At 71.6% G+C, this 57671-nt stretch carries 50 protein-coding genes, 1 pseudogene and 2 riboswitches (1 of these 53 running past the window's edge); of the genes and pseudogenes, 38 read left to right on the top strand and 13 right to left on the bottom strand.

Going from position 1 to position 57671, the window contains the following annotated elements; translation table 11 throughout:
- Nucleotides 1-460, bottom strand: the beginning of a protein-coding gene (locus DSY14_RS07715; RefSeq protein WP_211715777.1) for a CaiB/BaiF CoA-transferase family protein. The gene continues 836 nt to the left of window position 1, outside the view; the window shows 460 of its 1296 coding nt (coding positions 1-460); it begins with the start codon at nt 458-460; the stop codon falls past the left edge of the window.
- 3 nt (nt 461-463) lie between these two features.
- Nucleotides 464-847, bottom strand: a complete 384-nt coding sequence (locus tag DSY14_RS07710; protein ID WP_211715791.1) for a DUF3870 domain-containing protein — start codon at nt 845-847, stop codon at nt 464-466.
- 215 nt (nt 848-1062) lie between these two features.
- Nucleotides 1063-1177: riboswitch (SAM riboswitch) on the top strand.
- A 65-nt stretch (nt 1178-1242) separates the two neighbouring features.
- On the opposite strand from DSY14_RS07710, the gene DSY14_RS07705 reads away from it, so the two are divergent.
- The 4 genes from DSY14_RS07705 (at nt 1243) to DSY14_RS07690 (ending at nt 5348) form a co-directional block, all read left to right on the top strand.
- Nucleotides 1243-2643 (top strand): aminotransferase class V-fold PLP-dependent enzyme, encoded by a 1401-nt coding sequence (locus DSY14_RS07705; RefSeq protein ID WP_211715776.1) that lies wholly within the window; start codon nt 1243-1245, stop codon nt 2641-2643.
- Nucleotides 2644-3027: 384 nt separating this feature from the next.
- Nucleotides 3028-3810, top strand: a complete 783-nt coding sequence (locus tag DSY14_RS07700; RefSeq protein ID WP_211715775.1) for an SAM-dependent methyltransferase — start codon at nt 3028-3030, stop codon at nt 3808-3810.
- Between the two features lie 321 nt (nt 3811-4131).
- Nucleotides 4132-4800 (top strand): SAM-dependent methyltransferase, encoded by a 669-nt coding sequence (locus tag DSY14_RS07695; RefSeq protein ID WP_374223991.1) that lies wholly within the window; start codon nt 4132-4134, stop codon nt 4798-4800.
- Entirely contained in the window at nt 4791-5348 is a 558-nt protein-coding gene (locus tag DSY14_RS07690) for a DinB family protein (protein WP_211715773.1), read from the top strand. The genes DSY14_RS07695 and DSY14_RS07690 overlap by 10 nt, the downstream gene beginning before the upstream one ends.
- Before the next feature lie 405 nt (nt 5349-5753).
- On the opposite strand, the gene DSY14_RS07685 is transcribed toward DSY14_RS07690, so the two are convergent.
- Both DSY14_RS07685 and DSY14_RS29580 read right to left on the bottom strand, forming a co-directional pair.
- Nucleotides 5754-7505 carry a primosomal protein N' gene (locus DSY14_RS07685; RefSeq protein WP_374223992.1) on the bottom strand — a complete coding sequence of 584 codons (1752 nt, stop codon included), beginning with the start codon at nt 7503-7505 and terminating at the stop codon, nt 5754-5756.
- A gap of 50 nt (nt 7506-7555) precedes the next feature.
- Nucleotides 7556-7873 (bottom strand): annotated as a pseudogene (locus DSY14_RS29580) (primosome assembly protein PriA); the annotation flags it as partial.
- A 126-nt stretch (nt 7874-7999) separates the two neighbouring features.
- Between DSY14_RS29580 and fmt the strand changes: the two are divergent.
- The 10 genes from fmt (at nt 8000) to DSY14_RS07635 (ending at nt 18207) form a co-directional block, all read left to right on the top strand.
- A complete protein-coding gene (fmt, locus tag DSY14_RS07680; protein ID WP_211715772.1) occupies nt 8000-8932 on the top strand; it encodes a methionyl-tRNA formyltransferase in 933 nt (310 codons plus the stop codon).
- A gap of 83 nt (nt 8933-9015) precedes the next feature.
- Nucleotides 9016-10476 (top strand): RsmB/NOP family class I SAM-dependent RNA methyltransferase, encoded by a 1461-nt coding sequence (locus DSY14_RS07675; RefSeq protein ID WP_211715771.1) that lies wholly within the window; start codon nt 9016-9018, stop codon nt 10474-10476.
- Between the two features lie 150 nt (nt 10477-10626).
- On the top strand, nt 10627-11295 hold the full coding sequence (gene rpe, locus DSY14_RS07670) for a ribulose-phosphate 3-epimerase (RefSeq protein WP_211715770.1): 669 nt from the start codon (nt 10627-10629) through the stop codon (nt 11293-11295).
- A gap of 262 nt (nt 11296-11557) precedes the next feature.
- Nucleotides 11558-12580, top strand: a complete 1023-nt coding sequence (locus tag DSY14_RS07665; RefSeq protein WP_307851157.1) for a phosphatase PAP2 family protein — start codon at nt 11558-11560, stop codon at nt 12578-12580.
- Between the two features lie 66 nt (nt 12581-12646).
- Nucleotides 12647-12777: riboswitch (FMN riboswitch) on the top strand.
- Nucleotides 12778-12895: 118 nt separating this feature from the next.
- Complete coding sequence (locus DSY14_RS07660; protein WP_211715768.1) at nt 12896-13540, top strand: riboflavin synthase; 645 nt, start codon at nt 12896-12898, stop codon at nt 13538-13540.
- Nucleotides 13541-13632: 92 nt separating this feature from the next.
- Entirely contained in the window at nt 13633-14928 is a 1296-nt protein-coding gene (locus DSY14_RS07655; RefSeq protein ID WP_211715767.1) for a bifunctional 3,4-dihydroxy-2-butanone-4-phosphate synthase/GTP cyclohydrolase II, read from the top strand.
- A 153-nt stretch (nt 14929-15081) separates the two neighbouring features.
- Nucleotides 15082-15555 (top strand): 6,7-dimethyl-8-ribityllumazine synthase, encoded by a 474-nt coding sequence (ribH, locus tag DSY14_RS07650; protein WP_211715766.1) that lies wholly within the window; start codon nt 15082-15084, stop codon nt 15553-15555.
- Nucleotides 15556-15649: 94 nt separating this feature from the next.
- Nucleotides 15650-16111 (top strand): PH domain-containing protein, encoded by a 462-nt coding sequence (locus DSY14_RS07645; protein ID WP_211715765.1) that lies wholly within the window; start codon nt 15650-15652, stop codon nt 16109-16111.
- Nucleotides 16112-16294: 183 nt separating this feature from the next.
- A complete protein-coding gene (locus DSY14_RS07640; RefSeq protein ID WP_211715764.1) occupies nt 16295-17461 on the top strand; it encodes an XdhC/CoxI family protein in 1167 nt (388 codons plus the stop codon).
- 125 nt (nt 17462-17586) lie between these two features.
- A complete protein-coding gene (locus DSY14_RS07635; RefSeq protein WP_211715763.1) occupies nt 17587-18207 on the top strand; it encodes an NTP transferase domain-containing protein in 621 nt (206 codons plus the stop codon).
- A 6-nt stretch (nt 18208-18213) separates the two neighbouring features.
- Here DSY14_RS07635 and DSY14_RS07630 read toward each other — a convergent pair whose 3' ends face one another.
- The 4 genes from DSY14_RS07630 to DSY14_RS07615 form a co-directional block, all read right to left on the bottom strand.
- Entirely contained in the window at nt 18214-19188 is a 975-nt protein-coding gene (locus tag DSY14_RS07630; RefSeq protein WP_211715762.1) for an aldose 1-epimerase family protein, read from the bottom strand.
- Between the two features lie 149 nt (nt 19189-19337).
- Nucleotides 19338-22076, bottom strand: coding sequence for a protein kinase (locus DSY14_RS07625; RefSeq protein ID WP_211715761.1), 2739 nt, complete (start codon nt 22074-22076; stop codon nt 19338-19340).
- A 293-nt stretch (nt 22077-22369) separates the two neighbouring features.
- Complete coding sequence (locus DSY14_RS07620; protein WP_211715760.1) at nt 22370-22678, bottom strand: DUF2470 domain-containing protein; 309 nt, start codon at nt 22676-22678, stop codon at nt 22370-22372.
- Nucleotides 22679-22921: 243 nt separating this feature from the next.
- On the bottom strand, nt 22922-23464 hold the full coding sequence (locus DSY14_RS07615; protein WP_211715759.1) for a YceI family protein: 543 nt from the start codon (nt 23462-23464) through the stop codon (nt 22922-22924).
- Nucleotides 23465-23605: 141 nt separating this feature from the next.
- Here DSY14_RS07615 and DSY14_RS07610 point away from each other — a divergent pair, with 141 nt between their 5' ends.
- The 11 genes from DSY14_RS07610 (at nt 23606) to DSY14_RS07560 (ending at nt 33456) form a co-directional block, all read left to right on the top strand.
- Nucleotides 23606-24058, top strand: a complete 453-nt coding sequence (locus DSY14_RS07610; protein WP_211715758.1) for a MarR family winged helix-turn-helix transcriptional regulator — start codon at nt 23606-23608, stop codon at nt 24056-24058.
- 314 nt (nt 24059-24372) lie between these two features.
- Nucleotides 24373-25080: an SseB family protein gene (locus tag DSY14_RS07605; RefSeq protein ID WP_211715757.1), complete on the top strand. Its 708-nt coding sequence runs from the start codon at nt 24373-24375 to the stop codon at nt 25078-25080.
- A 91-nt stretch (nt 25081-25171) separates the two neighbouring features.
- The gene (locus tag DSY14_RS07600; protein WP_211715756.1) at nt 25172-26110 is read left to right on the top strand and encodes an A24 family peptidase; all 939 of its coding nucleotides are present in this window, start codon (nt 25172-25174) and stop codon (nt 26108-26110) included.
- A gap of 51 nt (nt 26111-26161) precedes the next feature.
- On the top strand, nt 26162-27343 hold the full coding sequence (gene aroC, locus DSY14_RS07595; protein ID WP_211715755.1) for a chorismate synthase: 1182 nt from the start codon (nt 26162-26164) through the stop codon (nt 27341-27343).
- A 488-nt stretch (nt 27344-27831) separates the two neighbouring features.
- A complete protein-coding gene (locus DSY14_RS07590) occupies nt 27832-28332 on the top strand; it encodes a shikimate kinase (protein WP_211715790.1) in 501 nt (166 codons plus the stop codon).
- Complete coding sequence (gene aroB / locus DSY14_RS07585; RefSeq protein ID WP_211715754.1) at nt 28329-29429, top strand: 3-dehydroquinate synthase; 1101 nt, start codon at nt 28329-28331, stop codon at nt 29427-29429. The genes DSY14_RS07590 and aroB overlap by 4 nt, the downstream gene beginning before the upstream one ends.
- Before the next feature lie 135 nt (nt 29430-29564).
- Nucleotides 29565-30128 carry an elongation factor P gene (efp, locus tag DSY14_RS07580; protein WP_211715753.1) on the top strand — a complete coding sequence of 188 codons (564 nt, stop codon included), beginning with the start codon at nt 29565-29567 and terminating at the stop codon, nt 30126-30128.
- Nucleotides 30128-30541: a transcription antitermination factor NusB gene (gene nusB, locus DSY14_RS07575; protein WP_211715752.1), complete on the top strand. Its 414-nt coding sequence runs from the start codon at nt 30128-30130 to the stop codon at nt 30539-30541. The genes efp and nusB overlap by 1 nt, the downstream gene beginning before the upstream one ends.
- A 67-nt stretch (nt 30542-30608) precedes the next feature.
- Nucleotides 30609-31406, top strand: a complete 798-nt coding sequence (locus DSY14_RS07570) for a methyltransferase domain-containing protein (RefSeq protein ID WP_211715751.1) — start codon at nt 30609-30611, stop codon at nt 31404-31406.
- Between the two features lie 99 nt (nt 31407-31505).
- A complete protein-coding gene (gene dinB, locus DSY14_RS07565) occupies nt 31506-32792 on the top strand; it encodes a DNA polymerase IV (RefSeq protein ID WP_211715750.1) in 1287 nt (428 codons plus the stop codon).
- 244 nt (nt 32793-33036) lie between these two features.
- Nucleotides 33037-33456, top strand: coding sequence for a DUF3040 domain-containing protein (locus DSY14_RS07560; RefSeq protein WP_211715749.1), 420 nt, complete (start codon nt 33037-33039; stop codon nt 33454-33456).
- A 299-nt stretch (nt 33457-33755) separates the two neighbouring features.
- Here DSY14_RS07560 and DSY14_RS07555 read toward each other — a convergent pair whose 3' ends face one another.
- From DSY14_RS07555 to DSY14_RS07545, 3 genes are read right to left on the bottom strand one after another with little or no spacing between them, the layout of a single operon-like run.
- Nucleotides 33756-36095, bottom strand: coding sequence for a DUF3488 and transglutaminase-like domain-containing protein (locus tag DSY14_RS07555; RefSeq protein ID WP_211715789.1), 2340 nt, complete (start codon nt 36093-36095; stop codon nt 33756-33758).
- Between the two features lie 8 nt (nt 36096-36103).
- Nucleotides 36104-37357, bottom strand: coding sequence for a DUF58 domain-containing protein (locus tag DSY14_RS07550; RefSeq protein WP_211715748.1), 1254 nt, complete (start codon nt 37355-37357; stop codon nt 36104-36106).
- A 40-nt stretch (nt 37358-37397) separates the two neighbouring features.
- Nucleotides 37398-38390, bottom strand: a complete 993-nt coding sequence (locus DSY14_RS07545) for a MoxR family ATPase (RefSeq protein WP_211715747.1) — start codon at nt 38388-38390, stop codon at nt 37398-37400.
- Nucleotides 38391-38871: 481 nt separating this feature from the next.
- Between DSY14_RS07545 and mraZ the strand changes: the two genes are divergently transcribed.
- From mraZ to DSY14_RS07525, 4 genes are all read left to right on the top strand, one after another.
- Entirely contained in the window at nt 38872-39303 is a 432-nt protein-coding gene (mraZ, locus tag DSY14_RS07540; RefSeq protein ID WP_211715746.1) for a division/cell wall cluster transcriptional repressor MraZ, read from the top strand.
- 278 nt (nt 39304-39581) lie between these two features.
- Nucleotides 39582-40637 (top strand): 16S rRNA (cytosine(1402)-N(4))-methyltransferase RsmH, encoded by a 1056-nt coding sequence (gene rsmH, locus DSY14_RS07535; protein WP_211715788.1) that lies wholly within the window; start codon nt 39582-39584, stop codon nt 40635-40637.
- 9 nt (nt 40638-40646) lie between these two features.
- Nucleotides 40647-41090: a hypothetical protein gene (locus DSY14_RS07530; RefSeq protein WP_211715745.1), complete on the top strand. Its 444-nt coding sequence runs from the start codon at nt 40647-40649 to the stop codon at nt 41088-41090.
- On the top strand, nt 41087-43075 hold the full coding sequence (locus tag DSY14_RS07525; protein ID WP_211715744.1) for a penicillin-binding protein 2: 1989 nt from the start codon (nt 41087-41089) through the stop codon (nt 43073-43075). The genes DSY14_RS07530 and DSY14_RS07525 overlap by 4 nt, the downstream gene beginning before the upstream one ends.
- Before the next feature lie 320 nt (nt 43076-43395).
- Here DSY14_RS07525 and DSY14_RS07520 read toward each other — a convergent pair whose 3' ends face one another.
- Nucleotides 43396-43746 carry a ribosomal protein L7/L12 gene (locus tag DSY14_RS07520; protein WP_211715743.1) on the bottom strand — a complete coding sequence of 117 codons (351 nt, stop codon included), beginning with the start codon at nt 43744-43746 and terminating at the stop codon, nt 43396-43398.
- Nucleotides 43747-43856: 110 nt separating this feature from the next.
- The gene (gene mmuM / locus DSY14_RS07515; RefSeq protein ID WP_211715742.1) at nt 43857-44753 is read right to left on the bottom strand and encodes a homocysteine S-methyltransferase; all 897 of its coding nucleotides are present in this window, start codon (nt 44751-44753) and stop codon (nt 43857-43859) included.
- Nucleotides 44754-44894: 141 nt separating this feature from the next.
- Here mmuM and DSY14_RS07510 point away from each other — a divergent pair, with 141 nt between their 5' ends.
- From DSY14_RS07510 to ftsZ, 9 genes are all read left to right on the top strand, one after another.
- Complete coding sequence (locus tag DSY14_RS07510) at nt 44895-46559, top strand: UDP-N-acetylmuramoyl-L-alanyl-D-glutamate--2,6-diaminopimelate ligase (protein WP_211715741.1); 1665 nt, start codon at nt 44895-44897, stop codon at nt 46557-46559.
- A 389-nt stretch (nt 46560-46948) separates the two neighbouring features.
- On the top strand, nt 46949-48391 hold the full coding sequence (gene murF, locus DSY14_RS07505; protein WP_211715740.1) for a UDP-N-acetylmuramoyl-tripeptide--D-alanyl-D-alanine ligase: 1443 nt from the start codon (nt 46949-46951) through the stop codon (nt 48389-48391).
- Complete coding sequence (gene mraY / locus DSY14_RS07500) at nt 48388-49461, top strand: phospho-N-acetylmuramoyl-pentapeptide-transferase (RefSeq protein ID WP_211715739.1); 1074 nt, start codon at nt 48388-48390, stop codon at nt 49459-49461. Before murF ends, mraY begins: the two co-directional genes overlap by 4 nt.
- 4 nt (nt 49462-49465) lie before the next feature.
- On the top strand, nt 49466-50932 hold the full coding sequence (murD, locus tag DSY14_RS07495; RefSeq protein ID WP_211715738.1) for a UDP-N-acetylmuramoyl-L-alanine--D-glutamate ligase: 1467 nt from the start codon (nt 49466-49468) through the stop codon (nt 50930-50932).
- 213 nt (nt 50933-51145) lie between these two features.
- On the top strand, nt 51146-52576 hold the full coding sequence (gene ftsW, locus DSY14_RS07490; protein WP_211715737.1) for a putative lipid II flippase FtsW: 1431 nt from the start codon (nt 51146-51148) through the stop codon (nt 52574-52576).
- Entirely contained in the window at nt 52573-53733 is a 1161-nt protein-coding gene (gene murG, locus DSY14_RS07485) for an undecaprenyldiphospho-muramoylpentapeptide beta-N-acetylglucosaminyltransferase (RefSeq protein ID WP_211715736.1), read from the top strand. The genes ftsW and murG overlap by 4 nt, the downstream gene beginning before the upstream one ends.
- Nucleotides 53730-55184, top strand: coding sequence for a UDP-N-acetylmuramate--L-alanine ligase (murC, locus tag DSY14_RS07480; RefSeq protein ID WP_211715735.1), 1455 nt, complete (start codon nt 53730-53732; stop codon nt 55182-55184). Before murG ends, murC begins: the two co-directional genes overlap by 4 nt.
- A gap of 11 nt (nt 55185-55195) precedes the next feature.
- Entirely contained in the window at nt 55196-55927 is a 732-nt protein-coding gene (locus DSY14_RS07475) for an FtsQ-type POTRA domain-containing protein (RefSeq protein ID WP_211715734.1), read from the top strand.
- A gap of 461 nt (nt 55928-56388) precedes the next feature.
- Nucleotides 56389-57671 (top strand): cell division protein FtsZ (gene ftsZ, locus DSY14_RS07470; RefSeq protein WP_307851156.1); only part of this gene is annotated, 1283 nt, incomplete at its 3' end.

Below are 57671 nucleotides of genomic sequence, written 5' to 3'. Positions count from 1 at the left end.
AGCAGTACACGACGGCCGGGTTGCGTTCGCTGATCCGCGCGTGGTCCAGCCCGAGCCGGTCGATCACCCCGGGGCGGAAGTTCTGGATGACCACGTCCGAGGTGGCGCACAGGTCCTGGACGGCGGCGAGCCCGTCGGGGTCCTTGAGGTCCACGGCGAGGCTGCGCTTGTTCCGGTTCACCGACAGGAAGTAGGCGGCCTCACCGGGAGAGTGCGCCGCACGGTGCTCCTCGGTCGGTTCGGCGTAGGGCGGACCCCAGGCGCGGGTGTCGTCCCCCCGGCCCGGCTGTTCGACCTTGACGACCTCGGCGCCCATGTCCGCCAACAGCATGGTGGCGTAGGGGCCGGCCAGGACCCGGGACAGGTCGGCGATCCGTACGCCCGCCAACGGCAACGGCGCCGCGTCGGGGGTCGGTCGTGCCGTCCCGGCCTCGGGGGACGGGTGACTGGAAGGGCTCAAGGCTCACTCCTCGCCGACGGGCTCACCGGGGAGCTGGTCGCCGTCGCGCAGTTGGTAGTAGGTCTCCAGGCAGCGGCGCAGCGCGGTGGTGAGGGCGGCGCCCGACTGGCCCGCGTAGCGCGTCTGGACCCGATGGACGATCTCCGCGATGTCCTCGGTCACCGAGGCCCCCTCGACCAGGGCACGGAAGAAGTCCTTGGCGAGGTCGGTGAGCAGGGTGGTGTCCGCGGCGACGATGCGACCGTCGGCGGAGTCCACCGCCAGGACGACGCCGAGTCGCTGGTACTGGGAATGGCTCGCCACCGAGTCGGGAAGACGGGCGTAGCCGGAGATGAGAACAACCCGAGGGTTGCGGAAGAGCTGCTGGATGCGGTCGTCACCGTGCAACGGGACACACCTCTCGTCTGCGGGCATGCGAAAACTCCTACGGACTGGAGTCTCGCGCCTGAAGGGCGGCCGGGGGAAACCGGACACCCGCGACGTGAGGGCAGTGGTGAACAGTATGTCCCCCACGTTCCACCGCCTGTCAAGCGGGGTCGTGTTCCAGGCCACACGAACGCGCGGGTGCGTCGTCCGCGACCCGTGTGTTACGTTTCTGCACAGGTCACGAGTACCAGCGTCAAGCCCCGGCTCGCTGGTCGGCAACCCTCCTTCCGCGGTGGGGTGCCCCGGGTGAGGACCAGGTCCCGACACGACCGTGTCGGACAAGCGCGGACCCCTGTGGCGCGGCCGTCGATCGGCGTACCCCTGTGGATCCCACGACTCACAGAAGAGGTGCCGTCATGACCACTGTTCTCCCGTTCGACTCCGCCCGCGCCGGCCGATCCACCGCCCACCCGGCGGGCCTGGACACCTCGCACCTCCACGACGCGCCGCACCCCGGCGACACCGTGCGGGACTGCTCGATCGTCACCGCCGAGGGCGGGGTCCCGCTGGTCACCGGCGAGTACGTCGAGTACGCCAACTTCGACTACGCGGCCAGCGCGCCCTGTCTGACCGCGGTGGCCGACGCCCTCTCCGCCGCCCTGCCCTACTACGCGAGCGTGCACCGGGGCGCCGGCCACCACTCCCAGGTGAGCACCGAGGCCTACGAACGCGCCCGCCGCAGCGTCGCCCGGTTCCTGGGCACCCGCCCCGACACCGACGCCGTGGTGTTCGTGCGGGGGACCACCGACGCGCTCAACCTGCTGGCCCGTTCGGTGCCCGACGACTGCACCGTGGTGGTGTTCGAGTCCGAGCACCACGCGAGCCTGCTGCCGTGGGAACACCCGGCCGCCCGCGCCGCGCGCGTGGTGCGCCTGCCCCTGCCCGCGAGCCCCGAGGCCGCCGTGGAGGCGGCCCGCACAGCGCTCCGTGAGGCCCCCGAGGGCCCCCGGCTGCTGTGCGTGACCGCGGCCTCCAACGTCACCGGCGAGATCTGGCCCGTCCACGAACTGGTCGAGGCTGCCCACGCCGAGGGAGCCCGTGTGGTGGTCGACGCCGCCCAGTACGTGCCGCACCTGCCGTTCGGTCTCGACGACACGGGCGCCGACTACGTGGCGCTGTCCGGGCACAAGCTGTACGCGCCGTTCGGCTCGGGGGTCCTGGCCGGTCGCGCCGACTGGCTGCGGGAGGCCACGCCCTACCTCTCCGGTGGCGGCGCCACCCGCAGGGTCACCGACCACGACGTGGCCTGGAACGACCTGCCGGCCCGACACGAGGCGGGCAGCCCCAACGTCCTGGGTGCCGTCGCCCTGGCCGCGGCCTGCGACACCTTCACCGAGGACACCCTGGCGCTCCAGCACATTCGTGAGTCCGCCCTGCTGGAGCGACTGCGCGCCGGCCTGGCCGAGATCGACGGGGTGCACGAGTTGGCGCTCTGGGGAGCCGACCACCAGCGCGTCGGCATCGTCTCGTTCGTGGTCGACGGCCTGCCCGCCGACCTCCTGGCCGCCGCCCTGTCCGCGGAGTACGGCATCGGTGTGCGCGACGGCCTGTTCTGCGCCCACCCGCTCACCGCCCACCTGCTGCCCGAGGGGCACGCGCAGGCGGTCCGCGCCAGCCTGGGCGTGGGCACCACCGAGGAGCACGTCGACCGGCTGGTCGGCGCGGTGGCCGACCTGGTCGCCCACGGTCCGCGCCGCGAGTACGTCGACAGCGACGGTCGCCCGGCCCCCGCCACGGACCCGCGCGCCGCACTCTGACCCGGCCCACCTCCGGAGTGGGCCACGGTCTCCCGCCGGTCTGCGGCCCCTGTCCGCCCCGGAACACGGTGAGGGCAGGGGCGATGGCGAGGGTGAGCGCGCACGCGGCTCCGTCGCCCACGCCGCGCGGCGGGCGTGGCGCGGTGTGGAGCGGGGGGCGGAACGGAGGTCCGACCACGCCGTGCGCGCCGTTTCCGGGTGGCCTGGAGAAGGGACCCGCCTCGAAGGGAGGGCGGGGCGCGACCGAAATGTCGAGTTTCAGGGCGAATGCGCCTCCGTCGTCTATGATCGGTGCCGAAAAACCGGCTGGAACAGGGTGATCCGGTGCCTGGATATCGGAGCCCGTTCCACGGTCCGAACCCCTGCACCGAGGTGGACCCCCGAATGACCGACCACGCGCCGAAGATCGACACCACCCGAACCCACTCGGCTCGGATCTGGAACTACTGGATGGGCGGTAAGGACAACTATCCGGTCGACCGCCTGGCCGGTGACCAGGTCGCCGAGTCCTTCCCGGAGATCCGGGACCTGGCCCGCACCAGCCGTGAGTTCCTCATCCGGGTGGTCACCCACCTGACCCGTGAGGAGGGTGTCCGCCAGTTCCTGGACATCGGCACCGGGATGCCCACCGCGAACAACACCCATGAGGTCGCCCAGTCGATCGCCCCGGAGTCTCGCGTGGTCTACGCGGACAACGACCCGCTCGTCCTGACGCACGCCCGTGCCCTCCTGGTCGGCACGCCCGAGGGCGCCACCGACTACGTCGACGCCGACCTGCGCGACCCCGACGCGATCCTGGAGAAGGCCGCCGCCACCCTGGACTTCGACCAGCCGGTCGCGCTCATGCTCATGGGGATTCTGGGCCACGTCCCCGACGAGGACGTCCAGCCGATCGTGCGTCGGCTGATGGACGCGCTGCCCGCCGGCAGCTTCCTGGCGAGCTACGACGGCTCCAACACGAGCGAGGCCTACAACCTCGCCATCGAGGAGGGCAACAAGCACGGCGACGTGCCCTACCTGCTGCGCAGCCCCGAGGCCATCGCCGCACGCTTCGAGGGACTGGAGCTGCTGGAGCCCGGGGTCGTGCCCTGCCCGCTGTGGCGGCCCAACATCCAGGGTGCGCGCCGTGGCCTGGACCAGTACGGCGGAGTGGCGCGCAAGGTCTGATCGTCGCGCCCCGGGAACGCCTCGCGAACGTCCCGGGCCGCACGACCGGCCCGGGATGTTCGAGAATGACGGATCGGGACCTTCTGCTCACAGAAACTTGCGACGCAGGTCGTGACAAACAGTGCAGAAGGGCGCATTTCACTGAGAGGTGTGCTGGGTATCACGTTCACAAGCGGTACTATCTGGCCCTGATGGTGGGGCGCACCGTCGCGGACCCGACCGGTCCACCGGCCACGGCACCCCACCTCCCACGAGCGAACCGGCTGGGGGAGCGTGAACGTGACGGACGTCCGAGGACCCGAAGCAGGTCCCCTCACGGCCGTGTTCCGACAGCGAGAGCCGCTGCGTCCCCCCGGACCCCCACCGCGCGTGGTCGGTCTCGACGGTCGGACGCACACCCCCGGTGAGGCGGTACCCGCCGAACACGTCCGTCTTCACCAGGCCTTCCTCGGCCGGATCATCGACTACCTGTGCGCCGACGCCGGGGTACGCCAGTTCGTCGACTGGGGCTGTCCCGTCCCCGGCACCGCCGATCGTGTCCGTAGCGTCGACCCCGACGCCACCGTCGTGCACATCGCCCCCCAGGGTGCCGCGGGTGTCCTGGTCGCCCCCGACCACGCCCCCGTCCTGCCCGGCGACGGGGTGGGCTCCGAATCCCTCCTGCGCCGACTCGACACCGGCGGGCTCGTCGACCTCGACGAGCCCGTCGCCGTGTTGATGACCCGCACCTTCTGCGCCGACTCCCCGCCCACCGGCCTGGACGCCCTCCACCGGCTCATGCGCGGCGGCGGCTACCTGGCCCTCACCTCGACGGCCCCCCGCGTCGAGGTCGAACGCGCCTTCGCCCCCTTCCGCCCCCTGGAGCCAGGGGTCGCCGACCTGGCCTGGTGGCCCTACCCTGACGAGGACGTGGCCGCCGAGGGCAGCGGTGTCCTGGCCGGACTGGGCCGTGCGCCCGGACGAGGAGGGGGAACGACACGATGGCGGTGAACTGGAACGGCGAGATCCTCGCCCAGATGCAGTTCTACTGGGACTTCTCGCTGTGGCCGCGTCTGGAAGGTCTCACGGACGAGGAGTTCTACTGGGAACCGGTGCCGAACTGCTGGACCGTGCGGCAACGCGCGGACGGACGCCACGCCCCCGACGGCGCCTATCCCGAACCCGACCCGCCGCCGTTCACCACCATCGCCTGGCGCCTGGGCCACATCATCGTGGACGTGCTGGAGACGCGGATCAACTGGCACTTCGGTGACCGCACCGCGAACCGTGACACCATCGACTGGCCCTCGACCGCCGCCGAAGCGCGTCAACGCCTGCGCAACGCCTACCTGACCTGGTCCGAGCACGTGGGTCGACTCGACGACGACGACCTGGCCTCACCCGTGGGCGGCGCCGAGGCGGCCCAGTGGTCGGAGTTCCCGCTGGTGGTGCTCGTGCTGCACCTGAACCGCGAGTTCATCCACCACGGTGCCGAGGTCGCCCTGACACGTGACCTGTACCGCGCCGGCTACGCGGCGATCAGCGAGCGCTCGGCCTAAAGGCCCGGGGAGTACGGGGCTCGTGCTCTTTTCGGGCCTCCGCTGCGCTTCGGCCGGTGTTCGGGCACCCCACGGCACGGCGGGAACCTTCGGGCCCTTCGATGGGAGGGATCGTTCCTCGCGATCCCACCTCCGGCACCTCCACGGGTTTTCAGGGAGCAGGGCTCGCCGGCGCCCGAACGCACACCCCCTCGGGCAGGGGTCTGCGCGTCCACTGACCCCCTGAGGTGCGCGTCCTGCGCGTACCCAGAACTTCCGCGTGGCATGGGGGCTGCGTGTCCACGCAGCACCCCCTGGATCGCGGGTCCTGCGCGTCCATGAACCCCTGGGGAGAGGGGGACCAACCCCCTGTGGTCCGGGGACCGCGGGTCGGTCGAGGGCTCTCTGTGGTGGGACCGGCGGGTGCTAGATCACCTTCATGGGATCCACCCGCACCTGGGCCAGGTGTTCGTCCCGGCGGGCGCTGCGGGCCACCGCCGCGGCCTTCAGCGTGCGTGCCAGCTCGCCGATGCCGTGGCGCGGGACCCGTAGCAGCGCCCGTTCTGTCTGATGCGTGCCGTCCTCCGCCGTCTCCGTACCGACCGGCACCGGCCCCAACAGCTCGGCCCCCTCGGGGAGGGCGATCTGCTCCAGGAGTTCGCGGACGTGTTCGGGGCCGCCGGTGATGGAGGCCATCGACATCGCGGGCGGGAAACCCAGTTCGCGCCGTTCGGCCAACTCCCGTTCGGCGAAGCCGCCCGGGTCCCACCGCACCAACGATTGCACCACCGGCAGTACGGCGTCCGCCGACACCACCACGGTGCCGCCGGGGCGGACCAACGCGGAGGCGTTCAACCACCGGCGCAGGGTCTCCTCCGAGGCTCGCAGGTCGGCCCGGTTGAGCAGCGCCCACCCGTCCAGCAGGACCGCCGCCGCGTATCCGCCCCCCTTGACCACGGGTTCGGCCCCCGGTGTGGCCACCACCAGCGCGGGTTTGTCGGCCACCTCGGTCAGCACCTCCTCGCGCCCCGAGGTGCGCACGGTCAACGCGGGGAAGGCCCGACCCAACTCCTCCGCGGTTCGTCGGGCGCCGACCACCACCGCGCGCATGCGGGTGACCCCGCACTCCGGACAGGCCCACTGTCCGGCCACACGGCCGCACCAGCCGCACGAGGGCAGTGCGTGCGAGCCGCGTACGGCGAGCGGGCCACGGCAGCCGTCACAGCGGGCGGGTTCGCGACACCCCGCGCAGGCCAGGCTGTTGAGGTAGCCCCGGCGGGGCACCTGGAAGAGCACCGGCCCCACCCGGGCGGCCTCGCGGGCGGAACGCAGCGCCACACTCGGCATGCGCGCCGAACGGGCGGCCTCATCGCGGGCCAACTCACGGTCGTCCCCGGCCGCGCGCACCACCGGGGCGCGTCCGCGCAGGGTCGCCCGATCGGCGATCAGTGGGTGCGCCCACCCCGTCTCCACCAGGATCTGGGCCTCGGTGGTGCGGGTGTGGCCGCCGATGAGCGCGCCCGCCCGTGCCCGGTGCGCGCGCATGGCCAGGACCGTGCGGGCGTGCGGATAGGGGGCGTGCGGATCCACGTGCACGTCGTCGCCGTCATCCCAGAGCACCACCAGGCCCAGGGACCGCACGGGCGCGAAGACGGCGGCCCGGGTGCCGACCACCACCCGCACCTCGCCGCGCAGCACCGACAGCCATCGCCGGTACCGCTCGGCCGGTCCGAGGTCGGCGGTGAGCGCCGCGTGCCGGCCCTCGCCCAGGTGACGGGTGAGCGCGGCGTCCACACGGGCCACGTCCCGGCCGTCCGGCAGAACGATCACGCTGCCGCGCCCCGCGGCCAGGGCGGCCTCGGCGGCGACCGCGATGCCGTCGGTCCAGTCGGTACCGGGCAGGGCGTTCCAGACCGCGCGGGCCGGGCGCCCCTCGCGCAGGGCCCGTACGAAGGCGGGGCCCTCCGGATAGGCGTCCCAGGGGCCGGGGTCCACGTCGAGGATCGCGGCCTCCACGGTGTCCTGCACCACGGTGGGGTCGCCGGGATCCGCCGCGAGGGCACCGGACTCCGGCGCGTCGGTCGGCGGGCCGGGGCCGTCGTCCGTCGTCTCCGGGGGCGTGATGGGGTGCGTGTCGTTCTCCGGGGAGCCGGTGTCCGCCCCTCCGACCTCGGCCACGGTGGTCTCTTCGAGCGAGGTGCCGTCGGCGGTTCCGGCGTCGGCGGGCGCCGCCCCGCGAACTCCGAACTCTCCACCCGCTCGGCCAGGAAGCCGGCGAGCAGGCGACCGTTGAAACGCACCTTCACCCGACAGCCCGGTACCGCGGCCTCGTCCTTGTCGGCGGGGACCCGGTAGTCGAAGTAGCGGTCCAGGTGCGGCAGCGGAGTGTCCACGATGACACGCGCGATCGGGAGCCGGTCGGCGGGCCTGCGCGGGGCGGGCCGACGGCTTCGGGCGGAGGCGGCCTTCGCCTTCGCCGTTTCCTTCGGTTCCCGCTTCGGCAGGTCGAAGAGGACCGCTTCGGGCTGGTCGGGCTGCGCTGTCATCACTCTTGGTCTATCAGATGCCCACGACAGAGCCGTGGTGCGCGGAGTTCCCGCGTGGGCGCGTTCCCGGTGGGGAGTGCGGTAGAACAGTGACCCGTAGTCACCGTCGAGGGGGAATGGTCGAACATGAAGCTGGTCTTTGCCGGTACGCCCGAGGTGGCGGTGCCCTCGCTGCGGGCCCTGATCGACTCCGATCACGAGGTCGCCGCCGTGGTCACCCGGCCCGACGCCCGGTCGGGCCGCGGGCGCAAGGTGTCGGCCTCACCGGTCGCCGAACTCGCCGAGAGCGAGGGGATCGAGGTCCTCAAACCGGCCAAGGCCGGGGACCCGGCCTTCCTGGAGCGCCTCGCCGAGATCTCCCCCGACTGTTGCCCGGTGGTCGCCTACGGCGCGCTGTTGCCCCAGTCCGCCCTGGACATCCCCGCCCAGGGCTGGGTGAACCTGCACTTCTCCCTGCTGCCGGCCTGGCGCGGCGCCGCCCCCGTCCAGCACGCCGTCCTACACGGTGACGACGTCACGGGCGCCTCCACCTTCCGGATCGTCAAGGAGCTCGACGCGGGCCCCGTCTTCGGCACGCTCGCCGAGACCGTCCGGCCCACCGACACCAGCGGCGCCCTCCTCGACCGACTCGCCGAGTCGGGGGCCGGGCTGCTGGTGCGCACCATCGACGGCATCGCCTCGGGCGAGCTCGACCCCGTCCCGCAGCCCGAGGCCGACGTCTCCTACGCCGGCAAACTCACCCCCGCGGACGCCGAACTCGACTTCACCCTGCCCGCGCTGCGTGTGGACCGCGTGGCCCGCGCCTGCACCCCCGCGCCCGGCGCCTGGACCACCTTCCGCGGCGCCCGGCTGAAGGTGGGGCCGGTCCGTCCCATCACCGACGCCGACCGCCCCGACCTGGACCCGGGCCATCTGCACGTCGACAAGAAGCGTGTCCTGGTGGGCACCAGTACCCACCCGGTCGAGCTCGGTGAGGTCCGTCCCGAAGGCAAGAAGGCCATGCCCGCGGTGGACTGGGCCCGTGGTGTGCGTCCCACCGAGGATGACAGAATGGGATGATGACCTGGCGTAGTCTCGATGCCGGCGGGCGCGGGTGAGCGCGCGCCGGCACACGTCCCCGGCTTGTTGAGGCAGAGCACACGTTGAGCGAGCAGTCCCGTTCCCAGAACCGTCGTCCGAGTCGGGGTGGAAAGCCCCGGCAGGGCGGGCACCGGTCCGGGCCGCCCCAGCCCCGCGACCCCGCACGCAGGGTCGCCTACGACGTGCTGCGCGCGGTCGAGCAGCGGGACGCCTACGCCAACCTGCTGCTGCCCGCGCTGCTCAACGAGCGCGGCATCCACGGTCGAGACGCCGCCCTGGCCACCGAACTCACGTACGGGACGCTGCGCAGGCAGGGCACCTACGACGCCATCCTGCAGACCTGTGTGGACCGCACCCTGGCGTCGGTGGATGCCGAGGTCCTGCCGCTGCTGCGGATGGGCTCCCACCAGCTGCTCTCCACCAACATTCCGCCGCACGCCGCGGTCGGCGAGACCGTGGACGTGGCACGCAAGGTCGTGGGCCACCATCGCTCCCGGTTCGTCAACGCCATCCTGCGCAAGGTGAGCGCCCGCGACCTCGACGCCTGGCTGGAGATCGTCGCCCCCGATCGGGACCGCGACCCCAGTGGTCACCTGTCGGTGGTGCACAGCCACCCGCGCTGGGTGGTCAAGGAGTTGGCGCGCGCCCTGGGGGAGCGGGCCAAGGACGCGGGCCTGCCGCGCACCGAGGAGCTGCTCCGGGCGCACAACGAGCGCCCCAAGGTCACCCTGGTGGCCAAACCGGGTCGGGCCAAGGTCGCCGACCTGGAGGAGTCGGGCGCCGAGCCGGCGCGGTACTCGCCCTTCGCCGCCTACCTGCCCGAGGGCGACCCCGGGGCCATCCGCGAGGTGCGCCAGAACCGGGCCGCGGTCCAGGACGAGGCCAGCCAGCTGGTGGCACTGGCCCTGACCCGGGTCGACCCCCACGGGAGGGACGCACGCTGGTTGGACCTGTGTGCCGGCCCCGGCGGCAAGGCCGGGTTGTTGGCCTCCCTGGCCGGTCAGCGCGACGCCCGCCTGGTCGCCTCCGAACTCCAGCCGGCCCGCGCCGGGCTGGTCGCCACCGCCGTGCGCCGGGCCCCGCGCGACGCCGGGCGGGCGATCGCCGCCGACGGTACGCGACCCGCCTGGAAGCCGGGGGCCTTCGACCGGGTCCTCGCGGACGTGCCCTGCACCGGCCTGGGCGCCCTGCGTCGCCGCCCCGAGTCGCGGTGGCGGCGCGGCCCCGAGAACGTCACCGCGCTGGCGCCGCTCCAACGCGAGCTGCTCACCAACGCCGTGGAAGCCGCGCGTCCCGGCGGTGTGGTCGCCTACGTGACGTGTTCGCCGCACCTGGACGAAACCGACGCCGTCGTCCAAGGGGTCCTGGCCGAACGCGAGGACCTGGAACTGCTGCGGGCCCCCGACTACCTCGACGAGGTCCCGGACCTGGCCGCCGGGCCGGAGGGCCGGTACGTCCAGTTCTGGCCGCACGTCCACGGCACCGACGCCATGTTCTTGGCCCTGTTCCGCAAGGCCGCCTAGCGTTCCGGTCCGGATCCTGCCCCACTCCGAGAGCCGGAACCGGACCGAACCGGACGTAGCGGATCTACTTCGTAAAGGTGAAGGTTCGTTACGGATCGGTGCAAGTGTCCCGATGGGCCGGTCGCGGTTGGAGCTGGATACACTGCTGACGTGGCAATTCAGATCTCTCCCAGCATCCTCAACGCGGACTTCGCCCACCTGGCCGACGAGGCCGCGGCGGTGCCCACCGCGGACTGGCTGCACGTCGACGTCATGGACGGGCACTTCGTCCCCAATCTGACGCTGGGCCTGCCCATCGTGGAGTCCCTGCTCAAGGCGACGCCCACACCGTTGGACTGCCACCTCATGATCGAGGATCCCGACCACTGGGCGCCCGCCTACGCCGAGGCCGGTGCCGGCAGTGTGACCATTCACGCCAAGGCCGCCAACGCCCCCGTGCGCACCCTGCGCGAGATCCGTCGGCACGGCGCCCGCGCCGGCCTGGCGCTCAACCCCGCCGAGCCGGTCGAACCCTACGCCGACCTGATCGGTGAGATGGACATGCTGCTGCTCATGACCGTCGAGCCCGGGTTCGGCGGACAGAAGTTCCTTGACCTGGTCCTGCCCAAGATCCGTCGCGCTCGTGAGATGCTGGACAGCAGGGAGGCCTCCGTCTGGCTGCAGGTCGACGGTGGGGTCGCCGACGAGACCATCGAGCGCGCCGCCGAGGCCGGTGCCGACGTCTTCGTCGCCGGATCGGCCGTCTACGGCGCACAGGACCCTTCCGTCGCGGTCGAGTCGCTGCGGGCCCAGGCCCGCAAGGCGAGCGGCCGGGACTAGAACCGAAGAGACCATCTCCGAAGGGGCGCGGCCGCCCGCACCCACCACCCCGGTGCGGCCGCGCCCCGCCTCTTCGCCCGTAACGATCTCGGCGCCCCCCGGTGTGGGCCTGGCCGGCGCACCGGGCCGGCCCCTATGCTTCCCGCCGTAGTCGTCGATCTTTCGCTTGGTCGCGGCTCCGTCTTCTCCTGCGCGGCCGCACGCGACCGGGGGAGCGGCGTGGCGTGAGCGCGTTGCCAGGCGCGGACCCATGGGAGTACGCGTGCACGACCAGCAGTCGCCCCTGGACACCCTCTGGAACGTGGAGAGCGGTGTCATCCGCTGGTTGCAGGGGGCCGGCGACTGGCTCGCCGTTCCCTTGGGGGGCCTCACCCACCTGGGTTCCCAGGGCGTGTTCATCGTGCTGGCGGCCGTGCTCTTCTGGTGCGTGAATCCGAGCCTGGGCGGCCGACTCATCGTCGTGGTCATCGCCTCCGGGGTCCTCAACAACCTCCTCAAGTCGATCTCCTACACACCGCGCCCCTACTGGTTCGACGCCCGGATCACCGGCTACCAGCACCACGCGAGCTTCGGGATGCCGTCCGGACACAGCCAGGCGGCCATGGTCGTCTGGGGGTACCTCGGGATCCGGTCGGGCCGCCGGGCCCTCATGTGGGCGGCCGGCGTGGTCATCCTGCTCGTGGCCTTCTCCCGGATCTACCTGGGGGTCCACTTCATCAGCGACGTGGTGGTCGGGTTGACCCTGGGCGCCCTCATCGTGTGGGCGACGCTGCGCTACGAGGACCGTGTACTCGCCTGGTGGCGTGGGTTGGACACCACGCGCCGGCTCACCTACCTGTCCCTGGCCGCCGTGGTGCCGTGCGCCCTCGCGACGACCTGGCAGCTCGGTGTGCGGGGCGCGTGGGTGGTCCCCACCACCGAGTGGATCGGCGCCACACCCGCCGATCCCGCCGGACACTCCCTGGCGGGGCTCTACACCGCCTGTGGGGGGCTGTTCGGCAGTGTGCTCGGCCTGACCCTGCTGTACGGGCGGGGCTGGTACAGCGCCGAGGGTAGCGTCGTCGCGCGGGTGGCCCGCTTCGCCCTGGGCATCTCCGTGGTGGCGCTCATCGCGGCCCCGACGGAGCTCCTGTTCGGTGGTCTGACGGGGGTGACCGACGGTCTGGTGTCCTTCGTCGTGTACGGCGCGCTGGCGTTCTGGGCGACCTACGGTGCGCCGCGCCTGTTCATCGCGAGCGGGCTGGCCACCACGGCGCAAGAGGCGGAGTCCGCCGACCGCCGGTGACACCGCTCACAGCGGCTAGGTGTCCGGCCGGCACAGGGGTTAGGATCGAAGACGTTCAGCTATCGAACGCGTGCTCCGGGGTCGGTGAAAGTCCGAACCGGCGGTGACAGTCCGCGACCCGGCCGAGTCCATCGGCCGGTTGAACCGGTGGAATTCCGGTACCGACGGTGAAAGTCCGGATGGGAGGCAGTACGCGTTGGGACGGTGGTGAGAGGCGTCGCCCATGGGCGTACCCTCGCGCACGCGTCTCCGTCGTGGAACCTTTTCTCCACACCCTTTTCCCCGGAGCCTGACACAGGCGAAGGGACGTAGGGCATGTTCACCGGAATCGTGGAGGAACTCGGCGAGGTCGTCGCCGTCGCACCGGCCGGAGCCTCCGCCGAAGCCGTTCTGCTCACCGTGCGGGGCCCGCTGGCGAGTTCCGACGCCCGGCACGGTCACTCCATCGCCGTCAACGGCGTGTGCCTGACCGTCGTCGAGCTCGGTGACGGCACCTTCACCGCGGACGTCATGAAGGAGTCCCTGGAGCGGTCCAACCTGGGTTCGCTCACCCCCGGATCGCCCGTCAACCTGGAGCGCGCCGCCCGCACCGACGGGCGCCTGGGCGGCCACATCGTCCAGGGTCACGTGGACGGCACCGCGGTCCTGCTGACGCGCGACCCCGGCGAGAAATGGGACGTGCTCCGTTTCGCCCTGCGGCCGGAACTCTCCCCGTACGTGGTGGAGAAGGGCTCCATCACCGTCGACGGCACCAGCCTCACCGTCTCCGCCGTCAGCGCGCCCGGGGCCGCGGAGGAGTACTTCGAGGTCAGCCTGATTCCGGCCACCCTGGAGGCCACCACGCTGGGTCGTCTGGCGGTCGGTTCCGTCGTGAACGTCGAGGTGGACGTCATCGCCAAGTACGTGGAGCGCATCACCGCCGTCTCCCGTGCCCGTGCCGCGGCCACCGACCCCGCCTGACCACGCCCGCGCCGCCGGGCGGCGCGTCCCCGGGCGCGGACCCGACGGCCGCGACCCCTCACTCACCACCGACGCACTCTCAGGGAGCGGGAATGACCGTCACCGACACCACCCCGTCCACCGACGTCTCCGGCACCGAGGCGACCGTGCTCCTCGACCCGATCGAGGACGCCGTCGCCGCGTTCGCCGCCGGACGCGCCATCGTGGTCGTGGACGACGAGGACCGGGAGAACGAGGGCGACATCATCTTCGCCGCCGAGCTCGCCACCCCCGAACTCCTGGCCTTCATGATCCGTTACACGTCCGGTGTGGTGTGCGTGCCCATGGAGGGCGCCGACCTCGACCGGCTCGACCTGCCCCTGATGACCGCGCGCAACGAGGAGAGCCTGCGCACGGCCTACACCGTCACCGTCGACGCCCGTGAGGGTGTGTCCACCGGGATCTCGGCCGCCGACCGTGCCCACACCATCCGTCTGCTGGCCGCCGGGGAGAGCACCCCGGCCGACTTCGTGCGCCCCGGCCACATCCTGCCGCTGCGCGCCCGCGCGGGCGGTGTCCTGGCCCGTCGCGGCCACACCGAGGCCTCGGTGGACTTCGCCCGTCTGGCGGGACTGCGCCCGGCCGGGGTCCTGGCCGAGGTGGTCAACGACGACGGCACCATGGCCCGTCTTCCGGAGCTGCGCGCGTTCGCCGACGAGCACGGCCTGACGCTGGTGTCGGTGGAGCAGTTGGCCGAGCACCGTGCGGCGCTGGGGGAGAGCCTCACCGCCGAGCAGTCCGCCCCGCCGCTGGTCACCCGCATGGTCGAGACGCGCATGCCGAACAGGTTCGGTGCGTGGCGCGCGATCGGGTTCCGCGGCACCACCGACGGCGCCGAGCACGTGGCGTTGGTGTTCGGCGACCTGACCGACGGCACCGACGTCCTGACCCGCCTGCACTCGGAGTGCCTGACCGGGGACGCGTTCGGTTCCCACCGGTGCGACTGTGGCGCCCAGTTGGACGCCGCCATGGCCGAGATCGCCGAGGCCGGTCGCGGGGTCGTGGTGTACCTGGGCGGTCACGAGGGGCGGGGGATCGGTCTGCTGCACAAGCTGCGCGCCTACAGCCTCCAGGACCAGGGCGCGGACACCGTCGACGCCAACCTGCGGTTGGGCATGCCCGCCGACGCCCGCGAGTTCGGTGCGGGCGCGCAGATCCTCACCGACCTGGGGGTGTCCTCGGTACGGCTGCTGACCAACAACCCCGTCAAGGTCGAGGAACTGGACCGGCATGGGGTGCGGGTGAGCGAGCGCGTGGCCATGCCCACGTTCGTGACCGAGGACAACGTCGCCTACCTGCTGACCAAGCGGGACCGGATGGGCCACGACCTGGCCGGCGTCGTCCGTTAGGACCGGGGCGGGGAAACACCGGGGGTGTTCCCGTGTCCGGGTAGCCGGCGGACACGGCCGGCCGGAGCCCGCACGCCCGGGCACCCCACGATCGACCAGGTGCGTCGCGGTCGAGCCCGCGGCACATTCGTCAACTGCGAAGGAAGGCCGTTCATGAGCGGTACAGGACGCCCGGAACACGAGCGGGTCGAGGCCCGGGGTCTCTCGGTGGGCATCGTCGCCACACGGTGGAACGCGCCGATCGTGGAGCCGATGCTCGCCCACGCGCTGGAGACCGTCAAGGAGTCGGGCGCCGCGGAACCGGTGGTGGTGCACGTGGCCGGCGCCGTGGAGATCCCGGTCGTGGCGCAGGAGTTGGCCCGTAAACACGACGCGGTGATCGCCCTGGGCGCGGTCATCCGTGGTGGCACCCCGCACTTCGACTACGTGTGCCAGTCGGTGACCCACGGTCTGACCGAGGTGGCCCTGCGCGAATCCACCCCCGTGGGCAACGGTGTGCTCACGTGTGACACCCTGGAACAGGCGCGTGACCGCGCCGGCCTGCCGGGAAGTGTCGAGAACAAGGGCGCCGAGGCTGCGCTGGCCGCCCTGGACACGGCGGTGGCCCTGCGCGGGCTGCGCCGCTGAACCACACCCTCCTCGTCGGTACGCGCCGCAGTCGATTCCCCTGAGGACCGTGTGGACACGGATGGAGCAGTTGGTGCGGACGAAGGAACACCCTGTGGATGAGGCATCGATGAGGCCCGAAACCCCGAGGACCTGGCGTCCTCGGGCGGTGCGCTGGGTCGCCTACGCGTTGGGTGCGTTGATCGTGGGCACCATGGTGGTGCTCGCGGTGATCCTGCCGGTGGAGTGGCGTGCGCTGGACCGGGTGCTGGTCGTGGGGCTCGGGTTGGCCATCGCCGCCGGCCTGCACATGCTGGCCCGCCCGCGGCTGATCGCGACGGAGCGGAACGTGATCGTCATCAACGGGATCCGGACCCACTACCTGGCCTGGCCGGAGGTGCTGGACATCCGGATGCCGGTGGGGGAGCCCTGGCCGTCGTTGGACCTGTCCGACGGAACGTCGCTGCCGGTGATGGGCATTCAGAGCACCGACGGTGACCTGGCCCGACGCAACCTGGAGGAGTTCCGGGCGATGCTGGGCCGTGGTGAGGCCTCCGAGCCCGAACGCCCCGCGTAGGCGCCGACGCGGGGCGTGGCGCGGTCCGCGGTGACCGGTCCCGTTCGTAGGCGCGACCGAATCGAGCCCCCGTTTCCTGGAGGAACGGGGGCTCTTCTGTGTGGTCCTGGGCACATAGGTTGGTACGGAGGCCCACGGATGTCGGGACCCGCCCGCCGTCACGGAGTCCGGAAGAGGTGCCGCGTGCGTGATATCCGAGCGACCGTGTCCGAGTTGTACGCCTCGGGTGAGACGTTCGCGGTGGCCACGATCATCGACACCGACAAGAGCGCTCCTCGGGACGCGGGGGCGGCCATGGCGGTGAGCGCCTCCGGTGAGGTGGTCGGAAGCCTGTCGGGTGGGTGCGTGGAGGGCGACGTCTACGAGGAGGCCCTGGAGGTCATCCGGACCGGTGTGCCGGTGCGCCGCACGTACGGGGTGAGCGACGAGGAGGCCTTCAGTGTGGGGCTGACCTGTGGCGGCACCCTGCACGTGTTCGTGGAGCCGGTCGACCGGGGGACCCACCCGCGGTTGGGTGCGGTGCTGGACGCCGTCGAGGACCACCGGCCGGTCGCGGTGGCCACCATCGTCTCCGACCCCTCGGAGGCCGGGCGGGTGGGCCGACGCCGGGTGGTGTGGCCCGACGACGCCGAAGGCGATCCGGGACCGGGCGGGGGCCGCCTGGCCGACGCACTGGACGACGACGTGCGCGGCATGCTGGCCCAGGGCGCCACCGGGGTGCTGCGTTACGGCGTGGACGGGCAACGGCGCGGCGACGAACTGGAGGTGTTCGTCCAGTCGTTCGCCCCCGCGCCGCGCATGCTGGTGTTCGGCGCGATCGACTTCGCCGCGGCCGTGGCGGATCTCGGCGCCTACCTGGGCTACCGGGTGACGGTGTGCGACGCCCGTCCGGTGTTCGCCACCGCCAAGCGTTTCCCCACCGCCGAGGAGGTGGTGGTCAAGTGGCCGCACGTGTTCCTGGACGAGATCGCCGACCAGATCGACGGGCGCACCGCGATCTGTGTCCTGACCCACGACCCCAAGTTCGACGTTCCGGTGCTCACACGGGCACTGAACACGCGGGCCGGGTACATCGGGGCGATGGGGTCGCGTCGCACGCACGGGGACCGGCTGGAGCGGTTGCGCGAGGCCGGCGTCGAGGAGGCGGCGCTGGAGCGGTTGCACTCGCCCATCGGACTGGACCTCGGCGCCCGTACCCCGGAGGAGACGGCGGTGTCGATCGCCGCCGAACTGGTGCGGAACCGGTGGGGCGGCAGCGGCCGCGCGCTGAGCGAGACCACGGGTCGTATCCACCGTGACACCGCCCCGGCCTCGTTGCTTCCGGCCGGATTCGGTCACCTCCGGGAGTGAACCGAAACGCGCGGTCCGGCGAAAGGCCTGGTCAGCATGGTGATGCCGCGAGCGGGCGAGGGGACAGGGCGACCACCTGGCGAAGGTGGCCCCTCCGCGGCACCGGTGCGTGACATCATCGCGGCATGGCAACTGGGGAAGTGGAGGGCCGCGCCGCCGAGGGCGCGGGGCCGGTCGCCGGGATGTTGTTGGCGGCCGGTGCGGGGAGCAGACTCGGGCGCCCCAAGGCGCTGGTGGAGCTGGGCGGGGAACGTCTCGTCGACCGTGGGGTGCGCACCCTGGAGGCGGGCGGCTGTGCCCCCGTCATGGTCGTGCTGGGCGCCGCCGACACCACCGTCGACGACGCCGTGACGGTGCACAACCCCGACTGGGCCTCCGGTATGGGCTCGTCGGTACGCACCGGGATCGACGCGCTGCCCGACACGGTCGACGCGGTTCTCATCGCTCTGGCCGACCAACCCCTGGTCACCCCCGAGGCGGTGCACCGTCTGGTCGAGGCCTTCGAACAGGGGGCGCGGGCCGCGGTGGCCACCTACCACGGCAACCCCCGCAACCCGGTGATGCTCGCCCGCGAGCACTGGTCCACGGTGTACTCCATGGCCGAACGCGACATGGGCGCCCGCCCCTTCCTGCGCGCCTACTCGCACCTGGTCACCACGGTGGCCTGTGACGACATCGCCAGCCCCGAGGACATCGACACCGTCGAGGACCTGGCCCGGCTCAACGAGGTGTTCGACCGGGCCTGACCCCGCTCACGCCCCCGGTGCCGCGTGCCCGACCGTGGTCGCCCGGTCCGCGTGCGCGCCGTGTACGGGCTCGGCGAGGATCCCGAAGACCCGCTCCACCGCCTCGCCCGGGGCCAGGACCAGCAGGTCGGTGCCGCTGTTGAGGGCGTCGGGCGGGCAGGTCATGGGTTCGGCGGCCAGGTGGGCGCGGTGCGCGTCACCGCCCAGGGTGTCGGCGCTGAACAGTTGCAGCCAGTCGTAGCCCGGGCCCGCCCACAGGGCCACCCGGTGGTCGGGACCGCCGAGCCGCACCCAGGCCCGACCCCGCGCGTCCCGCGTCAGGTCGGTGAAGGCGGTGTCCAGCACCGTGGAGCCCAGGTCGCGACCGGGTCGGCGCAGGTCGAACCCACCGCCCGCCACCGGTTCGGGTGCGCCCCGAGGGATGAGGTTCCCGTCGGTGGGCTGGCTGTGGTCGGCGTCCGCCGACACGGTGAGCTCGCCGCGCGCGGAGAGTTCGTCCAGGGGCCGGCCGAGCGTCAGGTAGGGGTGGAAGCCCACCCCGAAGGGCGCGTCCCCCGTGCCGGTGTTGAGCGCCCCGAGCGTCACGGTCAGTCCGTCCTCGGCCAGGCGGTACTCGGCGGTCAGCTCCAACGGGAAGGGGTAGCCCGGGGTGCCGGTGAAGGCGAGCCGCAGCGTCACCGCGTGTTCCTCGACCCGGACCGGTGACCACTCCAGGGCGTGGGCCAGTCCGTGGATCGCGGACCCCGTCGCGGCGTCGTCGACCTCCAGGCGGTAGTCGGCGCCCTGGAACGTGTACCGTCCCTCGGCGACCCGGTTGGGCCAGGGGGCCAGCAGCTGCCCCTGGAACGCGAGCGGACCCCGCTCGCGGGTGTAGGGCCACACCAGATCGCGGTCGTGCCAGGTGAGCGCCTGCAACCCCGCACCGATCCGGTCCACGCGCGCCCGGTAGTCACCGGAGCGCAACTCGAACGCCTCGCCCACCTGTCCGCCTTCCTCGTCACGGTCCGGCCACCGCCGAACCCGGCGATCTTAGCGTGTGGCGCGTGCGCCGGCGGCGGGCCCGGAGCGACTCCGGATCCGCCGCCGGTGCTGGCCCGGTCGGTGCGCCGGGCGGGGCCGCGCATCGTGGCTCAGCCGAGGAGGCCGTCCAGCGGAATGAGCACGCCCGACCCCAGGGCGAGCAGGCCGGTGGACAGCAGAACGACGAGCATGAGGATCGAACCGCCCACGGCCAGACGGAACGCGGCCAGCCGGCGGCGTGCCTTCACCTTCTCCCTGGCCGAGGTGCGTCCCAGGTACAGCAGTGCCAACGACAACAGCACGGGGAACCACCAGGCCGCGCCGATCCCGCCGGGCAGCAGGCCGGTGAGGGCGGACGCCCCGTCACTGACGGGGTTGGCGCTGAAGTCCAGCAGCCCCGTGTAGGCGTCCACGACCACCGGGCTCTCGGGGAAGAAACCCTCCTCGGGACGGAGGGCGCGGCCCAGGCCGTCGACCAGCCCCACCAGGGCCGCAGGGTAGGCGAACCGGCGACAACGTCCGGCCCGCATGGCGCGCTGGATCTGCCCCATGGTCCGATCGACCCGACGGGAGTCGCGCTCGCGCCGCCGCTCCTGCCGACGCCGTTCCTTGGGTGTGACGGCCTCCTGCGGACGCGTGGGGTCCTGGGGCGCCGCCGGGTTGTCGGGGCGGGTGGCCGCCTCGGCGCGGCGCTGTCCGACCGAGCCCGCGCGTTCCTTCGTCGCGTCCCATCTCGCCCGGGCCGAACCGGCCAGGGAGGCCCACCGGTCCTGGCGGCGGGCCCGACCGTCGGCGCGCTCGCGTGCGGTGATCAACCCGCCGACGCGGTCGGCCTCGGGCAACAGGAGTAGTGCGGTGAGCATCGCTCCGCGAGAGGCGAGGGGGTCGCCGCCGTCGCGCAGGGCGGCGCGACGCTGTTCCACCCACCAGGGGGCGCCGGGAGCGGCGCTGCGCTGCTGCGGGTGCCAGGACTGGCGACGCAGCAGCGAGCGGTGCCGAGAGGACGCCTCGGAGACCAGTACCAGTTCCACGGCGCGGGCCCAGGTGGTGTCGATCTCGTGGCCGGCGGGGCGTCGGGGAGCGTCGGGTCCCGACCCCACCACGTCGTCGAGGGTCTCCTGGACACGGCGCATCAACAGCGGTACCTCGTGCTGGACCCGCTCCAGGAGCGCGCACCGACCCGAACCGCCCGAACGGCAGGTGGGGTGCGGACACCAGTGCTGGGAACCCAGGCCCACCACACCCGACTCGACGGCCTCCCGCACGACCGCGTGCCGGCTGGCGTCGCCGGTGGCCAGGGACAGCAGCCCGTCGGCGCTGATCTCGTGGCCCCGGAACCGCGGCGGCATGCCGGGTACGTAGCGGGCGGCCAGGGCGCTGATCGCCACGTGCGCCAGATCGGGGCGTTGGTCCAGACCGGTGAGGTAGGAGCGGTCGAAGGTGTAGTCGTTGACCTCGCGGTCGAGCCAGGTGCGCAGCTCCGACCAGTGGCTGCGCAGCCACAGGGCCCCGGTCTCGGAACGGTCCAGCAGGTCGAAGGCCAGGCTGGGCGGGTCCTCGTGCGAGGCACCGGCGAACACGATGGGGCGCAGCCGCCGTGCGGTGCGGATCGGCGGGCGCTCACCCGCGAGCCACGCGGCGACCTCCTCGTGGCCCCAGCGGGCGGAGGGGGCGAGGGTGAGCAGCCCCTTGGCCAACAGCCGCCAGCGCTCGTCGGTGATCGCGGAGATGTCGATCTCGGTGTTGCGTGCGGTCAGCCAGTTGCCGCCGCGATCGGGACGACGGCCGGTGACCAGTTCGTGCACCATCACGCCCAGCGACCACCAGGCGGCGGGCGCCTCGCGACGGCCCTCGATGACCTCGGGGGCGGCGTAGTCCTCGGTGACGGCCTGTCCGCCGTACACCCGGCTCATGGTGGCGCGGACGGCTCCACCGAAGTCGGTGAGGGCGACCACCGGCGGGTCCAGCGAGCGGACCAGCAGGTTCTCCGGCTTGACGTCGGTGTGGTTGTGCTGGAGCTCGTTCTGCCAGTGGTCCAGGCAGTCGGCGACGGCGCGCACCACGGCGCGGGCGTGTGCGTCGTCCAGGGGCGAGGCGTTGATGACCTCGCGCAGCGTGCCCTGGGAGAAGTACTCCTGAGACTCCCACGCCAGGTCCTCGCCCCAGGAACTGGTGGCCGTGCCGTAGCCCTCGATCGCTGGGGTGTACGGGGAGGCGGTGCCACGGGCGCGCAGTCGGTCCAGGAGTTCGCGGTTGATGTCGTGCCCGGGCCGGTACACCTTCAGGGCGAGTTCGCGCCCGGGGGAGTCGGTGGGTTCGACCAGGTACACGACCGCCTCGCCGCCCGCGCCGAGTCGGTCCAGGACCTGGTAGCGGCGGCGCAGTTCGGCGGGCACGGCGTAGTCGAGATCGCCCGCGGGGCCGATGACCACGCGTGAGACCAGGCGGGCCAGCCGATCCAGCAGCGGTCCGAAGAGCACCCGCCACCAGGGGGTGCGGCCCGGCCCCTCGGCGGAGGGGAGCGGCCGTCGGCCGCTGGACACGGGCCGTTGCACGCGGGTGGCGCCGTCCGGTCCGGGGTCGGCCTGGTCGGCGCCGGCGGGCGGGACCACGCGTGTGGCGTCCTCGCCCGCAGGGGGCACCACGCGGGTACGGTCGGCGCCGCCCGGGGGCACCACGCGGGTGGGGCCCTCCTCGGGGGGCGGCTCCGGTGGTCGGGTCGCCCCCGGTCGGAACACGCGCGTCACCCAGCGCGTGGCCCCCACCGCCGGATTGACGCGGGTGGTGGGTGAGACGGGGTCGATCCGTTGCGTCGGTGAATTCTCGTCACCGGGGTCGGGCGTGACCATGGAGGCCGCAGCCACCCTTCGATCGGCGTTGCTGTACGGGCGTCCGGGGGAGGGACTTTCCCTTCCAGACTAGGTCGTACGCGTGCCTGATCGGAGGGGTACGCGTACCCCTGCCCGTGGAGGCGTGAGCGCCCCTTCCCCCGTTCACCGGTTGGACTCCGCCCGCGCCGCCGGAGTTCCGGATCCGACCGGTCGATTTGCGGTCGGGGGCTCGTGGGGGGAGTGGTGCCACGCCGTTCGGCGGCGCGAACCGGTGGAACCGGTGGTGCCGGGCGCGTTCGGGTCGTCGCGGCTCAGTGTTCGCCGCGCGGGGTGAGGCCGAGCGCCAGGCAGGACTCCCGGTACATGCGCACGACCTCCTTGCGGATCTGCGCGCGCTCGGTGAGCGGCGCGCCCCAGGGGATGCGCACGGTGCTCTCGACCCCGTCGACGGTCACCACGTAGTCACCGCCCTCGCCGTCCAGGTCGGTCATCCGCGCCGCGGTGGCCTCGGGGCGCCCGCCCAGGCCACGGCAGATGATGAGGGTGTCCTCGGGGTGGTCGCCGTTCATGTGGCCGGTGACGGCGGCGACGACCTCGGGGGAGAAGGGGTTGCTGGGCACGGCGGAGTCTCCTGACGGGAGTGGGCGCACGAAAGACGGGGGAGGGCCGGGTGGGACCCTCCCCCGCCGACGATATCCGAGGCCTCACAGGGTTCTGACGTGGTGTCGTCAAACCCGGGGCGGTGGCCGCTCCCCCCGGGGCGGCCACGCTCGGACGTCGTCACCCGGAACCGAGGTTCCGGGCCGTCCCGGCCGACGGCGGTGGATGGGCGCCGGGTCGGGACGTTCCCCCGTGTGCGTCGCTCAGGCCTGGCGGGTGAACTCGGCGTCGATGTCGATGGTGATCTTGTCGCCGACGACCACGCCGCCGCCGTCCATCGGCATCTCGATGTCCACACCGAACTCCTTGCGGCTGATGACGGTGGAGGCGGCGAAACCGGCGCGGTCCAGGCCGTAGGGGTCGACGGTGGAACCGTTGAACTCCAGCTTCAGCTCGATCGGGTGGGTGTTCTGCTTGATGGTGAGCTCGCCCTTGAGGACGAAGTCCTCACCCTTGGCCTCGACGCCGGTGGAGCGGAAGTGGAACTTCGGGTGCTGGTCGGTCTCGAAGAAGTCGGCGGACCGAATGTGGTTGTCACGGTCACTGTTGTCCGTGTTGATGGAGCCGGAGTCGATGTCGGCCTCGACGGTGGCCTGGGTGGGGTCCTCGGGCACGGTGAGCGTGGCGTCGAACTTCTCGAAGCGGCCACGGACCTTGCTGACCATCATGTGGCGGACGGAGAAGCCGACGATGCTGTGGGCGACGTCGATCTTCCAGGTGCCGGGCTTGAGTTCCTGTGCGGCCATGGTGTCTCTCCCTAAGTGCTGGTGACCCGGATCGGGGGTCAACTCTCTATCCAGTAACAAGGTAGCTCAGAAATATCTTCCTGGGAAGTATTTTAGGCACTCGGGACTGTGAAGGCAAGCCCCGACCCCTAGAATCGAGCCATGGACAAGGCCTGGCTCGACCCCGACGAACAGCAGGTCTGGCGCTGTTTCCTGCGGATGAACTCCTCGATCTACGACGAGCTCGAGCGGGACCTGCGCGGCCGGGACGGGCTCTCGCTCACCGAGTACGGCATCCTCGCCCACTTGTCGGAGGTGCCGGGCCGGCGCATGCGCATGCGCACCCTCGCCGACACCGTCATCGTCTCCAAGAGCCGTCTGTCCCACCAGATCGGGCGCCTGGAGCGCGACGGATACGTGCGTCGGGAGGCGTGCGCCGACGACCGGCGCGGCTTCTGGGCCGTGCTCACCGACCAAGGCGCCGAGGCCTTGGAGAAGGCCGCGCCCGGACACGCCGCGCGCGTGCGCTCCCTCGTCTTCGACCGCCTCACGCCCGAGCAGGTCGAGCGGCTGCGCGAGATCGTCACCGCCCTCGGCGGCGCCCCCGAGGAGTAGGCCGGCGGCGTGGGATCGCGAGCCCGAGGAGGCCACGGCGCGCGTCCCGCGAGGCGCGCGCCCGGGTGTGCCGGCGACCCGGGTGGAACCCGCTGTCACGGGGGACCCGGTCCTGTTCACGGCCATTTCGTGCTTTTTCGGCGAACCGTCGGCCGGCGTCGTCCTCGCCTGTGAAGCTGGAGGTGGGGCGGCACGTCCGTGAGGTGCCGCCCTCACAGGGCGGCCGTCCGCGGCCGGAGGAGGGGAGAGGTCACATGATTCTGTCCGAGAGGCGTTCCCATGACGGACATACACCCCGGGTAGAGTCGGAACCCGTGAGCAGACCATCCATCATCGGCGCCCAGAACTTCCGTGACGACGACGGCAGCGCCGACCCGGTAGTCGAGGCCCGGCTGCGCGACCACGCCGCCGGTGAGGTCGGCGACCGCCAGGTCCTGACCGCGCTCAGCGACTCCCGGGTGCTCATCCCGGTCGTGTCGGTGGCCACCGAGACCGAGGAGGGCGTCGGAGGCCTCACCAAGGACAAGAACAGCGAGGTCGCCATCCCCATCATGACCGGTAAGGACGGTCGCCGGGGAGTTCTCGCCTTCACCTCCGTGGACGCCGTGCGCCGTTGGCGCGCCGATGCCCGACCGGTTCCGTTCACCACCCGGGACGCCTGCCAGGCCACGCTGGAGGAGGAGGCCGACGCGTTGGTCCTCGACGTCTCCGGGCCCGTGCCGCACACGATCCAGGGTCGGTTCCTCACCATGCTCGCCGAACAGGGGACCGTCCCCGAACCCAAGGACGACCCGCAGGTGCTGGCCATGATCTACCGGGTGACCCACACCGAGTTCGGCATCGAACGCGTGCGCATCCACGCCTCCGACCAGGCCGACATCGGCATTCGGCTGGAGTTGGACGAGCGTGACGACGAACCGCTGCGTCGGCTCGCCGAACGCCTGTCCACCGAGCTCCGGCACATCCTGCCCGGTGGCATCGAACTCAGCGCCGTGGTGCGCGCCCAACGCGACGAGCGGTGACCGGGGGCGGCGCCGGTCCGACCCCCGCCGCGTTGTCCACAGGCCGGCGAAAGTGCTGTCGCCCGAGGGCTCGGACGGGTAGTTTCCGAACATGTCCACCCCCTCGGCGCTCACCCTGACCCCGACCCTCTGGTCGATCCCGGCGGCCCTGCTGCTGGGACTGGCCGGACTGTGGGTCGGACACGCCACCAGTCGTCTGGTCCGCCTCTTCGGCCCGGCCCGTCCACACGCCGAGCCGGTCCGTGCCGCGCCCTCGGGCGTCACGGATCTCCCAGGTCAGGACAGTGCCACACCGGAGCCCGACGCCGGGGAAGGCGCGCTGGACGAGCACGACGTCGGACCACCCCCGCCACGCTGTCCGCACTGCCACGTCGCACTGTCCTTCCTGCGCGGACTGCCCGCGGTGGCCGACCGCGACTTCCGGCGCCGTGGCCGCTGTCCGCGGTGCGCACAGGACGTGGCCCCGCACCGGTCGACGACCGTGGCCACCGTCGTGCTCTTCGCCCTGACCGGTGCGGCCTTCCCGCACCACCTGCCCGACTGGTCCCTGTTCGGACTGGCCGCGGTGCTCTGGTTCGTGGCCCTGGGCACCCTGCTCTCCGCCATCGACCTGCGGGTGATGCGCCTGCCCGACGCGGTCGTCGGCCCGGCCTACCCCATCGCCGGACTCCTGCTGGCCGCCTCCGTCCTGACGCCGCCCGGCGGACCGGACCTGTACCGCGCCGCCCAGGCCCTGGTGGGCATGGCGCTCATCACGGTTCTGTACTGGTCCCTGTGGCGGGTGCACCCGCGCGGGCTCGGTTTCGGCGACGTCAAACTCTCCGGGCTCACCGGCCTCTACGCCGGCTGGGCCGCCGGGCCGGTCGGCGCGCTGGTCGGTGCGTTCTGGGCGTTCGCGGCCTTCTCCGTGGTCGGTCTGGTCCTGATGGCGCTGCGCAGAGCCACCCGCACCGACCCGCTGCCGCTCGGACCGTTCATGATCGCGGCGACCCTGGCCACCGTCCTCGCAGGTCGGCCACTCCTCCCGTAACCCGACTCCCGGGTGCCACTCCGAGTCGCGATCCGTGGGAGGATCGTGCACATGTTGCGTTGGCTGACCGCGGGGGAGTCCCACGGACCTGCACTCGTCGCGATTCTGGAGGGCCTTCCGGCCGGTGTGTCCGTCACCTCTGACGACATCGCCGCCGCGCTGCTCCGCCGCCGCGCCGGGTACGGTCGAGGCGCCCGGATGAAGTTCGAGAAGGACCAGGTCTCCATCATCGGAGGCATTCGACACGGCCTGACCCAGGGGGGACCGGTCGCCGTCGAGGTCGGGAACACCGAGTGGCCCAAGTGGGAGAAGGTGATGTCACCGGACCCGGTTCCCGCCGAGGAACTGGACGGTGTGGCGCGCAACGCGCCGCTCACCCGGCCCCGCCCGGGACACGCCGACCTCGCGGGCATGCAGAAGTACGGGCACACCGAGTCCCGCCCCATTCTCGAACGGGCCAGCGCCCGCGAGACCGCGGCGCGCGTGGCCATCGGCGAGGTCGCCCGGCGTTTCTGCCGCGACGCGTTGGGTGTGGAGATCCTCAGCCACGTGGTGTCCATGGGCCCGGTCGCCGTGCCCGAGGACGCGCCCGAACCGCGCCCGGAGGACCTGGACGCGATCGACGCCGACCCGCTGCGCTGCTTCGACGCCGCCACCAGCGCCCGCATGGTCGAGGAGGTCGACGACACCAAGAAGACGGGGGACACCCTCGGCGGTGTGGTCGAGGTCCTGGCCTACAACCTGCCGCCCGGACTGGGCAGTCACGTGCACTGGGACCGTCGTCTGGACTCCCGCCTGGCCGGTGCCCTCATGGGGATCCAGGCCATCAAGGGGGTGGAGGTCGGTGACGGCTTCCGCACCGCCGCCCGGCGTGGGTCGCGGGCCCACGACGAGATCGAGCCCGGTCCCGACGGGGTGCGCCGGCGCACCAACCGCGCGGGTGGTGTCGAGGGCGGCATGACCACCGGAGACCCGCTCCGGGTGCGCGCCGCGATGAAGCCCATCGCGACCGTGCCCCGGGCGCTGGACACCATCGACACCGAGACCGGCGAGGCCGCCCAGGCCCACCACCAGCGCAGTGACGTCACCGCGGTCCCCGCCGCCGGTGTGGTCGCCGAGGCGATGGTGGCGCTGGTCCTCGCCGAGGCCGCCATCGAGAAGTTCGGCGGTGACTCGGTCGCCGAGACCGCCCGCAACCTCCAGGGGTACCTGGACGCACTCGAGATCCGCTGAGACGGGGACGGTCCGCCTCGCCGAGGGCGGACCGTCCCGTGTTCACGGACACAGGGCGGGTCCGTCGCGTGCGGGCCGGTGCACTGTCCTGCGGCCCGATGCGGCCCTCGGGGCCTCGCGCGGCACCTCGTGCTCCCCTCGCGATGAGGGGCGCCGTCACCGTCCCGGTCGACGAGCGGCCGGGTGGCGGCGTGCTCCTCCGTGCCGGGTCGAGCGCCCCCGAACGCGGCTCCGTGCCCCGCCGTCCGGTCCGTGCCCCGAGCGCACGACCCCCGCGCGGCGCACGTCGGAGCACCTGAACCGGCCGCTCACCGGACACGTGGGGACGGTGCGTCTGCTAGACAGGAAGACGTACGTGACCGACGGTGTTCCCCGCACGCGCGGGGAGGGCACGCCGTCGGATCCTCACTCGGACAGACCATCGGAACGCTCCTCGCGCGAGGAGCGGCACCCCCATAGGTAGGCAGAGCGTGGCAAGAGCGATCGCGGTGCTCATCGGTTCGCCCGGATCGGGCAAGTCCACCGTCGGAGAGGCGTTGGCCCGCCGGCTCGGAGCGGACCTGTTGTGCACCGACACCGAGATCGAGAAGCGCGCGGGCAAGCCCATCGGTGACATCTTCATCGAGGACGGCGAGGCGCACTTCCGGGCACTGGAGCGCGAGGTCGTCGCCGAGGGCCTGCGGGCCTGGGAGGGGGTCATCGCGGTCGGTGGCGGCGCCGTCCTGGACGAGGACACCCGCGAGGACCTCGCCGAGCACCACGTGGTCTACCTCCAGGTCGACTTCGGGGAGGCCGCCAAGCGCGTGGGCATGGACGTCGCCCGCCCGCTGCTGTCCGGCAACCCCCGCACGCAGCTGCGCAAGCTGCTCAACGAACGCCTGCCCGTCTACGAGGGGCTGGCCTCGGTGACCGTGCCGACGACCGACTACCACCCCGAGGAGATCGTGGACACGATCGTCTCCTCGCTGCCCGGAAAGGCCGACCAGTGACCGTGACCCGGATCGGTGTGGGTGATCCCACCGGCCACTACGACGTGCTGGTCGGCGAGCACCTGCTGAACGAGTTGCCCGCCCTGGTGGAGGGCGCCGCCCAGGTCGCGGTCATCCACCCGGAGGGGCTCGCCCGGGTCGCCGAGGACGTCGCCGCCGCGCTGCGGGCCGGCGGGTACACGGTGCGCCCGATGCCGGTGCCCGACGGCGAGGCCGCCAAGACCTCCGCCGTCGCCACCGACCTGTGGTCGCGTCTGGGCTCGTTCAACTTCACCCGCAGCGACGCCGTGGTGGGGGTCGGTGGCGGTGCCGCCACCGACCTGGCGGGTTTCGTCGCGGCGACCTGGCTGCGCGGTGTGCGTTCGGTCCTGGTCCCGACCACGCTCCTGGGCATGGTCGACGCCGCGGTCGGCGGCAAGACCGGCATCAACACACCGGAGGGCAAGAACCTGGTGGGGGCCTTCCACCCGCCGGCCGGCGTCCTGTGCGACCTCACCACCCTGGAGAGCCTGCCCAAGGCCGACTACATCGGTGGTCTCGCGGAGATCATCAAGGCCGGTTTCATCGACGACCCCGTCATCTGCGACCTGGTCGAGGACGACCCCGAGGGCGCCACCACCCCCGGCGGCGCGCACACCCGGGAACTCATCGAGCGCGCCGTCCGCTTCAAGGCCGACGTGGTCTCGGGCGACCTCAAGGAGAGCGGTCGTCGGGAGATCCTCAACTACGGACACACTCTCGGGCACGCCATCGAGCGGGCCGAGAACTACACCTTCCGGCACGGCTACGCCGTCGCCATCGGGATGGTCTTCGCCGCCGAACTGGCCCGACTCGACGGGCGCATCGACGAGGCGCTGGTGCGGCGTCACCGCGACGTGTTGGCCTCGGTGGGCCTGCCCACTTCCTACACCGCCGACTCCTGGGAGGCGCTCCGCGCGACCATGAGCGTGGACAAGAAGGCCCGTGGCGCCACCCTGCGCTTCGTGGTCCTGGACGGCCCGGCCACCCCGGCCATCCTCAGCGGTCCGACCCCCGCACTGCTGGACGAGGCCTTTCGTGCGGTCGCGGGCGGCCCCCGAGTCCCGCAGAGCCACTAGACTGCGAGAAAGGCGGGGAGTGTCCGCAGGCCGGGAACGTACCGGCCACAGGGCCCACGCCTCGCCCCATCGATCACCGACCGGACCAGCCAGTCCGGTCTCCGACGTGTCAGACCCCTTGGAGAGACGACCGAAGTGGCCACGACGAACGACATCAAGAACGGCACGACCCTGCGACTCGACGGGGGTGTTCTCTGGAACGTCCTGGAGTTCCAGCACGTCAAGCCGGGCAAGGGCGGCGCGTTCGTCCGCACCAAGCTGAAGAACGTCCTCACGGGCAAGATCGTCGACAAGACCTTCAACGCCGGTTCCAAGGTCGAGTTCGCCAGCGTGGACCGTCGCGACATGGAGTACCTGTACCACGACGGTGACTCCTTCATCTTCATGGACACCCAGACCTTCGACCAGATCCCGGTGCCCGAGTCCGTGGTCGGTGACGCCCAGGGCTTCCTGCTGGAGAACACCAAGGTCACGGTCGCCACCAACGAGGGCAACCCGCTGTACATCGAGATGCCCGCCGCCGTCGAGCTGGAGATCACCCAGACCGACCCGGGCGTCCAGGGCGACCGCTCCACCGGCGGCACCAAGCCCGCCACCCTGCAGACCGGCGCCACCATCCAGGTGCCCCTCTTCGTCACGACCGGCGAGCGCGTCAAGGTCGACACCCGCAACGGTGACTACCTCGGGCGTGTCAACTGATGAGCGGTGCACGACGCAAGGCTCGTCGGCGCGCGGTGGAGGTCCTGTACGAGTCCGAGGTGCGCGGCATCACGGTCGAAGACGTCATCAAGCGCCGCCGGGCCCAGCCCGAGCCGCCGATCAACGAGTTCACCGAGCGCCTCGCCGCCTCGGTGGACGAACGCCGTGGGCGGATCGACGCACTCCTCGACGAGTACGCCATCGGGTGGACCCTGGAGCGCATGCCGGTCGTGGACCGCAACATCCTGCGGATGGGCGCCTACGAGCTGCTGTGGGCGGAGGACATCCCCGACGGTGTGGCGATCGCCGAGGCGGTCGGGGTGGCCAAGGAGCTGTCCACCGACGAGTCGCCCAACTTCATCAGCGGACTTCTGTCTAGGCTGATGGAGAACAAGTCGACGCTCTCGCTCTGAGTGCCCACCGGGGTGGACGCCCCGTCGAGGGTTCCGGGCGAGGGGCACGAGCTGAGTGAGGGAACAGGTGACTGACAGGAGCGGCACGTCCGCGACCGCCACGGGCGGTTTCGGGGTGAGCGGTGTGACCGGCCCGGCGCGCGCGGCCAACGCCGCACGGACCGCGGTGGTGTGGGACGCGCTGTCCCGCCTGCTGGCCCGCCTGTCCGAGGACGGTCCTCTGGAGATCGTCGACGCGGGCGGGGGCACCGGGGGCGTCGCGGTCCCGCTCGCCGAACTGGGTCATCGTGTCACCGTCGTCGAGCCCAGCCCGGACTCGCTGGCCGCCCTGGAGCGCCGCGCCGCGGAGAGCGGTGTGACGGTGCGCGGGGTCCAGGGGGAGACCCGCGACCTGGCGTCCCTGTTCCCCGAGGGCGGCGCCGATCTGGTGCTGGTGCACAACGTCCTGGAGTACGTCGACGACCCGGCCGCCGCGTTGGCGGACGTCGTCGGCATCACCCGGCCCGGGGGCGCGGTGAGCCTGTTGGCGACCAACGCGGTCGCCGGGGCCCTCCACCGCGCCCTGGCCGGGCACATCACCGAGGCACACCACCTGCTGTCGGACGCCGACGGGCGGTGGGGCGAGAACGACCCCATGCCGCGGCGGTTCACCCGGCAGCGGCTCGTGGAGCTCATCGGTCGGGCCGGGCTGACCGACGCGAGCGTCCGCGGGGTGCGCGTGTTCGCCGACGTCCTGCCCGGGCACGCCTGGGAGGGCGACGCGCAGGCCGGCCACCACCTGGTGGAGTTGGAGAAGGCCGCCGCCGAGCACCCCGAACTGCTGGGGATCGCCACCCAACTGCACGTCATCGCCCACCGGGGCTGACCCCGCGCCCCGCCCCGGCCCCGACCCTCGTGGCCCGGCCGGGTCGGGGGCGCCGGGAGTGGACGGGCACGACCTCGGAACAGGACATAACCTGGGCGTATGAGCCGACGTCAGCTGGAGCGCGGAGCCGCTCTGCGAGGTGTGGTGACCCGGGACGGTATCGTCCCGCTCGACTCCGGTTTCCCGGTGGACGGCTCCGGGCCGGACGCCGACTGCGACATCCTGCATCTGGACATGGACGCGTTCTTCGCCAGCGTCGAACAACTGCGCCGTCCCGAAGCGCGCGGCCGACCGGTGATCGTGGGCGGCACGGGGCCGCGCAGCGTCGTCTCCTCCGCCGACTACATCGCCCGTCGTCACGGGGTGCACTCGGCCATGCCGATGGCCCAGGCGATGCGCCTGTGCCCGCAGGCCCTGGTCTATCCGCCCGACGGCACGGCGTACCGGCGGGTGTCCGAAGCGGTCATGGACATCCTGAGGTCGGTCACGCCCCTCGTGCAGCCGCTGTCGTTGGACGAGGCCTTCCTGGACGTGTCCGGTGCGCGTCGCCGACTGGGCGGTCCCGCCCGCATCGCCGCGATGATCCGCGAACGGGTCCGCCGGGAGCAGAGCCTGACCTGTTCGGTGGGGGTGGCCGCCACCCGGTTCATCGCCAAACTCGGTTCCACGCACTGCAAACCGGACGGCCTGTTGGTGGTGCCCACCGACGCGGTCCACGGTTTCCTCGACCCCCTGCCCGTGGGCGCTCTGCCGGGGGTGGGCGACAAGACCGAACGTGTGCTGAGCCGGCTGGGGCTGCGCACCGTCGGAGCGTTGGCCCGCACCGACCCCGAACTCCTGCGCATGGAACTGGGGGACAAGGCCGGCGCGCGCCTCGCCGAACTCGCCCGGGGGCACGACCCCAGCCGTGTGGTGGTGGACACACCCGACAAGAGCGTCGGGGCCGAGGAGACCTTCGCCGAGGACGTCGACGACCCGGACGCGATCGACCGTGAACTGCTGCGTCTGTCCGAAAAGGTGGCGCGTCGCCTGCGCTCCTCGGGTCAGGTGGGGCGCACGGTGAGCATCAAACTCCGTCGGGCCGACTTCTCCACGATCACCCGCTCACGCACGCTCCCCGAGGCCACCGACGTGGCTCGGGAGATCAGTGCCGTGGCGCGCGAACTCCACGCCGCGTCCGGCCTCCAGGGGTCCCCCCTGAGGCTGGTCGGGGTGCGCGTGGAGGGCGTGACCGAGGAAGGGCGGCATCATCGTCAATTGGCCTTGGGGGAGGAGGATTCTGGTTGGCGGGACGTTGAACGGGTTATGGACCGTGTAACGGCACGTTTCGGGCCAGGCGCGATACAGTCGGCTGTACTGGCCAAGCGTGACGAAAACGACGTATGATGCGGCAACTTCCGAGGCACTCTGAGCGTTCTCAGGGTAGGACCGGAGTTCAGGGTAAGAAGAGAGGCATGGAAGCCGGTGTTTCCTCTACAGGGCGGGGGTATCGTGGCCGTGGTGGGCCAGGTACACACGCAGCTTTTCTTTCCACCAGGCGCTAGCGCCCCGTATTCTGGGCATACCACTGACCAAGAGACTGTTCATCAGTACCCGTCACCCCAACCGGGGACTGCCGTAGGGAGGCGCCGTGCCGCTCTCTGAACACGAGCAGCGCATGCTCGACCAGATCGAGCGGGCGCTGTACGCCGAGGACCCGAAGTTCGCCAACACCGTTCGGCAGACGAACCCCTCGGTGCATTACAAGCGCTGGATCATCAGGGCCGGAGCCGGTTTCATCACCGGTATCGTGCTCTTGCTACTGGGCCTGCTGTTGAGCAACCCGGACACCTCCATGGTGCTGCCGGTGTCCATCAGTGTCCTCGGATTCGTCTTGATGCTGGCCTCGTTCCTCATGGGGGCCAACGCCTGGCGCAAGGCCGCGGGTGGCGGTGCCGAGATGGCCGCCGAGGAACCCGCGCCCAAGCGGCGCAAGGGTGACAAGCGGCCCGGGATGATGAACCGTATCGAGGAGCGCTGGCGCCGCCGGCAACAAGGCGACGAGCAGTAGCCGACCGGCGGGATCCGCCCGACACCGGCCGGCCGCTCCTGGAGTGCACGAGAGTTCGTGACCGTGGGGCCCGTGGACGACCATGATCGGTCGCCCACGGGCCCCATCGTCATGTGTTGCGGTCGTCGACCCGCCGACGTGGTGCCGGCCCGGGCACGGGTCGCGCCCGGAGCGCACGTCCCCGGCGTGGCCCGAGCCCCGTCTTCGACGCTCCTCGCGGCGGGGGAGCGTGATCGCGGGGTCCGACCGGTCTCGGTCGGACCCCGCGATCACGTGCGTCCACCCCGCGGTGGCGGGCCTCAGGGCAGCGTCAGGAGCGGCTTCGCCGCGACCCTGGGACGTCGCCAGGGGGCCAGCGACGGTGGCAGCAGCAGGGCGCGCCACCGCCATCCGGCCGTGGCCGCGCCGATCAGTGCCGCACGGGCGGTGTCCAGATCGCCCGCGAGACCCGGAACGGTACGTGGCTCGGGTGCGTACCGGGCGGCCTCCTCGGCCAGGGCCAGGCGCCACAGCGCGTTCCGGGCCTCCTCCGAGAGCCCTGTGGCTCCCATGGAGGACAGGCGTCCGGCGGCGGTCCGGGGGGTCTCACCGAGGTCCCAGGTCGTCCCCAGGTCCAGACAGGTGTCGCGCAGCTCCCGCCAGGCGGCGTGCGCCGCCGTGGGGCCGCCCGCGGCCACCGCGGATCGCCGGACCCCACGGAGCAGGGCCCGGATCAGCGCCGGCAGGGCCGCCGACAACAGCAGCACCAGACCGATCCCCACCCCGGCGGGCCATGTGGGCGATTCCCGCGCACCGGCCCCGGCCCCCGTGTCCTCGGTCGCGCCGGCGGCCTCGTCGGAACCCTGGTCGGGCGAGGCTCCCGTGTCCGGAGCGGGGGAGGAGTCCGCATCCGGCGACGCACTGGGTTCGGGGGCCTCGGCCGACTCCGACTCGGGCACCACGTCGTCCTGACGGTCGTCCTCACCCGCGCTGTAGTCGGGCCGGGAGGCGGTGCCCTGGCCCCCGGCGGGGTCGGACGGTGTGGGCTCGAACCGCACCCACCCCGATCCCTCGAAGTACAGCTCGGGCCAGGCGTGCGCGTCGCGCGCGGCCACGGTCCATCGGTCCTCACCACTGGGCCGACCGGCGGTGTAGCCGACCGCGACCCGTGCGGGGATCCCGGCCTGCCGGGCCATGACCGCCATCGCACCGGCGTACTGCTCGCAGTAGCCGATCCGGTCCTCGAAGAGGAAGTGCGTGAGCGGGTCGGAACCCTCGGGCACCTGCGGCGGGCTCAGGTCGTAGGTGAAGGCGCCGCCGATGAAGAACTCCTGCAGGGCCAGGGCGGCCTCGTACTCCGAGTCGGCGTCCTCGATCAGCGACGCGGTGAGCTCGCCCACCCGCGCGTCCAGGTCCCCCGGCAGGTCGAGCCGGTCGTCGTCCAGTGAACGGGGCGGCCCTGCGGACGCCAGGTCCTGCGACGCGGGGCGGTTCGCCGCCGAGGTCACCACGAAGTTGTAGCCGCTGGGCGGGGGCTCGGTCGTGAACACCATGAGGGTGCTCTCGTCCACGTACCAGTCACCGGAGATCTCCACCGACCGCGCCGGGTAGGGCAGTGGCAGGAAGTCCATGGGCGCGGTGTCGGAGTCCAGGGAGATCCTGGTGGTGACGAGGTCGTCCTCGGCGGGTTCGTCGTCCCGGCCGGGGGGCGGGGGCAGGTCACCGTCGGCCCCGTTGTCGCGACCCGCGTGCACCGGCGTCATCGTCCAGTTCTCGCCGTCGAACTCGTCGAGGACGAACGTGCGCAGGTACTCGGGATCCTCGTCGTCGGTGCGGTAGGTCAACACCGTCCGCTCGGAGGTGGCCCCGAGGTCCCGACGCAGCGACACCATCGGATGCGTGGTGGTCACCGAGTCGTTGCCGCCGAACCGGCTGTCGGCGGCCAGGGAGTAGAGGGCGTCCGTGCGCAGCGAGGGCACGACCTGTGGCAGCAACAGGGCGAGGGTGATCGCCAGGACCGCGACGGCGGCGGCCAGCCCCACCCGCCCGGCGACACCGTCGTAGCGCGCGTCGAGACGGGGACCGGAGGCGACGGGAGCCCCCCATTCCCGCCCGCGCGCCCACATGTCCACCGCCAGGAGGGCGAGGAAGCCGAGCGCGCTGATCGCGGCCGGCCCCCAGGACACCCCCGCGTCGTCGACGAACAGGGGCACCACCAGCAGGGCCAGCAGCAGGCCGCCCACCATGCCGGGGCAGCGCGCCGTCACGGCCAGGAAGTCCGCGGTCATCGCGAACACCATGAACGTCAGCGCGATGATCGCGTTCAACCCGGGAGTGGGCGAGACCGGCGGGGTGTCGCTGTCGATGGTGTGCATGCCCTGCTCGAACAGGGCCGCGGTGTGGTCGAGGGTCTCCAGCGTGGGAAGGAAGCCCAGGGCGGCCGTCTGGGGCGCGAACAGGGGCGCGTAGACCAGGACCACGGCGAACAGTTGCAGGAAGGGGACGGCCAGGGAGCCGTTGACCAGCGACCGGTACGCGGCGGACACGAGCGCGACCACCGTCATGAGGACGACGGCCGGCAGCCACCACTGGTCGCCGCGGACCAGACCGCTCAGCAGGGGCAGCGACGCCAGCATCGTGACCAGTGTGGCCAGGGGCATCAGCGCTCTCAACGCGGACCCTCCCAGGGGTTTCGGGTGCCCGCCGCGACGGGGCCGCCCTCGGGGGTGACGGCCTGGTCCCACAGTGGGGGCAGTTCGGTGGTGTCGGCCACGGGCAGGACCCGCCAGCCGTGGGCGGTCAACAGGTCGCCCGCACGCCGCAGGGCCTCGGAGTCGGGCCAGGCGGCGTGCGTGCACAACACCGCCACCCGGGTCGCGGATCCGCCCACCCGGGACAGGGCGGTGGCGCCCTCGGCGTCGATCGCGCCCAGGACCGCCACGACCAGACCCGACGCGGCACCGCGGGCGCCCTCCAGCGCACCGACGCCGCCGCCGAGTCCGTGGGCCTCGGAGGACTCCACCACGGCCAGCCCGTCCAGCACACCGGTGGCGTGCTCGGTGACCAGGCGGCCCCGTTCGGTGTGGAATCGCAGTTCGTGCCCGTGGTCGAGCACGTGCAGCGCGATGGACGCGGCCACGCTCACGGCGGTCTCCAGGGAGCCGTCCCGCTCCTCGCCGCTGTGGGCGACGGCACGGGTGTCCAACAGCACGGTGCTGCGTTCGCGCCGGTGCTGCTCGTCCCGGCGCACCATCAGTTCACCGTGTTTGGCGGTGGAACGCCAGTGCACACGGCGGAGTTCGTCACCGTGTCGGTAGGCGCGCGGGATCGGGTCCCGCTCGCCGACCCCGGTCACCGAACGCCGTGGGGAGTCCTCGCCCGGCGTGCCGTCGACGCGCCCCGGCTCGGACAGGGACACGAAGCGGGGTGTCACCAGCAGGGGCGTGGGCGCACCCAGTGGACGGTCGACCCGCACACAGCCCAGGGCGTCGAGCACGCTCACCCGGAGCGGCCCCACCGGGTAGCGGCCGCGGACCTCCGGGCGCACCAGGTAGGTGATGTCGCGGACCGCGCGCGGGCCCAGGTAGCCCAGCGTGTAGCGGGGCTCGTGGCCCAGGCGTACCGGCAGGCCGTCCTCCAACCGCACCCAACCCACGGGCCAGACGGGGGAGGAGTTGCCGACCCGGATCAGGACCTGGGTGTCGGTGCCGGCGGGGATCCGCCGGGGCCGCAGGTCACGGCTGTCGACGATCCGGCCGGCGGCGCCGATCAGGGTGAGCGCGCCGATCGCCGGTACCAGGACCAGGAGCAGTCCGACGCCGACGATCTCGCGTTGGCCGACGACGAGACCGCACACGAGTGCGACCGCGCCGAAGAACAGCATCAGGCCACCGCGGACGGTGAGGGTGCGTTGCGGGCGCATCGCCTGTCTCTCGATGGGGGTCGGGCGCTGCCGCGTAGGGTCAGCGGGGGCCGGGCACGGGCAGTCGGGCGACCAGCTGGGCCACGATCTGTTCGGCGCTCAGGCGTTCCATCTGGGCCTCGGGGCCGGGCAGGAGCCGGTGGGCCAGAACGGGGACGGCCAGTGCCTGCACGTCGTCGGGGACCACGTAGTGGCGGCCCTCCAACGCGGCGTGGGCGCGGGCCGCCCGCACCAGGTGCAGGGTGGCCCGGGGGGAGGCGCCCAGTTTGAGCTCGGGCGCGGTCCGGGTCGCGTTGACGAGGTCGACGATGTAGCGGCGCAGGCCGGGGGCCACGTGCACGTGCTGGACCCGCTCGACCAGGTCGCGGATCTCGCCGGCGTTGGTCACGGGCGCCAGGCTCTCCAGGGGGGAGCGCGACCCGTGCGAGTCGATCATGTCGAGTTCGGCCTGGGGCGAGGGGTAACCGACCGACACACGGGCCATGAAGCGGTCCCGCTGTGCCTCCGGCAGGGCGTAGGTGCCCTCCATGTCGCTCGGGTTCTGGGTGGCCACGACCATGAACGGTCGCTCCAGTGCCCGGGTCTCGCCGTCGACGCTGACCTGGCGCTCGGCCATGCATTCGAGCAGGGCCGACTGGGTCTTGGGCGAGGCGCGGTTGATCTCGTCGCCGAGGACGATGTTGGCGAACACCGGGCCGGGGTTGAACTCGAACTCGTTGCGGTCCTGGTGGTAGACGCTGACGCCGGTGATGTCGCTGGGCAACAGGTCCGGGGTGAACTGGACGCGTTGGACCGAGCAGTCCACGGCCCGTCCCAGGGCCTTGGCCAACATGGTCTTCCCCACTCCGGGGACGTCCTCGATGAGCAGGTGGCCCTCGGCGAGGAGGACGGTCAGCGCGATGCGCAGCACGTCGGGCTTGCCTTCGATGACCGTCTCGATCGCGTCGCGGACGCGGTCGGCGACGGCGGCGACGGTACCCACGTCCTCTTGGACGCCACCCCCGTGACCGTCGTGCTGTGTGCCGAGTGACACGAGACCCCTCCCGCTCCATATGCCCCGGTGTATCGATCCGAGGCTAGGCCCAATCAGACCCAATGCAAACCAAAGTGCCGGAATCGGCGGCCGCATGGGGGATCCCGATGCCGATGTGTCCCAAGGTCCCGAAACGTACCTCTGATCAGTGGTGTGGGCAGGGTCCACAAAAGTGGGACGGATGCGGGAAACCGGGCAAGGCGACCCTCGGGGCGGCACTCGGGCCGACCGTCGGGGACCGTGCCGCGGGTCGGCGTGGGACGCGCCTCGTCCCTGTGGTGGGGGAGTGGGGGGTGTTCCCGCGCCACGCTCGGCCCCCACCCGCGCCCCACTTCGGCACCACCCCTGTGACCTGTGAATTTATCGAACCTTCGGGCGATGCGCGCCGATTAACGCTGTTGACGGTGGGGAAGAGTGGAGTAAGGTGGAGCATCGTGGAGAGGGTGAATTCTCCACTTAGGGGGGTGAGGGGGGTGAGCGTGTGTTCCTCGGCACCCACACACCTCGCCTCGATCAGAAGGGACGGTTGTTCCTTCCCGCGAAGTACCGCGACGAACTGTCGGGGGGTGTGGTGATCACGAAGGGCCAAGAGCGTTGTCTCTACGTCTTTCCGACGGACGAGTTCGCTCGTCTCACCGCGTCCCTGCGCACGGCGCCGGTCACCGCCAAGGCGGTTCGCGACTACAGCCGGGTCCTCTTCGCCAGCGCGTCGGACCAGGCCTGCGACAAGCAGGGCAGGGTCACCATCCCGCCGAAACTGCGCGACTACGCGGGTTTGGACCGCGAGTGCGTCGTCATCGGCGCGAACACGCGTCTGGAGATCTGGGACTCCCCGGCCTGGTCGGAGTACGAGGCCGAGCAGGAGCAGGCGTTCGCGCAACTCTCGGAGGAGGTGCTGCCCGGGGTGCTGTGAGCGGGGCGGCCCTGCTTTCTCCGCCGCGCGGACGGCACGACGTCCATGCAATGCCGGGGCCGGTAACGGTCTTCGGACACGGTCGACACGAGCTGGCACGACTTCCCCGGTGCCAGGTCGTGATCGTTCGCCCCAGAGAAGGGTGGACAATGGCGGCCGTGTCCGAAGGCCCGCCGGTGACCTCCGGCCGAGCCACGCGAAGGACACCGTGACGCGCCCCCCGGGGCGACGTCACGGACTCAGGGGGAGACCGCGACAGCGTGGAGGAACAGCACCGCATGGGGGAGACCCGGCAGCACGACCGTCCCGAGGGGGACGACCGGCCACACCAGGACCACGACGACCTCGACGCCCGTATCAAAGCCGCCCGGGAAGGGCTCGCGCCCGAACACGTCCCGGTGATGCTCGACCGCATCGTCGAACTGCTCGCCCCCGCGCTCACGCGCCCGGGAGCCGTCCTCGTGGACGGCACGCTCGGCCTGGGGGGTCACTCCGAGGCCCTGCTCAAGGCCTGCCCCCGGATGCGGCTGGTCGGGGTGGACCGTGACACCACCGCGCTGGAGCGCAGCGCCGCGCGCCTGCGGCCCTACGCCGACCGCACCCACTTCGTGCACGCGGTCTACTCGGAGATCCCGCGCGCCCTGGACGAGGCCGGCCACACGCACGCCGACGCCGTCCTGCTCGACCTGGGCGTCTCCTCACCCCAGTTGGACGAGACCGACCGTGGTTTCGCCTACGCGCACGACGCGCCCCTGGACATGCGCATGGACCGCACCCAGGAGCTCACCGCCGAGCAGGTCGTCAACGACTACCCCGTCGGCGACCTCACCCGCGTCCTGCGCGCCTACGGCGAGGAGCGCTTCGCCCCGCGCGTGGCCAGGGCCATCGAACGCCGCCGCGCCCAGAGCCGCATCACCTCCACCCGCGATCTGGCGGAGCTGGTCCGTGAGGCCATCCCCGCCGCCACTCGGCGCACCGGTGGGCACCCCGCCAAACGCACGTTCCAAGGGCTGCGCATCGAGGTCAACGCCGAACTGTCCATCCTTCAGGAGACCCTGCCCGCCGCGCTCTCCCGGCTGGCCGTGGGCGGACGCATCGCGGTGCTGTCCTACCACTCCCTGGAGGACCGGATCACGAAGAAGGCGTTCGCCGCCCTCGCCACCGACACCACCCCCGCGGACCTTCCGGTCTCCCTCCCTGACCGCCGACCGGAACTGAAACTCCTCACCAGGGGTGCGGAACTCCCCACGGTCGAAGAGAACGAACGCAATCCGCGTGCACAATCCGCCCGATTTCGGGTAGCGGAACGTGTGCGCGAACCGTCGCGGCAGTAGGGAGAGCACATGAGCACGAAGACGGACACCCGCCGCACCACCAAGGGACGCGGGCGTACCGGGACCACCACGCGTCCCGCCGCGCCCCGACGTCCGGTGCGCGGCAAGGCCACCGCGGCGACGGTGCGACCCGGCGGCGCCGCCGGTACCGGGCGGGCGCCGAAGATCCCCTTCGTGCTGCTCATCCTCTGCCTGCTGGGCGCGGCCCTCATCAGCCTGCTGGTGCTGCGCAGCGTCGTGGCCCAGGAGGCCTACACCATCACCAGTCTCCAATCGGAGAATCGCGAGATGTCCTACGAGGAACAGAGGTTGGAGGAGTCCGTCGCCCACCTGGAGACCTCCGAGCGCATCGCTCAGGAGGCCGAGGAGATGGGGATGGAACCGGGCGACGCCCCGCTCTTCCTGGACGTGGACAACGGTGAGATCACCGGGGACGCCGGGAGCGATGATTGAGCACCCCTCGGGACCGACGCCCGCGTGACCCCCGCCGACCCGGAGCGACCAACCGCTCCGGGTCGCGGCCGAGCCAGGGTCCACAGAGGCGACCGAGCCGGCCCGCCCAGGGCGGTCGCGCCCGCGCCGGAGGTGGCGGCGGGGGCACGACGCGTCCGGTGCGGCCGGGCGGTGAACGACCGCCGCGTCGGTCGGGCGGCTCACCGCCCCCGCCGCTGCTGCGCCGTACCTTCCAACCCGGCGACCCCCGCAAGCGGATCAAGGTCGGCGGGGCCATCATCGTGGTGATCCTGCTGCTGTTCGCCGGTCGTCTCACCCAGATCCAGGGGATCGACGCCGACACCTACGCCGAGGCCGCGGCGAACCTGCGCATGCAGACCATCGACATCCCCACCCTGCGCGGGCAGATCACCGACGCCGACGGCAACCCCTTCGCGCTGTCGATGGAGGTCCGCACCGTCTTCGTCGACCCCGAGGAGGTCGCCGAGGACGAACGCGACCAGCTCGTCGACGAACTGGTCACCCGTTTCGACCTCGAAGAGGAGGAGGTCGCGGCGAAGGTCGACGCCACGCCCAGTCGGTACCAGGTGGTCGTGAACAAGGTCCCCCCGGGGGAGTGGCAGGAGCTGCGCGACCTGGGTCTGGCCGGTGTGGGCGCCGAGGTCGACTACGAGCGTGTCTACCCGGAGGAGACCGGCGCCGCCGACCTCGTCGGTTTCGTGGGTTCCGAAGGACACGGCCTGGAGGGACTGGAGGGCTACATGGACTCCACCCTGGCCGGTGAGGCCGGCAAACGGCAGGTCGAGGTCGGCCAGGACGGCACCCAGATCCCCATGGCCGGCGGTCTGGTGCGCGAACCGGAGGCCGGGCAGGACGTGCGGCTCACCCTCGACCGTGACCTGCAGTGGTACACGCAGCAGGCGCTGGCCGACCGCGTGGAGGAGCTGGACGCCGAGGCCGGCAGCGTCGTGGTCTCCAACAAGGAGGGGGAGATCTTGGCCATGGCCGACTACCCCACCTACTCGCAGACCGACATCGCCGACAGCGGGCCCGAGGAGTGGTCCAACGGTGCGGTGGCCTCCACCTTCGAGCCCGGAAGTACCAACAAGGTCATCACCGTGGCGGCCGCCCTGGAGGAGGGGGAGACCACTCCGGACACGGTCTACACGGTGCCCTACGCCCTCCAGTACTTCGATCAGACTTTCCGTAACTCCACGAACAACGGCACCCAGCGCCTCACCGTCAACGGGATCATGGCCGAGTCCAGCAACGTCGGCACCATCAAGATCGCCGACCAGGTGGGCGCCCCGGTCCTGCACCGGTACATGACCGACTTCGGTCTGGGACAGCCCACCGGCCTGGCCCTGCCGGGCGAGGAGGCCGGTGTGCTCACCGACCCCGACGACTGGTGGGGCACCCAGCTGCCGTCGGTGTCCATCGGGCACGGTCTGTCGGTCAACGCGGTGCAGATGGCCTCGGTGTACGCCACCATCGCCAACGGTGGAGTGCGGGTCGAGCCCAGCCTCATCTCCGGCACCGTCGACCCGGAGGGCGAGTTCACCCCGGCGGACACACCCGAGCGTGAGCGGGTCATCAGTCAGGAGACCGCCGAGCAGCTCCAGCTCATGCTGGAGGCGGTCACCAGTGACGAGGGCACCGCGCCCCAGGCCCGTATCGACGGCTACCGGGTGGCGGGCAAGACCGGTACCGCCAACCGGATCGACCCGGAGACGGGCCGCTACGACGAGGGCGGCTACACCGCCACCTTCGCCGGGTTCGCGCCCGCCGACGACCCGGAGCTGGTGGTGCAGGTGGTGCTGCACAACCCGCAGGGCACCTACTACGGAGGTGAGGCCGCGGGCCCGGTGTTCAACGACATCATGTCCTTCGCGCTGAAGACCTTCAAGGTGCCGCCGACGGACGAGGAGGCCCCGGCCATCCGGCTGAACGAGGACGAGGAGGGCGACGGCGGCGGCGAGGGTTAGGCCGCGTCCGGCGGGCACCCGTCCCGCCGCACGTCCCCCTCGGTGTCCCGTCACCTCTGGTGCGCAGGGGGAGGGGCGCGCCGGCACCTCCGGTGCGTCGCCCGCCACGGGCGGCCTCCACCGCGCACGTCGCGTGTCCCGATCCTCGGTGCCCGTGCCCCGGCCGGGGCACGGTCACCGAGGATCGGGTAGGGCCCCGCGGCGTCAGCGCCCGCCCCTCACGGTTCCACCCGAGGCGCCCCCGCACACCGCCGAGGGGCGGACCGGAACGCGCACCGTCGCCGCGGCGTCGAGCCCGGGGCGGGAGGACCGCCGAGGGGTCAGCGGTCGAGGGAATCGACGAAACGCGCCGACTCGTCATCGGTCATGCCGGTCTCGCGGGCGACCATCGTGACCGCCTCCGGACGACGATCCTGATCGAGTAGCTCCCGCACCCGGTCGGCGAGGCTGTTGCCGGGGTCCGGGGCGAAGGGGACGGGTCGTCCCGCCTCCATGTCCTCGACGAGGTTCTTGGCCTCGACCAGGCCCATGCCGGTACGCATCCGGACCACCTTGATGGCCTCGACCTTGCGTCCGTCCCGCAGAAGCGCCAGGGCCTCGTTGACCGTGTCCCGGTCGAGCGGCCTCTTCTCGGGCTCGGGTCCGAAGAGTCGACCGAGGAAACGCGCCATGATCCAGAGAACCTTTCCAGAAGGGAGAACAGGGACGTAACGCCCCGGATCCGCGTAGTGTACGCGCGAGCGCGCACGGCCCGCGGGCCGCCGGCGACCCCGTGATCGGTTCAGTCGGAACGGGCGTCCAGAGCCTCGCGCACGGCACGGACGTGCCCAGGACCGGTACGGCAGCACCCGCCCACCAGCACCGCACCCTCGTCGCACCACCCGGCCGCGGCGGCACCGAAACCCCCGACGTCGGTGGAACCGGTCCACACCCCGCGCCCGGCGTCCCACACCTCACCCGAGTTGGGGTAGGCCACCGCGGGCAGACCCGCCGAGGCCACCTCCCGGACCAGGCGCGGCACGTGCGACGGCGGGACACAGTTGACACCCACCGCCACGACGCGACCCTCCTCGTGCAGTGGGGCCAGCTCCGCGGCCACGTCCCGAAACGGGGTCCCGTCACTGATTCGGGTGTCATCGACGCACGAGAAGGAGAACCACGCGCGAACACCCGGTGTCTCGCCCACCAGTCGGGCCAACGCCCGCGCCTCCGTCACCGACGGCAGGGTCTCGCAGGCCACCAGATCCGCCCCGGCCCCCGCGAGGACCCGCCACCGTTCCCGGTGCCAGCGGTACAACCCGTCCTCGTCCAGGTCGTAGTCGCCCGTGTACTCCGATCCGTCCGCCAGGGACGCCCCGTAGGGGCCCACCCCCGCCGCGACCAGACCCGCGCCGAACGCGTCCCGCTCGGCCGTCGCCACCTCCACCGACCGCGCGATGAGCCCCAGGGCCTCGGTGCGGGAGTGACCGCGCGCGGTGAACGCGTCCACGCTCGCCTGGTACCCGGCGGCGATCGCCACGTCCGCGCCCGCCTCGAAGTAGTCACGGTGCACCCGTGCGATCAGCGACGGTTCCTCGGCCAGCAATCGCGCCGACCACAGGCCACCGCCCAGGTCGCGACCGTAGGCCTCCAACCGGGTCGCCAACCCGCCGTCCAGCACCAGCGGTGGTTCCGCCATCGCCGTCACCTCCCTCACCACATCCGCCCCGACCCGAAGGTGATCCCGGGCCTTCCCTTGACACCGAAACGCCCCCGACCTCAGCGTGGAAATTACCGACCGGTCCTCCACAGCCGTTAATCTCCACACGTGCCACCGGTAATGCGACCTGAACACACCAAACTCCGTCCACTGTCCGACCTGGCGACGAAGCTCGGTCCGGACGCCACCCTGCTGCGCCCGGACCTGGATCCGGGCCGGCCCGCGGACATGCCTCCACGCGAGATCCACGTCCGTGGCATCACCCACGACTCCCGACAGGTCCGCCAGGGCGACCTGTACGCCGCTCTTCCCGGAACCCGGGTCCACGGCGCCGAGTTCTCCCGCCAGGCGGCCGACGCCGAGGCGGCGGCGATCCTGACCGACGCCGCGGGCGCCGACGAGGCGGAGGCCACCGGGCTGCCCGTGCTGGTCGTACCCGACGTGCGCGCCGTGCTCGGCACGGTCGCCGCCTGGGTCTTCGACGATCCGGCGCGGGATCTGCTCCTGGTCGGTACCACGGGCACCAGCGGCAAGACCACGATCTCCTACCTGATCGAGTCCGGGATGCGTCAGGCCGGAATGAGCACCGGCCTGATCGGTACCGTGGAGATGCGGGTGGGCGACGAGCGTGTCGCCTCCTCCCTGACCACCCCCGAGGCCACCGACCTGCACGGTCTGTTCTCCCTCATGGTCGAGCGCGGGGTCACCGCCGCCGCCATGGAGGTCTCCAGCCACGCCCTCGCCCTCGGTCGGGTCGGCGGTGCCCACTTCGACGTGGCGCTCTTCACCAACCTGTCCCAGGACCACCTGGACTTCCACTCGGACCTGCGGGACTACTTCGAGACGAAGGCGCGCCTGTTCACGCCCGAGTACTGCGACATCGCGGTGGTCAACGTCGACGACCGGTTCGGCCGGGCGCTGGTGGACATGGTGCAGCCGCGCGCGGACGTGCCCGTCACCACCTTCGCCGTGGAGGGGTGCTCCGACGCCGATCCGGCGAGCGCCATGGTCGCGGACTGGAACGCGGTGGACGTCCACCTGGGCGCCGCGGGCAGCACCTTCCGCATCGTCGGTCCCGGTGGCATGGAGGCCAAGGCGTCCGTGGCGCTTCCCGGTCCCTTCAACGTCTCCAACGCCATGGCCGCCATCGTCGGCCTGGTCGAGGCGGGGTTGCCGCTGGAGACGGCGATCGCCGGTGTGGCGGCGGCGCCCGGCGTGCCCGGCCGCATGGAGCCGGTGCTGGCCCGGGAGACCGCCCAGCCACAGGACTTCACCGCCCTGGTGGACTACTCGCACAAGCCGGGCGCCATCGAGGCCGTGCTCACCGCGCTGCGCGCCACCACCGACGGTCAGGTCACCATGGTGGTCGGCTGCGGTGGCGACCGTGACCGGGCCAAGCGTCCGCTCATGGGAGAGGCCGCCGCGCGTCTGGCCGACCACCTGATCATCACCAACGACAACCCGCGCACCGAGGACCCGGTGACCATCGCCACCGCGATGCTGGAGGGTGTGGCCAAGGTCCCCGAGGAACGACGGGCTCGCGTCACGGTGGAGTTCGACCGTGCCGAGGCGATCGGCCTGGGTGTGGCACGTACCGCCCCCGGCGACGTCGTCGTGGTCGCGGGCAAGGGCCACGAGACCGGCCAGTACGTCAAGGGCGAGGTGCTGCCCTTCGACGACCGCGAGGTCCTGCGCGGAGCCATCGAGGACGCGCTGCGCATCCGTGCCGGCCGGCGGCTGGGCCACGCCCTCCAGGACGTCCACCGCCTCCCCGACCTGGACTGACACACCGACACACCGAGGACGCGCCGACACCACCGCCGTCCACTCACCGGGACACGGCCCTCGGCCGTGTCCCGGTCGTGTCGGGCGACCTGACGTGCACGGATCACGTTCCGTAGGTCGGACCGCGGTCACGAAGTGGAGCATATTGGCCTCCGCAGGGCCCCGCCGGGACCCCGGACGCCCCAACATGTTCTAAGGTAGGTCCGGCAATCGCAGCCCGAAGTGCCGCCCACGTGGCGCCCCATGGCCCGGCATCGCCTGGACCTGCCGTGGCTCGGTGCGGCACCGCGCGCACGTTATCCGCGGTGCCATCCCCTGACCCGAAACCCGAGGCCGGGTGGCCAATGCCCCTGGGGCGATGTGGGCCGGGCCTGACATGAGGAGTGGATTTGATCGCGCTCACGCTCGATCGGATCGCTGAGATCACCCAAACCGCCATCGGCGGATCAGCGCGCCCCGACGCCGTCGTCGACGGCCCCGTCGTCATCGACTCGCGACAGGTGGCGCCCGGAGCGCTCTTCGTCGCGCTCAACGGCGAGCGGGTCGACGGACACGACTTCACCGACGCCGCGGTGGCGGCCGGTGCCGTCGCCGCCCTGGTCTCACGCCCGGTCGACGCCCCGCACCTGTTGGTGGAGGGGGGCGACGACGAGGTCGTCGCGGCCCTGGCCCGTCTGGCCTCGTACGTGGCCGGTGAACTCGGCGACCCGGCGCGCGAGGACGCCACGACCCGGATCGTCGGCGTCACCGGCTCCTCCGGAAAGACCACGACCAAGGACCTCATCGCCCAGGTCGTGAACCGCATGGGGCCGACGGTGGCCCCGGCCGGCTCCTTCAACAACGAGATCGGTCACCCGCTCACGGTGCTGCGGGCCGACACCGACACCAGGCAGTTGATCCTGGAGGTCGCCGCGCGCGGCATCGGGCACATCGCCCACCTGTGCCGCGTCGCCCGGCCCCGGATCGGTGTGGTGCTCAACGTCGGCAGCGCGCACATGGGCGAGTTCGGTGGCCGCGACGCCATCGCCAAGGCCAAGGGCGAACTCGTGGAGGCGCTCCCGGCCGGCTCCGAGCGGCGTGGAGCGGGCGGCGTCGCCGTCCTCAACGCGGACGACCCGCTGGTCCGTGCCATGACCTCCCGCACCGACGCGCGCGTCGTCCTCTACGGCACCGCCGAGGACGCCCTGGTGCGGGCCACCGACGTCACCACCCAGGACAACGGGGCCCCCGCGTTCACGCTGCACCTGCGTGGACGCACGGCCCCGGTCCGGTTGGGGCTGGTCGGCTCCCACCAGGTGAGCAACGCCCTGGCCGCCGCGGCCGTCGCCGACGAGCTCGGTATGGACATCGAAGACATCGCCGCCGCCCTCGGCGCGGCCACCCCGGTCAGCCGTTGGCGCATGGAGGTCACCGAACACGACGGTGTCACCCTCGTCAACGACGCCTACAACGCCAACCCCGAGTCGATGCGGGCCGCGCTGACCACCCTGGCCTCCCTGGCCGGGAACCGCCGCGCCATCGCCGTGCTCGCCCACATGGCGGAGCTCGGCGAGGGAGGCGACGCCGAACACGAGAAGGTCGGTGCCCTGGCCGCCGAGATCGGCGTGGCCCACCTGATCGTGGTCGGAGAGGCCGCCGAGGGCATCGCCGTCGGCGCCGAACGCGCCGCCGACCGGTGGAGCGGTGAGAGCATCCGAGTGCCCGACGCCGAGGCGGCAGCCGAAGCGGTGCGCGAACGGATGCGCACAGGAGACGTCGTCATTGTGAAGGGATCGCGCGTGGCTGCGCTCGAAAGGGTTATCGACCTCATCACCAAGGGTGATGACCAGTGATCGGGATCTCCATTGCGGCGGCGCTCTCGCTGATCGTCTCCATGGTGCTGATGCCGCCGCTCATCAAGCTCCTGTACCGGTTCAAGTTCGGCCAGGAGGTCCGCGACGACGGCCCCGAGGGCCACAAGACCAAGCAGGGCACGCCCACCATGGGCGGTGTCGTCGTCATCCTCGGCGCGGTGGTGGGGTACTTCGGTTCCCACCTGCTGCTGTGGGTCATCCAGCCCGCCGCGTCCGGCCCGACCGCCTCCGGTCTGCTGGTCATGGGTCTGTTCGTCGGTATGGGCTGCGTCGGGTTCCTCGACGACTTCATCAAGATCTACAAGCGCCGCAGCCTGGGTCTGCGCAGTGGCGCCAAGATGGTCGGTCAGGCCATCGTCGGTGTCGGTTTCGCCTACGGCGTCACCCAGTTCCCCAACGGCTACGGCTACACCCCGGCCGCCCCCCAGCTGTCCCTCCTGCGCGACTTCGGGCCGCCGCTGATGGTCGGCCTGTTCATCGTCTGGGCGCTGTTCCTCATCGTCGGGTTCTCCAACGCGGTGAACCTCACCGACGGTCTGGACGGTCTGGCCACCGGTGCGACCATCCTGTCGCTGTGCGCCTACGTCATCATCGGTAACTGGCAGCTGCGCCAGTCCTGCGTGGAGGCCCTCACCTCCAACTGCTACACGGTCCGCGACCCCCTGGACCTGGCCGTGGTGGCCTCCGCGGTGCTCGGCTCCTGCATCGCCTTCCTGTGGTTCAACGCCCCCCCGGCGAAGATCTTCATGGGCGACACGGGTTCGCTGGCCCTCGGCGGCCTCATCGTGGGTCTGGCCATCACCACCCGCACCCAGCTCCTGCTCCTGCTCATCGGCGGCCTGTTCGTCATCATCACCATGTCCGTGATGATCCAGATCACCTCGTTCCGCCTCACCGGCAAACGTGTGTTCCGCATGGCTCCGTTGCAGCACCACTTCGAGCTCAAGGGTTGGGCCGAACCGACCATCGTGATCCGTTTCTGGATCATCCAGGGTCTGTTCGTGGCGGTGGCGATCGGACTGTTCTACCTGGAATGGATGCCAAGCTAGAGGCATGCCGCACCACCGCACCTCCACCTCCTCGACCACCGCGCCCGCCGAAGGCCACGACCCCTTCGCGGGCGCGCTGGTCTGTGTCGCCGGTCTCGGCGTCTCCGGCCCTCCGGTCGCCAGGGTCCTCCTGGCCCGGGGGGCGCGGGTGGTCGTCGTCGACGGCCGCGACGACGAGACCACCCGCGCCGTGGCCGCCGACCTCACCGTGGCCGGCGCCGAGGTCGTCCTCGGGAGCACTCCGCTGCCCGACGGCTGCGACCTGGTCGTCACCTCGCCCGGTTGGCGCCCCGACTCGCCCGTGCTGCTCCGGGCCGCCGAGGCCGGGGTCGAGGTCATCGGCGACGTGGAACTGGCCTGGCGGCTCAAGCCCGCCGACCAGGTGTGGCTGGCCATCACCGGCACCAACGGCAAGACCACCACCGTGCGCATGCTGGAGTCGATCCTGCGCGCCGACGGCCGTGACGCCCTCGCCGTGGGCAACGTCGGCACCCCCATCGTCGAGGCCGTGCTGCCCGACGCCGACGGGCACGTGCACGACGTGCTCGCGGTGGAGCTGTCCAGCTTCCAACTGCACTGGTCCGACAGCGTGCGTCCGTTCGCCGCCACGGTCCTCAACGTCGCCGCCGACCACCTGGACTGGCACGGTGGGCTCGACCCCTACGCCCGGGCCAAGGGCAAGGTGTACGCCCGGGGCACCGTGCGGGTGGTCAACACCGCCGACGCCTGGTCGGTGCGTCTGGCCGAGGAGGACGGCGACCCGCACACCCCGATGGTGGGTCTGCGTCTGGAGACCCCGCGCGCCGGGGAACTGGGCGTGGTCGAGGACCTGCTGGTGGACCGGGCGTTCGTCGCCGAACCGCACAGCAGCGCCGAGGAGCTGGCCACCCTGGCCGACGTCCACCCGGCCGCACCGCACAACGTGGCCAACGCCCTGGCCGCCGCCGCCCTGGCCCGTTCGATCGGGGTGGCCCCGGACGCGGTCCGCGCCGGTCTCAACGCCTTCGTCCCCGAACCCCACCGGATCGCGCACGTGGCGCGGGTGGCGGGCGTGGACTACGTCGACGACTCCAAGGCGACCAACCCGCACGCCGCCGCGGCCTCGCTGAACTCCTACACCTCCGTGGTGTGGGTGGCGGGCGGCCTGCTCAAGGGCGCCGAGGTGGACGACCTGGTCGCCGACGCCGCCGACCGGTTGCGCGGTGTGGTGCTGATCGGCGCCGACCGCGCGCTCATCCGCGCGGCCCTGGACGCGCACGCCCCGGACGTACCGGTGGTGGAGGTCGAGGGGCCCGCCGCCGACGCCCCGCCCGAGCACACCGTCATGGACGTCGTGGTCGCCGAGGCCGCGGCGCTGGCGAAGGAGGGCGACACCGTGCTGCTCGCCCCGGCCGCCGCCTCCATGGACATGTTCACCAACTACCCCGAGCGGGGTCGCTTCTTCGCCGAGGCGGTACTGCGCCGGGGCTGAGCCCCGGGCCCGGCCGTCGGGGTATCGCGCGCCGACGGCCGGGCCGAACACTGCGCAGGGTCGCGCGACGATCACCGAGTGTCGAAACGCGTCCTCCCTGTGCCGTGTACCACCCACGACGGCCGCCAAAGATGGCCAACACGCGGGAAATGTCCACGGAACCCGACCCGCCGGTACGCCACTATTAAGGCGCCGAGCGTGCGGAGGGTGTGGATGGCGGCGACGACAGCGATTCCCGGGGCGACCCCCAGCCGGGGGCGGACCGCCTCCGGTGGGCGCGAGCGCGCGCTCTGGCGTGAGTGGGCACGGTCCCTGGACCGGCCGCTCACCTCCTACTACCTGATCCTCAGTACCGGGATGATGCTCATCGCCCTGGGACTGGTCATGGTCCTGTCCTCGACGATGGTGAACTCCATCTCCGAGACCGGGTCGGCGTTCTCGGTCTTCCAGCGTCAGTTGGGTTCGGCCATGATCGGCCTGCCACTGATGCTCGTCGCCTCCCAACTGCCGCTGTGGATCTTCCGCATGGTCGGTTACCCGGCGATGATCCTCTCGGTGGCTCTGCTGTTGCTCACCGCCTTCCAGGGCACCGAGGTCAACGGCGCGATCCGCTGGCTGGAGGTCGGCGGCCTGCTCATCCAGCCCTCCGAACCCGCCAAGCTCGCCTTCGCCCTGTGGGGCGCCAACATCCTGGCCCGCAAGGAGGAGCTCAAGGAGCTCACCGAGTGGCGCCACCTGCTCATCCCGCTGCTGCCCGGCTGTGGTCTGCTGACCCTGCTGGTCCTGCTCGGTTCGGACCTGTCCACCACCCTGGTGCTCCTGCTGGTCTTCCTCAGCCTCCTGTGGGTCGTGGGCGCGCCGGGCAAGCTGTTCGTGGGCATGTTCGGCCTGGTCCTGGGCCTGGCCGGGATCGTCATCGCGATCGAGCCGTTCCGTATCACCCGCATCACCGCCTTCCTGGACCCGGGTGCCGACCCGACCGGAACGGGTTTCCAGTCCCTGCACGGTCTCTACGCGCTGGGAACCGGCGGCTTCTTCGGTGTCGGCATCGGTGCCAGCCGCGAGAAGTGGGGTTTCCTGCCCTACGCCGAGTCCGACTTCATCTTCGCCATCATCGGTGAGGAGTTCGGCCTGCTCGGGACCCTGCTCCTGCTCTGCCTGCTCGGTATGCTCGGCTACGCCGGACTGCGGGTCGCCTTCCGCGTCAAGGACTCCTTCTCGCGACTGGCTGCGTTCGCCATCGTGACCTGGATCCTCGGCCAGTCGATGATCAACATCGCGGCCGTCATCGGCCTGGTCCCGGTCACCGGCATCCCGCTGCCCCTGGTGTCCTACGGTGGTTCGGCGCTCATCCCGACCATGATCGCGCTGGGCGTGCTGCTCGCCATCGCCCGCAACGAGCCCCAGGCACAGAAGGCTCTGGCCGCTCGCGGTCCCGGTTGGCTCGAAAGGGCTCTAAGCTGGCTTGGCCTGGAGAACTTCGTCGCTTCCGTCCAGAATCGGGGCGGCGGGACGACCTCCAAGCGCACCACCGCGCCGCGCACCCCCCGCACGGCGCGCAAGCGCGACACCAAGACAACGGTCAAGCACCAGAGCGGACCGGTCCCGGCGGGTGACCGGCCAAGGAGGAATCGACGACGATGAGGGTAGCCCTCGCCGGAGGCGGCACGGCCGGGCACATCGAGCCCGCACTCTCACTTGCGGACGCGCTGCGGCGCATCGACCCGAACACCGAGATCCTCTGCCTGGGAACCGAGCGTGGTCTGGAGACCCGACTCGTTCCCATGCGCGGTTACGAGCTGGGCCTGATCCCCGCGGTCCCCCTGCCCCGCAGACTCACCCCACAGCTGCTCAGCGTTCCGGGCAAGCTCGCGGGCGCCCTCAGCGCCGCCGGCGAACAGCTCGACCGGATTCAGGCCGACGTCTTGGTCGGTTTCGGCGGCTACGTGGCCACACCCGGCTACCTGGCGGCCCGTCGTCGCAAGGTGCCCATCATCGTGCACGAGGCCAACCCGTTGCCGGGTCTGGCCAACCGGCTCGGCGCCCGGCTCACCCCGCACGTGTTCACCGGACACCCGCACACCCAGATCCGCAACGGGCGCTTCATCGGCATCCCGCTGCGCCATCAGGTCACCTCCCTGGACCGTCTGGCCATGGGGGACAAGGCGCGTGCCTACTTCGGCCTGCGCCCGGACCTGCCCACCCTGCTGATCTTCGGCGGCTCCCAGGGCGCCCAGCGCGTCAACGAGGCCGCCTTCGCCACCCGCGATGCCTTCCGTGACGCGGGTGTGCAGGTCCTGCACGTGGTCGGTCCCAAGAACGCCGACGAACCCCAGGACCTCACCCAGGACGGCATCCCCTACGTCGCCGTTCCGTACGTGGACCGCATGGACATGGCCTACGCCGCCGCGGACGTGGCCATGTGCCGTTCCGGCGCGTTGACCTGCGCCGAACTCACCGCCGTCGGTCTGCCGGGCGCCTTCGTGCCCCTGGCGATCGGCAACGGCGAGCAGGCGCTGAACGCCGACCCCATCGTGCAGGCGGGCGGCGGGATCATGGTGAACAACGCCGACCTCTCTCCCGACTGGATCGTCCAACGGCTCATCCCGTTGCTCACCGACACCGACCGGGTCGTGTCGATGTCGGAGGCGGCCGCCCGCATGGGACGCCGCGACGCGGACATGGAGCTGGCCCGCGAGGTGGCGGCGATCGCCCGTGGCGACAAGCCCACTCCGGACATGCCGCTGCCCGAGGACGACGGTGACGACGCCTACTACGACGACGGTAAGGACACACGATGAGCCTGGTCCGGCAGACCGAACCGGTCCCCGTCGACAAGCTCGGACGCACCCACTTCATCGGCCTGGGCGGGGCCGGTATGTCCGGCATCGCCCGTGTGCTGCTGCAGTCCGGTGTCGAGGTCTCGGGCAGTGACGCCCGGGACGGCGACACCCTGCGCGAGCTGGAGGCGATGGGCGCCCACGTCCACGTGGGACACGCCGCGGAGAACCTCGGCACCGCCGAGACCCTGGTGGTCTCCTCGGCGATCCGCGAGGACAACCCCGAACTGGTCGAGGCGCGTCGCCGCGGCATCCGCATCCTGCCGCGTGCCGCGGCCCTGGGCGCCCTGCTGCTCCACCGTGAGGGCATCGCGGTCTCGGGCACCCACGGCAAGACCACCACGACCTCCATGGTCACGGTGGTGCTCCAGCACCTGGGAGTCGAGCCCGGCTACGTGATCGGCGGCAAGCTGGTCACCACCGGTGTGGGCGCCGACGCCGGTGTCGGTGACCCCATCGCCGTGGAGGCCGACGAGAGCGACGGATCCTTCCTGATGCTCTCGCCCAAGATCGCCGTGGTCACCAACGTCGAGGCCGATCACCTCGACAACTACAGCGGTCTCGACGAGATCCACGCCAACTTCGCGAGCTTCGTCGACCGCGTGGAGCGCACCCTCATCGTCGGCATCGACGACCCCGGTGCGCGCACGGTCGCCGAACTCGCCCGCGAACGCGGCAAGAAGGTGCTCACCTACGGCGAGGCCGAGGACGCCGACTACCGAATCACCCGGATCCGGGCGCGGGGCTTCAGCACCGAGTTCACCCTGCGGACCGCCGACGGCGACCCCATCGACGGCACCGTGGCCGTCCCCGGCCTGCACAACGTGCTCAACGCCGCCGCCGCGGTGGCCGTGGCCGACGAACTCGGTCACGACCTGGAGGTCGCGGTCGAGGGCATCGCCGACTTCGCCGGGGCCGCCCGCCGCTTCGAACTCAAGGGCGAGGGCGACGGCGTCGGGGTCTACGACAGCTACGCCCACCACCCCACCGAGATCGACGCCGACCTGCGCGCCACCCGCGCCGCCCTGGAGTCCTTCAGTCGGGACTCCGAGGGCGACATCCCGCTCGGTCGGGTCGTGGCCCTCTTCCAACCGCACCTGTACAGCCGGACCCGGATCTTCGCCGAGGAATTCGCGACCGCCCTGAGCCTGGCCGACGAGGTCGTGGTGATGGAGGTCTACGCGGCCCGCGAGGACCCCGAGCCCGGTGTGACCGGTGAACTCATCACCTCCAAGGTCTCCCACGACCGGGTCCGTTACGTGCCCGGACGTGAGGAGGCCGTACGGACGGTGGCCGACCTGGCCCGCCCGGGCGACATCGTCCTGACCATGGGCGCCGGTGACGTCACCGAGCTCGGACCGCACATCGTCGCGGCCCTGGCGGAGAGGGCCGAGGGCGACGGACACGACTGAGGAGTACATACGTGGGCGCTGACCAGGGCGGGGAGAAGGCGGAGGCCACGGCGCGGCGAGGGCGATCGGATCCCTGGAAGGTGACCTTCGCGGTCCTGCTCGTCGTCTCCCTGGTCTGCGCCGTGGTGTGGCTGCTCCTGGGATCCCGGCTGCTCGTGGTCCGCGACGTCGCCGTCACCGGAACCGATCGGATCACCTCCGAGGAGGTCGAGGCGGCGGTGTCGGTGGATACCGGCACGCCGCTGATCCGGGTGGACCTGGACGCCGGTCGCGCCGACGTCGAACGGCTCGACCTGGTCGAGTCGGCCGAGGTGACGCGCGGATGGCCCGCCACCCTGAAGGTGGAGATCGTCGAGCGTCAACCCCTGCTCGCGATAGCGGTGGGGGAGGAGTACCGGCTGGTCGACGGGGACGGGGTGCGTATCGAGGACTCCTCGACGCGCCCCGGAACACACCCGTTGGTCACGGTGACCGGGGAGATCGAGGGCAACGAGGCGGTCCGCGCGGCCGCGGAGATCGTGGGGGAGGCCCCCGACTCCTTCCTCGCGCAGATCCAGCTCATCGATGCCCGGGACACCGACGAGATCCGGATCGAACTGGGCGACGGCTCCGAGGTCGCGTGGGGCGACGCCGGACACACCGTGCACAAGAGCGAGATCCTGCGGGTGCTCATGCGCGAACATCCCACGGAAGAGGGGCGTGTCTACGACGTCGGCACCCCCGAACAGGCCATCGTTCGGTGAAGCGGAGGTCAACGGGTGGTCTGGACCGGTCGGAGTCGGGGCAAGTCGCCGTTCTCCGGACAAGAGGGGTCTCTCCCCCTCCAAACGGTACAGCTGATGGACATTCCAGACGCGACGCGCCGAGTGCGCACTTCGCTTCCTCGTGTTATACGCCGTTAGGCTGAAGTCATCATCGGTTGCCCGTGCCCGGCGGTCCGCTTACTGTCGGGAAGCACAACCGCCGTCAACAACGTAGTAAAACACGCTTTTCGGGATACGCGGGATCCGTTTCGTCGCAGCCTCACAGCACGGGAAACGGTGCCGGTGACCCGGGGTCCCCGCCGAAGGTCCATCCGACCGGGCGACGGGTGAACCCGAAACGCACATCGAAGAACCGGATGCCGGACCGCCGGCGCACCCGCGGAAGAGCACTCGCGGACACGCAGACGGAACGGCTCATGCGAGCGGAAAGGCCCCTCGTCGTGGCAGCACCGCAGAACTACCTCGCGGTCATCAAAGTCGTCGGTATCGGCGGCGGCGGTGTCAACGCCGTCAACCGAATGATCGAAGAGGGGCTCAAGGGCGTTGAGTTCATCGCGATCAATACCGACGCCCAAGCGCTGCTGATGAGCGATGCGGACGTCAAGCTCGACGTCGGCCGCGAGCTCACCCGCGGCCTGGGAGCCGGAGCCAACCCCGACGTCGGCCGCAAGGCCGCGGAGGATCACCGTGAGGAGATCGAGGAGGTCCTCAAGGGGGCCGACATGGTCTTCGTCACGGCCGGTGAAGGCGGTGGAACCGGCACCGGTGGTGCTCCGGTCGTCGCCAACATCGCCCGCTCCCTGGGAGCCCTCACCATCGGTGTGGTCACCCGCCCCTTCGGATTCGAGGGCAAGCGCCGGGCCACCCAGGCCGAGTCCGGGATAGCGATGCTCCGCGAGGAGGTCGACACGCTCATCGTCATCCCGAACGACCGCCTCCTCTCCATCTCGGACCGCCAGGTCAGCGTCCTGGACGCGTTCAAGGCCGCGGACCAGGTCCTGCTCTCCGGTGTCCAGGGCATCACCGACCTGATCACCACACCCGGTCTGATCAACCTCGACTTCGCCGACGTCAAGTCGGTCATGTCGGGGGCGGGATCGGCGTTGATGGGGATCGGATCCGCGCGAGGGGACGACAGGGCCGTGGCCGCGGCCGAACTGGCGATCTCCTCACCACTCCTGGAAGCCAGTATCGACGGGGCGCACGGGGTGTTGCTGTCCATCCAGGGCGGCTCCGACCTCGGACTCTTCGAGATCAACGAGGCCGCGCAACTGGTCGCCAACTCGGCGGCGCCCGAGGCCAACATCATCTTCGGTGCCGTGATCGACGACGCTCTGGGCGACGAGGTGCGGGTCACCGTGATCGCCGCGGGCTTCGACGAACCGGAGGCCATCACCGCGGCGACGCAGGAGCGCAAGCCGGTGGACCCTCCTGAGGCCGTCGCCCCCACGGCAGGCATCACGTCCGGCAGGGAGGAGCGCGCCAAGGCCGCTCCCTCCGCCGATGGCGCGAGCGGGGCGCCGGCCACCAGCATGCCGTGGGTTACCCCGTCCCGCCCGGTCCAGGCCGAGCCGGAGACGCCGCGGCCCGCCGAGCCCATCGTCCACCAGCCCTGGGTGACCCCGGAGCCCGTGCGCCCCGAGCCCCGGCACGCGCAGACGCCGCCCTCGGCGGCCCGGCCCGAGCCGGAGTCCTACCAGGGCGACGGCTACCGGGTCTCCTA

It is taken from the genome of Nocardiopsis sp. MG754419 (genome assembly GCF_018207095.1).
In the GTDB taxonomy this organism is placed as follows: domain Bacteria; phylum Actinomycetota; class Actinomycetes; order Streptosporangiales; family Streptosporangiaceae; genus Nocardiopsis.
Note: the sequence above shows the minus strand (reverse complement) of the source record. Positions and strands in the feature narration are given on the sequence as shown.

Coding starts and splice junctions, on each gene's coding strand:
- DSY14_RS07530 (WP_211715745.1), top strand. CDS start 40,647: ATGAGCACGAAGACGGACACCCGCCGCACCACCAAGGGACGCGGGCGT.
- DSY14_RS07635 (WP_211715763.1), top strand. CDS start 17,587: ATGGCAACTGGGGAAGTGGAGGGCCGCGCCGCCGAGGGCGCGGGGCCG.
- ribH (WP_211715766.1), top strand. CDS start 15,082: ATGAGCGGTACAGGACGCCCGGAACACGAGCGGGTCGAGGCCCGGGGT.
- murC (WP_211715735.1), top strand. CDS start 53,730: ATGAGCCTGGTCCGGCAGACCGAACCGGTCCCCGTCGACAAGCTCGGA.
- DSY14_RS07610 (WP_211715758.1), top strand. CDS start 23,606: ATGGACAAGGCCTGGCTCGACCCCGACGAACAGCAGGTCTGGCGCTGT.
- DSY14_RS07615 (WP_211715759.1), bottom strand. CDS start 23,464: ATGGCCGCACAGGAACTCAAGCCCGGCACCTGGAAGATCGACGTCGCC.
- aroC (WP_211715755.1), top strand. CDS start 26,162: ATGTTGCGTTGGCTGACCGCGGGGGAGTCCCACGGACCTGCACTCGTC.
- DSY14_RS07700 (WP_211715775.1), top strand. CDS start 3,028: ATGACCGACCACGCGCCGAAGATCGACACCACCCGAACCCACTCGGCT.
- fmt (WP_211715772.1), top strand. CDS start 8,000: ATGAAGCTGGTCTTTGCCGGTACGCCCGAGGTGGCGGTGCCCTCGCTG.
- ftsW (WP_211715737.1), top strand. CDS start 51,146: ATGGCGGCGACGACAGCGATTCCCGGGGCGACCCCCAGCCGGGGGCGG.
- rsmH (WP_211715788.1), top strand. CDS start 39,582: ATGGGGGAGACCCGGCAGCACGACCGTCCCGAGGGGGACGACCGGCCA.
- murG (WP_211715736.1), top strand. CDS start 52,573: ATGAGGGTAGCCCTCGCCGGAGGCGGCACGGCCGGGCACATCGAGCCC.
- DSY14_RS07550 (WP_211715748.1), bottom strand. CDS start 37,357: ATGCGCCCGCAACGCACCCTCACCGTCCGCGGTGGCCTGATGCTGTTC.
- DSY14_RS07600 (WP_211715756.1), top strand. CDS start 25,172: ATGTCCACCCCCTCGGCGCTCACCCTGACCCCGACCCTCTGGTCGATC.
- DSY14_RS07520 (WP_211715743.1), bottom strand. CDS start 43,746: ATGGCGCGTTTCCTCGGTCGACTCTTCGGACCCGAGCCCGAGAAGAGG.
- dinB (WP_211715750.1), top strand. CDS start 31,506: ATGAGCCGACGTCAGCTGGAGCGCGGAGCCGCTCTGCGAGGTGTGGTG.
- mmuM (WP_211715742.1), bottom strand. CDS start 44,753: ATGGCGGAACCACCGCTGGTGCTGGACGGCGGGTTGGCGACCCGGTTG.
- murD (WP_211715738.1), top strand. CDS start 49,466: ATGCCGCACCACCGCACCTCCACCTCCTCGACCACCGCGCCCGCCGAA.
- nusB (WP_211715752.1), top strand. CDS start 30,128: ATGAGCGGTGCACGACGCAAGGCTCGTCGGCGCGCGGTGGAGGTCCTG.
- DSY14_RS07690 (WP_211715773.1), top strand. CDS start 4,791: ATGGCGGTGAACTGGAACGGCGAGATCCTCGCCCAGATGCAGTTCTAC.
- DSY14_RS07660 (WP_211715768.1), top strand. CDS start 12,896: ATGTTCACCGGAATCGTGGAGGAACTCGGCGAGGTCGTCGCCGTCGCA.
- DSY14_RS07555 (WP_211715789.1), bottom strand. CDS start 36,095: ATGCCCCTGGCCACACTGGTCACGATGCTGGCGTCGCTGCCCCTGCTG.
- DSY14_RS07705 (WP_211715776.1), top strand. CDS start 1,243: ATGACCACTGTTCTCCCGTTCGACTCCGCCCGCGCCGGCCGATCCACC.
- DSY14_RS07510 (WP_211715741.1), top strand. CDS start 44,895: ATGCGACCTGAACACACCAAACTCCGTCCACTGTCCGACCTGGCGACG.
- DSY14_RS07655 (WP_211715767.1), top strand. CDS start 13,633: ATGACCGTCACCGACACCACCCCGTCCACCGACGTCTCCGGCACCGAG.
- DSY14_RS07625 (WP_211715761.1), bottom strand. CDS start 22,076: ATGGTCACGCCCGACCCCGGTGACGAGAATTCACCGACGCAACGGATC.